This is a genomic window from Paenilisteria portnoyi, from assembly GCF_014322795.1.
Taxonomy (GTDB): Bacteria; Bacillota; Bacilli; order Lactobacillales; family Listeriaceae; genus Listeria_A; species Listeria_A portnoyi.
On the sequence record NZ_JAASTT010000019.1, the window covers coordinates 1 to 57,671 of the forward strand.

The 57,671-nt window shown below is 42.5% G+C and carries 54 protein-coding genes (1 of these 54 running past the window's edge); 10 read left to right on the forward strand and 44 right to left on the reverse strand.

Annotation, left to right across the window (positions count from 1 at the left end; genetic code table 11):
• Positions 1-313: 313 nt before the first annotated feature.
• The 3 genes from HCJ66_RS12185 to HCJ66_RS12195 form a co-directional block, all read right to left on the reverse strand.
• On the reverse strand, positions 314-1,339 hold the full coding sequence (locus tag HCJ66_RS12185; protein ID WP_187133380.1) for a ribitol-5-phosphate dehydrogenase: 1,026 nt from the start codon (positions 1,337-1,339) through the stop codon (positions 314-316).
• Positions 1,332-2,045, reverse strand: a complete 714-nt coding sequence (locus tag HCJ66_RS12190) for an IspD/TarI family cytidylyltransferase (RefSeq protein ID WP_187133381.1) — start codon at positions 2,043-2,045, stop codon at positions 1,332-1,334. Before HCJ66_RS12190 ends, HCJ66_RS12185 begins: the two co-directional genes overlap by 8 nt.
• Before the next feature lie 279 nt (positions 2,046-2,324).
• The gene (locus tag HCJ66_RS12195; RefSeq protein ID WP_187133382.1) at positions 2,325-4,676 is read right to left on the reverse strand and encodes a bifunctional glycosyltransferase/CDP-glycerol:glycerophosphate glycerophosphotransferase; all 2,352 of its coding nucleotides are present in this window, start codon (positions 4,674-4,676) and stop codon (positions 2,325-2,327) included.
• Positions 4,677-4,884: 208 nt separating this feature from the next.
• On the opposite strand from HCJ66_RS12195, the gene galU reads away from it, so the two are divergent.
• Positions 4,885-5,781: a UTP--glucose-1-phosphate uridylyltransferase GalU gene (gene galU / locus HCJ66_RS12200; RefSeq protein ID WP_187133383.1), complete on the forward strand. Its 897-nt coding sequence runs from the start codon at positions 4,885-4,887 to the stop codon at positions 5,779-5,781.
• A 49-nt stretch (positions 5,782-5,830) separates the two neighbouring features.
• Here galU and HCJ66_RS12205 read toward each other — a convergent pair whose 3' ends face one another.
• From HCJ66_RS12205 to HCJ66_RS12285, 17 genes are all read right to left on the reverse strand, one after another.
• The gene (locus tag HCJ66_RS12205; protein ID WP_222717496.1) at positions 5,831-9,040 is read right to left on the reverse strand and encodes a PA14 domain-containing protein; all 3,210 of its coding nucleotides are present in this window, start codon (positions 9,038-9,040) and stop codon (positions 5,831-5,833) included.
• Positions 9,041-9,180: 140 nt separating this feature from the next.
• Positions 9,181-10,671: a DUF6056 family protein gene (locus tag HCJ66_RS12210; protein ID WP_187133385.1), complete on the reverse strand. Its 1,491-nt coding sequence runs from the start codon at positions 10,669-10,671 to the stop codon at positions 9,181-9,183.
• Between the two features lie 16 nt (positions 10,672-10,687).
• Positions 10,688-11,125 carry a GtrA family protein gene (locus tag HCJ66_RS12215; RefSeq protein WP_181677566.1) on the reverse strand — a complete coding sequence of 146 codons (438 nt, stop codon included), beginning with the start codon at positions 11,123-11,125 and terminating at the stop codon, positions 10,688-10,690.
• On the reverse strand, positions 11,122-12,069 hold the full coding sequence (locus tag HCJ66_RS12220; protein ID WP_187133386.1) for a glycosyltransferase family 2 protein: 948 nt from the start codon (positions 12,067-12,069) through the stop codon (positions 11,122-11,124). Before HCJ66_RS12220 ends, HCJ66_RS12215 begins: the two co-directional genes overlap by 4 nt.
• 307 nt (positions 12,070-12,376) lie before the next feature.
• On the reverse strand, positions 12,377-13,210 hold the full coding sequence (locus HCJ66_RS12225; protein WP_187133387.1) for a DUF6270 domain-containing protein: 834 nt from the start codon (positions 13,208-13,210) through the stop codon (positions 12,377-12,379).
• 90 nt (positions 13,211-13,300) lie between these two features.
• The gene (locus HCJ66_RS12230) at positions 13,301-14,314 is read right to left on the reverse strand and encodes an ABC transporter ATP-binding protein (RefSeq protein WP_187133388.1); all 1,014 of its coding nucleotides are present in this window, start codon (positions 14,312-14,314) and stop codon (positions 13,301-13,303) included.
• A gap of 13 nt (positions 14,315-14,327) precedes the next feature.
• Positions 14,328-15,134 (reverse strand): ABC transporter permease, encoded by an 807-nt coding sequence (locus HCJ66_RS12235; protein ID WP_187133389.1) that lies wholly within the window; start codon positions 15,132-15,134, stop codon positions 14,328-14,330.
• A gap of 292 nt (positions 15,135-15,426) precedes the next feature.
• The gene (locus tag HCJ66_RS12240; RefSeq protein WP_187133390.1) at positions 15,427-16,332 is read right to left on the reverse strand and encodes an ABC transporter substrate-binding protein; all 906 of its coding nucleotides are present in this window, start codon (positions 16,330-16,332) and stop codon (positions 15,427-15,429) included.
• A gap of 74 nt (positions 16,333-16,406) precedes the next feature.
• Positions 16,407-19,850, reverse strand: coding sequence for a pyruvate carboxylase (pyc, locus tag HCJ66_RS12245; protein WP_187133391.1), 3,444 nt, complete (start codon positions 19,848-19,850; stop codon positions 16,407-16,409).
• A gap of 207 nt (positions 19,851-20,057) precedes the next feature.
• Positions 20,058-20,915 (reverse strand): nucleotidyl transferase AbiEii/AbiGii toxin family protein, encoded by an 858-nt coding sequence (locus HCJ66_RS12250; protein WP_187133392.1) that lies wholly within the window; start codon positions 20,913-20,915, stop codon positions 20,058-20,060.
• Positions 20,912-21,499: a type IV toxin-antitoxin system AbiEi family antitoxin domain-containing protein gene (locus HCJ66_RS12255; protein ID WP_187133393.1), complete on the reverse strand. Its 588-nt coding sequence runs from the start codon at positions 21,497-21,499 to the stop codon at positions 20,912-20,914. The genes HCJ66_RS12250 and HCJ66_RS12255 overlap by 4 nt, the downstream gene beginning before the upstream one ends.
• 135 nt (positions 21,500-21,634) lie before the next feature.
• Positions 21,635-22,840, reverse strand: coding sequence for a putative lipid II flippase FtsW (gene ftsW / locus HCJ66_RS12260; RefSeq protein ID WP_187133394.1), 1,206 nt, complete (start codon positions 22,838-22,840; stop codon positions 21,635-21,637).
• 113 nt (positions 22,841-22,953) lie between these two features.
• A complete protein-coding gene (locus HCJ66_RS12265; RefSeq protein ID WP_187133395.1) occupies positions 22,954-24,690 on the reverse strand; it encodes a glycoside hydrolase family 2 protein in 1,737 nt (578 codons plus the stop codon).
• Entirely contained in the window at positions 24,687-25,115 is a 429-nt protein-coding gene (locus HCJ66_RS12270; RefSeq protein WP_187133396.1) for a hypothetical protein, read from the reverse strand. Before HCJ66_RS12270 ends, HCJ66_RS12265 begins: the two co-directional genes overlap by 4 nt.
• Positions 25,116-25,128: 13 nt before the next feature.
• A complete protein-coding gene (locus tag HCJ66_RS12275) occupies positions 25,129-25,971 on the reverse strand; it encodes a carbohydrate ABC transporter permease (RefSeq protein ID WP_187133397.1) in 843 nt (280 codons plus the stop codon).
• A gap of 21 nt (positions 25,972-25,992) precedes the next feature.
• Positions 25,993-26,895, reverse strand: coding sequence for a carbohydrate ABC transporter permease (locus HCJ66_RS12280; protein WP_187133398.1), 903 nt, complete (start codon positions 26,893-26,895; stop codon positions 25,993-25,995).
• A 67-nt stretch (positions 26,896-26,962) separates the two neighbouring features.
• Positions 26,963-28,225 carry an extracellular solute-binding protein gene (locus HCJ66_RS12285; protein ID WP_187133399.1) on the reverse strand — a complete coding sequence of 421 codons (1,263 nt, stop codon included), beginning with the start codon at positions 28,223-28,225 and terminating at the stop codon, positions 26,963-26,965.
• 459 nt (positions 28,226-28,684) lie between these two features.
• Between HCJ66_RS12285 and HCJ66_RS12290 the strand changes: the two genes are divergently transcribed.
• On the forward strand, positions 28,685-29,596 hold the full coding sequence (locus tag HCJ66_RS12290) for an ArsR/SmtB family transcription factor (RefSeq protein ID WP_187133400.1): 912 nt from the start codon (positions 28,685-28,687) through the stop codon (positions 29,594-29,596).
• Positions 29,597-29,979: 383 nt separating this feature from the next.
• Here the strand turns inward: HCJ66_RS12290 and HCJ66_RS12295 are convergent, their stop codons facing one another.
• On the reverse strand, positions 29,980-30,258 hold the full coding sequence (locus tag HCJ66_RS12295; protein ID WP_036067182.1) for an Fpa/YlaN family protein: 279 nt from the start codon (positions 30,256-30,258) through the stop codon (positions 29,980-29,982).
• Positions 30,259-30,394: 136 nt separating this feature from the next.
• Positions 30,395-30,697: a hypothetical protein gene (locus tag HCJ66_RS12300; RefSeq protein ID WP_187133401.1), complete on the reverse strand. Its 303-nt coding sequence runs from the start codon at positions 30,695-30,697 to the stop codon at positions 30,395-30,397.
• Between the two features lie 77 nt (positions 30,698-30,774).
• On the opposite strand from HCJ66_RS12300, the gene HCJ66_RS12305 reads away from it, so the two are divergent.
• Positions 30,775-30,993 carry a YlaI family protein gene (locus HCJ66_RS12305; RefSeq protein WP_187133402.1) on the forward strand — a complete coding sequence of 73 codons (219 nt, stop codon included), beginning with the start codon at positions 30,775-30,777 and terminating at the stop codon, positions 30,991-30,993.
• Between the two features lie 38 nt (positions 30,994-31,031).
• Here the strand turns inward: HCJ66_RS12305 and HCJ66_RS12310 are convergent, their stop codons facing one another.
• From HCJ66_RS12310 to HCJ66_RS12320, 3 genes are all read right to left on the reverse strand, one after another.
• The gene (locus HCJ66_RS12310; protein ID WP_187133403.1) at positions 31,032-31,943 is read right to left on the reverse strand and encodes a DUF5068 domain-containing protein; all 912 of its coding nucleotides are present in this window, start codon (positions 31,941-31,943) and stop codon (positions 31,032-31,034) included.
• 147 nt (positions 31,944-32,090) lie between these two features.
• The gene (typA, locus tag HCJ66_RS12315; protein ID WP_181677918.1) at positions 32,091-33,929 is read right to left on the reverse strand and encodes a translational GTPase TypA; all 1,839 of its coding nucleotides are present in this window, start codon (positions 33,927-33,929) and stop codon (positions 32,091-32,093) included.
• A 278-nt stretch (positions 33,930-34,207) separates the two neighbouring features.
• Complete coding sequence (locus tag HCJ66_RS12320) at positions 34,208-34,984, reverse strand: inositol monophosphatase family protein (RefSeq protein ID WP_187133404.1); 777 nt, start codon at positions 34,982-34,984, stop codon at positions 34,208-34,210.
• A gap of 133 nt (positions 34,985-35,117) precedes the next feature.
• On the opposite strand from HCJ66_RS12320, the gene HCJ66_RS12325 reads away from it, so the two are divergent.
• From HCJ66_RS12325 to HCJ66_RS12335, 3 genes are all read left to right on the forward strand, one after another.
• Positions 35,118-35,735: a YktB family protein gene (locus tag HCJ66_RS12325; RefSeq protein ID WP_187133405.1), complete on the forward strand. Its 618-nt coding sequence runs from the start codon at positions 35,118-35,120 to the stop codon at positions 35,733-35,735.
• 198 nt (positions 35,736-35,933) lie between these two features.
• On the forward strand, positions 35,934-36,878 hold the full coding sequence (locus tag HCJ66_RS12330; RefSeq protein WP_187133406.1) for a magnesium transporter CorA family protein: 945 nt from the start codon (positions 35,934-35,936) through the stop codon (positions 36,876-36,878).
• A gap of 78 nt (positions 36,879-36,956) precedes the next feature.
• Positions 36,957-37,784, forward strand: coding sequence for a hypothetical protein (locus HCJ66_RS12335; protein WP_187133407.1), 828 nt, complete (start codon positions 36,957-36,959; stop codon positions 37,782-37,784).
• Positions 37,785-37,826: 42 nt separating this feature from the next.
• Here the strand turns inward: HCJ66_RS12335 and HCJ66_RS12340 are convergent, their stop codons facing one another.
• From HCJ66_RS12340 to pdhA, 9 genes are all read right to left on the reverse strand, one after another.
• On the reverse strand, positions 37,827-38,360 hold the full coding sequence (locus HCJ66_RS12340) for a DsbA family protein (protein WP_187133408.1): 534 nt from the start codon (positions 38,358-38,360) through the stop codon (positions 37,827-37,829).
• A 15-nt stretch (positions 38,361-38,375) separates the two neighbouring features.
• A complete protein-coding gene (locus tag HCJ66_RS12345; protein WP_187133409.1) occupies positions 38,376-38,648 on the reverse strand; it encodes a UPF0223 family protein in 273 nt (90 codons plus the stop codon).
• Positions 38,638-39,669 (reverse strand): Rossmann-fold NAD(P)-binding domain-containing protein, encoded by a 1,032-nt coding sequence (locus HCJ66_RS12350; protein ID WP_187133410.1) that lies wholly within the window; start codon positions 39,667-39,669, stop codon positions 38,638-38,640. The genes HCJ66_RS12345 and HCJ66_RS12350 overlap by 11 nt, the downstream gene beginning before the upstream one ends.
• Positions 39,670-39,709: 40 nt before the next feature.
• Positions 39,710-40,024, reverse strand: coding sequence for a hypothetical protein (locus HCJ66_RS12355; RefSeq protein ID WP_187133411.1), 315 nt, complete (start codon positions 40,022-40,024; stop codon positions 39,710-39,712).
• A gap of 88 nt (positions 40,025-40,112) precedes the next feature.
• The gene (locus HCJ66_RS12360) at positions 40,113-40,433 is read right to left on the reverse strand and encodes a hypothetical protein (protein ID WP_187133412.1); all 321 of its coding nucleotides are present in this window, start codon (positions 40,431-40,433) and stop codon (positions 40,113-40,115) included.
• 120 nt (positions 40,434-40,553) lie between these two features.
• Positions 40,554-41,957: a dihydrolipoyl dehydrogenase gene (gene lpdA, locus HCJ66_RS12365; protein WP_187133413.1), complete on the reverse strand. Its 1,404-nt coding sequence runs from the start codon at positions 41,955-41,957 to the stop codon at positions 40,554-40,556.
• A 4-nt stretch (positions 41,958-41,961) separates the two neighbouring features.
• Complete coding sequence (locus HCJ66_RS12370) at positions 41,962-43,596, reverse strand: dihydrolipoyllysine-residue acetyltransferase (protein ID WP_187133414.1); 1,635 nt, start codon at positions 43,594-43,596, stop codon at positions 41,962-41,964.
• 202 nt (positions 43,597-43,798) lie between these two features.
• Positions 43,799-44,776: an alpha-ketoacid dehydrogenase subunit beta gene (locus tag HCJ66_RS12375; RefSeq protein ID WP_036063350.1), complete on the reverse strand. Its 978-nt coding sequence runs from the start codon at positions 44,774-44,776 to the stop codon at positions 43,799-43,801.
• A 2-nt stretch (positions 44,777-44,778) separates the two neighbouring features.
• The gene (gene pdhA, locus HCJ66_RS12380) at positions 44,779-45,894 is read right to left on the reverse strand and encodes a pyruvate dehydrogenase (acetyl-transferring) E1 component subunit alpha (RefSeq protein ID WP_187133415.1); all 1,116 of its coding nucleotides are present in this window, start codon (positions 45,892-45,894) and stop codon (positions 44,779-44,781) included.
• A gap of 837 nt (positions 45,895-46,731) precedes the next feature.
• Here pdhA and def point away from each other — a divergent pair.
• The 4 genes from def to HCJ66_RS12400 all read left to right on the forward strand — a co-directional run bounded on the left by def (position 46,732) and on the right by HCJ66_RS12400 (position 50,308).
• Positions 46,732-47,283: a peptide deformylase gene (gene def, locus HCJ66_RS12385; RefSeq protein WP_187133416.1), complete on the forward strand. Its 552-nt coding sequence runs from the start codon at positions 46,732-46,734 to the stop codon at positions 47,281-47,283.
• Between the two features lie 282 nt (positions 47,284-47,565).
• The gene (locus HCJ66_RS12390; protein WP_187133417.1) at positions 47,566-48,561 is read left to right on the forward strand and encodes a ThiF family adenylyltransferase; all 996 of its coding nucleotides are present in this window, start codon (positions 47,566-47,568) and stop codon (positions 48,559-48,561) included.
• A gap of 12 nt (positions 48,562-48,573) precedes the next feature.
• Positions 48,574-49,059, forward strand: a complete 486-nt coding sequence (locus tag HCJ66_RS12395; RefSeq protein ID WP_187133418.1) for a MogA/MoaB family molybdenum cofactor biosynthesis protein — start codon at positions 48,574-48,576, stop codon at positions 49,057-49,059.
• A gap of 364 nt (positions 49,060-49,423) precedes the next feature.
• Positions 49,424-50,308 carry a hypothetical protein gene (locus HCJ66_RS12400; protein ID WP_187133419.1) on the forward strand — a complete coding sequence of 295 codons (885 nt, stop codon included), beginning with the start codon at positions 49,424-49,426 and terminating at the stop codon, positions 50,306-50,308.
• A 184-nt stretch (positions 50,309-50,492) separates the two neighbouring features.
• Here HCJ66_RS12400 and HCJ66_RS12405 read toward each other — a convergent pair whose 3' ends face one another.
• From HCJ66_RS12405 to narI, 10 genes are all read right to left on the reverse strand, one after another.
• On the reverse strand, positions 50,493-51,053 hold the full coding sequence (locus HCJ66_RS12405) for an NADPH-dependent FMN reductase (RefSeq protein ID WP_187133420.1): 561 nt from the start codon (positions 51,051-51,053) through the stop codon (positions 50,493-50,495).
• Between the two features lie 69 nt (positions 51,054-51,122).
• Entirely contained in the window at positions 51,123-52,124 is a 1,002-nt protein-coding gene (moaA, locus tag HCJ66_RS12410; RefSeq protein ID WP_187133421.1) for a GTP 3',8-cyclase MoaA, read from the reverse strand.
• Between the two features lie 19 nt (positions 52,125-52,143).
• Positions 52,144-52,623 carry a cyclic pyranopterin monophosphate synthase MoaC gene (moaC, locus tag HCJ66_RS12415; RefSeq protein WP_187133422.1) on the reverse strand — a complete coding sequence of 160 codons (480 nt, stop codon included), beginning with the start codon at positions 52,621-52,623 and terminating at the stop codon, positions 52,144-52,146.
• Positions 52,624-52,641: 18 nt separating this feature from the next.
• Positions 52,642-52,884 carry a molybdopterin converting factor subunit 1 gene (moaD, locus tag HCJ66_RS12420; RefSeq protein ID WP_187133423.1) on the reverse strand — a complete coding sequence of 81 codons (243 nt, stop codon included), beginning with the start codon at positions 52,882-52,884 and terminating at the stop codon, positions 52,642-52,644.
• A complete protein-coding gene (locus HCJ66_RS12425) occupies positions 52,871-53,293 on the reverse strand; it encodes a molybdenum cofactor biosynthesis protein MoaE (protein WP_187133424.1) in 423 nt (140 codons plus the stop codon). Before HCJ66_RS12425 ends, moaD begins: the two co-directional genes overlap by 14 nt.
• Positions 53,290-53,775: a molybdopterin-guanine dinucleotide biosynthesis protein B gene (mobB, locus tag HCJ66_RS12430; protein WP_187133425.1), complete on the reverse strand. Its 486-nt coding sequence runs from the start codon at positions 53,773-53,775 to the stop codon at positions 53,290-53,292. The genes HCJ66_RS12425 and mobB overlap by 4 nt, the downstream gene beginning before the upstream one ends.
• On the reverse strand, positions 53,754-54,974 hold the full coding sequence (locus HCJ66_RS12435; RefSeq protein WP_187133426.1) for a molybdopterin molybdotransferase MoeA: 1,221 nt from the start codon (positions 54,972-54,974) through the stop codon (positions 53,754-53,756). Before HCJ66_RS12435 ends, mobB begins: the two co-directional genes overlap by 22 nt.
• Positions 54,975-55,062: 88 nt before the next feature.
• Entirely contained in the window at positions 55,063-55,815 is a 753-nt protein-coding gene (gene modA / locus HCJ66_RS12440) for a molybdate ABC transporter substrate-binding protein (protein WP_187133437.1), read from the reverse strand.
• A gap of 94 nt (positions 55,816-55,909) precedes the next feature.
• Positions 55,910-57,085: a nitrate/nitrite transporter gene (locus HCJ66_RS12445; protein ID WP_187133427.1), complete on the reverse strand. Its 1,176-nt coding sequence runs from the start codon at positions 57,083-57,085 to the stop codon at positions 55,910-55,912.
• Positions 57,086-57,173: 88 nt separating this feature from the next.
• Positions 57,174-57,671: the 3' portion of a respiratory nitrate reductase subunit gamma gene (gene narI / locus HCJ66_RS12450; RefSeq protein ID WP_187133428.1), read on the reverse strand. Its footprint extends 171 nt past the window's final position; the window shows 498 of its 669 coding nt (coding positions 172-669); the start codon falls outside the window, past its right edge; it ends in the stop codon at positions 57,174-57,176.

Below are 57,671 nucleotides of genomic sequence, written 5' to 3' on the forward strand. Positions count from 1 at the left end.
CCGGCTTCAACAGCCAGCCTCTCGGAAATTTCGTGGCCTCCGCAAAAACCAAAAGAGGGTTTTCACTGCGCCCCCTATGTTGTGGCTCTTATGAGGCATCAACTGCCGATTTAGAGCCTCAATACGAGTGCGAATAACGTGAGCATTCGTTCCTTGCCCTGCATCATGCTCAGGTGTCTCCGAGTCCGGCTTCACGGGCTAGCTCCTCGAAATTTTCGTGGCCTCCGCAAAAGTCAAAAGAAGACTTTTACTGCGCCCCCTAACAAATTTTTTCGGAGCTGAACGAGCCCGTTCAGCACTCTGTTTCAGCACTTTAAATTCCCCATTCCATCACACTCTTACCCCACGGGCTGCGGAGATCGGCTTCAAATGCTTCAATCACATCTTGTATACACTTCACTTGGTGTACTTCACCAACTAAGTTTTGCAAATATTCCACAGCTCGCTTGTTTTCCGTCAAAAACTCTACTGTCTTCTCGAAATCAATGCGACCACTGCGGCTACTTCCATAAACAGTCAAACCTTTTTCAAGCACCATCCTTGAGTTAAACTCAATCGGATACTCGGAAACGCCCAACAGCGAAATCGTGCCTTCTGGTTTAATCAAATCAATAATCTGACTCACGGCATATTGGCTCCCACGGCCACCAGCGCACTCAAAGGCTTGGTCGATTACTAAATCAGCTGGAATATTGTCAATCGAAAACGCACCATCGACAAACGAGAAGAAATCCAATTTATACGGTGTTTTCCCAAAAATATAAACCTTACTATCTGGATACCAGTTTTTCAATATTAAAGCTGTGATAAATCCTAAATTCCCGTCGCCCCAAACGCCGAACGATTCACGGTTTTCATTCGCTTTTTGATCAAAACGTAAAATCGCGTGAACGGCAACGGAGATTAACTCGGAAAACGCGGCGACTTTTGGATTGACGTCATCTGGTAGCACGACGACACGATCGCGACGCATGAACACATAATCTTGCATCAGACCATCATAGCCGCTCGAACGGAACTTGCTTGTTCGCAAATAGTTCTCATCGATGACAGGATCAGTCTCCATTGGCGTATTTGGAATCATCACTACTTTTGTACCTGGTTTAAATTCTTTCGTTGCATCATATACGATTTCGCCGATTCCTTCGTGAATTAGCGCCATCGGTAATTTCTTCGAGAGCATTTCTTTTCCGCGAGAACCGGTATAATAGCGTTGGTCTGCCGCACAAATCGATAAATACGTTGGGCGAACCACAACTACTTCTTCATTCAAAGACTCATCCACATTGGCAACTTCGAATTGTCGCTCCGATACTAGTCGGTATACTTGGTTAATCATTGGCGATACGCTCCTGAATGATCGCATTTGCCACTTTTAGATCATATGGCGTTGTAATCTTAATATTGAAGATTTCGCCCTTCACGAGCTTCACACGGTCTCCTGCGAGCAAGCAAATCTTACAAGCATCCGTCAAAATTTGTTTCTCATCTGCGGACAACGCTTGATAATGGCTATATAGCTTCTTAATATTAAAACTTTGTGGCGTTTGGCCTTGGTACATGTGGTCACGAACCGGAATGTCCGTAATAAAATCATGATTCGACGACTCCACAATCGTGTCAATCGCTTCAATGACCGTATCTACCGCACCAGTTTCTAGCGCCGCATCAATGTTCTCTTCAATAATCCGATGCGTCAAGAATGGGCGTACCGCATCATGCGTAATAATAACATCCTCATCCGTTAAGCCAAAACTCGACTCAATATAACGAATCCCATTCATAATTGTTTCGTTACGATCCGTGCCGCCTTCGATGACAACAACGCGATCATCAGAAACGTATTTCTTAATATTATCTTCCGCGTGATTGATCCATTCTTTCGGAGACGAAATAATAATCTTATCAAAACGGTTATTTAAAATAAATTTCTCAACTGTGTGTACGATAATTGGCTTACCATTCAAGGACAAAAATTGTTTTGGCATGCTGACATTTCCCATCCGCGTACCTTTTCCCCCAGCTAAAATTTGAGCGTATATCATTCTCTAATCTCCTTTAACTGTTTTTTATGTTTACAGCTTTATTGTAACATAGATCCTTCGCAGAAACCTATCCCTATCTCCAAACTCTCAGCGGAACGACAAATGATTAGTTCCTAGGCAAAAGCGAGTACCAAGGCGGAGCGTACTGAGGTACGATAACTGAAAACAAGGAGGGAGTCTTATCCCCGACCATGTAAGAAGTTATGCGAAACATAGTGTAGAAGAGCATTGGAACGGAGCTTTTAACGACGGAAATGATTATTTGTCGTCCCGCTGAGCTTACTTAATCAATTCACGGACGATCCGCTCTGCCGCCTTACCATCTAAATCATCGAAAAAGCGGTTTTTGAAGGCACGTACTTTATCTAAATCAAAATCATTCGTCTCGATTGCGCTGATAATCTCGTCATTCGTGCGGACAATCGGGCCTGGAACAAATGCTTCATAATCATAGTAAAAATTACGTTCGCCAAGATAGTTCTCTAAATCATAGGCATAAAATAGCACTGGTTTCTCCATAATCGAGAAATCAAAGACAACCGATGAATAATCTGTAATCAAAATATCCGTGTTAATCAAGACATCATTAATATCTTCACGGCTCATATTAAACGCAAATTCTTGCAAATCAAACGGCACACCAACACCTCGTGTCACTGATGGATGCATTTTCAAAATAAGCGCGTATTCATCACCGAGTTCCTCCGCCAAACGACGAATGTTCAAGTTCATCACAAAGTTTTGGCGTTCACCAGGTCCACCCCGGAAAGTCGGCGCGTATGTGATAATTTTTTTACCTTTCAAATGTGGATATTTTCCTAAGAAAGAAGCTTTAATAAAGGCTTTGTAATCCTCATTGAAAAAGCGATCCGTTCTTGGTACACCTAAAGGCATGACATCTTTTTCAGGGACATCGAATGCATCGGCATAAAACGGCACGATTTCGCTTGATGATACAACAACTTTCGTATAATTCTTATGCGCCCCACGTTCAAAACTCTCCGTATTACTGTCCGCGTAACCGATCGAACTAAATCCGAATTTCTTAAACGCACCAGCCGCATGCCAAAGTTGAATAACTTCCGTGCCACTGCCTGTTGTCAAACCATACATTTGACGGTAATAATCATCTAAAAAGACATATTTCGCCGTCGCCACATCTTTATAAAGTGACAAAAGCTCACGAAGCGAACGTTTTGGTTGTTTCAAATAACCAACAACCGCATAGTCCGGCTTCTGTTTCAATACTTCATCATAAACTGCCTTGAACGAATCTGCCAACACATCATGCTTATTCGTTAGGAAGACAATTTTATCTTGTTTTTTACCGAGTTTGTAGATTGGGAAAGCGATGCGACGTGCATAGAAATTACGCGCCATATCTTGCACCTTTTTCCAGGAACCGACGACTACTTTTTTGTAGCCAGACGAAATAATCGTTCCTGCTTTTCGAACAGCCAGGCGATTGTAGATTGGTTGAACCGAATTACGATTCGCCGCTTTTTGCCCAGCACGTACTTCTTGCGGGAATGCTGAAGAAAGTAATTTATTCATCGAACCAGGGTCCAATTTACTATACGCCAATTTCAGCACACGCAAATAATTCGGGCGCGCTTTTTCCTTAATAAACGTATAGCGGTTAATCGTCTCAAACGTAAGCAGACGTTGCAACACACCGAGGCTATTGTAAAGGTTCAAATCCATCGAATCCACTAGTTCATAGAAAGAATCGAACATCTTGACTTGCGTCCCAGCGTTGCCCTCCATCATAATGCCTTTATACGCCGGCCAAATATCCGCCGACACAATCCGGTCATAGTAATCCGTACGAATTTTTCCAAGCGCAATCGGGTTTGTCACATACTTCGTGAACAATGGATCAGCCAGTTTCGTACTTTCGATAATATCTTTAAAACTCACATATGGATCTGATTTCACGATTTGGGATAGCGACACATCGCCCTCGTCCTCACGCGCACGATAATTGTAAATAATCTCGTCCACCGTATAAATGTCGCCGGACTTCAAATAAGCTTCCAATACAAACGGGTGATCTTCCGCAACTTTAATAGATGTAGGGAAACGTATATCTTTCACCACATCCGCGCGATACATTTTATTACAAGGTCCAAGCGTGTACAGCATTTCCGGATTCTTCACAAGCGTTTTACGGCCTTTCTTGAAGACACCTTTCGTGAAATGCCCGCCGATAAACCACGAACGATTACTGTTAAAACTTACAGAAATCCCTGTTACGACGCCAACCTGTTCAGATTCTGCCGCATGATACATGATTTCCAACGCTTTTTCTGGTAAAACATCATCGGAGTCGACAAAGCTAATATACTTCCCGCGAGCAACAGCCAAACCGTTATTACGCGCCGTTCCTGGTCCCGCATTGGGTTCTTTGACAACACAAATATTCTCGTGTTCAGCCGCCAATTCGATAATTCTTTCTAAACTACCATCCGAAGAGCCATCGTCCACAAGCACGATTTCCACTTCTTTTAGCGTTTGGTTAAGTAAAGATTTAATGGTTTCATCAATGTAGCGAATAACATTATATACTGGAATAACGACCGATACTTTGGGTTCAACTATTGCAGCAGGTTTTACGATTTCATAGAGCATTCTATTTCTCCCTTAAAACTTTTATTTATCATTTTCAATCTATTACAAATACCGCCAAATGTCAAGGATGCACCAATTTAAAAATAGTCGTTTCTACTATCTATTAGCACTTTGTTAACTGCTTTACACGCAAAAACTTGTCACACTACGCGTACATACCGTATAATGGTTGCATATAGACGAATATATTTTGAAGGAGAATGCCATTATGAAAGTTAGAAAAGCGGTCATTCCTGCTGCGGGTCTTGGAACTCGTTTTTTACCAGCAACGAAGGCAATGCCAAAAGAAATTTTACCGATTGTAGATAAACCAACGATTCAATATATCGTCGAGGAAGCTGTAGCATCAGGAATTGAAGATATCTTGATCGTTACTGGTAAAGGAAAGCGCGCGATTGAAGATCACTTCGACTCCGTGCCTGAACTAGAAAACAACCTACGCGAAAAAAATAAACTAGAATTGCTACATCTCGTGGAAGAAACGACAAACATCAACTTGCATTTCATTCGTCAATCGAAGCCAAAAGGTCTTGGTGACGCGATTTTGCAAGCGAAAGGTTTTGTTGGTAACGAACCATTTATCGTTATGTTAGGCGATGATATCGTTGAATCCAAAACACCTTGCTCGAAACAGCTCATTGACCAATATCAAAAAACGCATAGTTCGGTTATCGGCGTGCAGCACGTGCCGCATGAAGAAACATATCGTTACGGTATTATCGATCCGCTGAACGAATATGCAAAAGGTCTATACAATGTAAAAGGCTTCGTTGAGAAACCAGATCCAGTAAAAGCGCCATCTGACTTAGCGATTCTTGGCCGTTACTTGTTAACACCACAAATTTTTGATTTCTTGGAAACACAAGAAGCTGGTGCTGGTGGCGAAATTCAATTAACGGATGCCATCAATCGCCTCAATGAAATTCAACGTGTTTTCGCGTATGATTTTGAAGGAGAACGCTTTGATGTCGGCGATAAATTCGGTTTCATCAAAACAACGATGCAATTCGCGCTGAAACATCCTGAAATTAAAGATGACGTCTCTGCCTTAATTGATGAATTATACACAGAGATTCATAAAAAAGACGTGAAAAAGAAGAAATAACAAAAAATGCTTGGAGCCTCAGATTTGAATCTGTTGCTCCAAGCATTTTTTATTTATATTTGGGTATTTCGAAGTCTTGAATGTAGCTTGTGAGTAAGTTATACATGTTATACATATTCGTCGTTTGACTCGTCGCCCATTTAATATCTGTTGCATATTGGTGAACGCCTGGATTCGCGGGATTCCATCTCATTTTATAGATAGTGTCCTGTCCTCTTGCTACGTAGTTTTGAGCTACAAATTGTGCGCCGCCAATGATTGCTTTTTCTGGTGTGTCCCAGCCTTGTTTATAGGCATATTCGGAACCACCTTTCAACGGATTGCTATCCACAGCGCCGATTCCGTACATGTTATACACAAGTTTCGGCGTTACTGGTTTACCATCGACAACGCTTACTAGTACGCCATTTGCAAGTTGTGATGAACCATTTCCTGTTTCTAACATCGAATGCGACATCAGATAAATTTCGTTAATCTGATACGTTTTCGCAGCCGTCGCAAAGCTTGCACCTTGCCCAGTTAAGATTCCTTTATTCACAAGAATTTTACTGTTCACTTCTGCTACATTAAGCCCTGCTGGTTTTGATAACACGAGGAACTGCAAATATTCTTTCGTGTCTTTTACAAAACTGTTCGGGTTCATGTAGTACTGCACATCTTTTTGGTACGCATTGACCCATGCACGTGTGTAGTTGAATTTATACCATTTCGCGCCATCGGTTCCTGTAACAGTTCCCGTAATGGTGATTGTTAAATCTTTCGCGAGCGGTCCAACTAAAAAGGCATTTGGGTTCGCAGCATCGCGAACGCTCGTCGCTGCCGTTGTTTTCCCAGTTTTTCCACCAGCATTCAATGTGACAAAATTACTACGAACGTAAGTGTTCGGCGGTTTGACACTTGTTTGCGGTGGTGTAGAGCCCTGCATTTGAATTGCTAGAGCTTGTGCCAACGTGGAAGTATACGATTGCGTGCGATAGTTCTTTTCGATACCTGATACGTAATTGATGTTGAACGATAAGGCCGCTCCACCTGTGTCCTCCATATATTCAATGATGAATTTATGATTTCCTTTTGTGAGTGGGATCGTTTCTTTGTAATTGTTTAAACCTGCTGTCCAATCTTCATAGACAACCTGGCCATCTACTTTCACGCGGATGCGATTATCAGCGCGACCCGAGATTTCATAATTACCGTCTTTCGCCATGTTCAATGTTGACTCATAGCGAGCCGTGAAGCGGTCATTTGGAATACTTGGATCTGGGCTTCCTGCTCCCCAGTTATCATTAATACTACTCATTGTTTTGTAGACAGGACGTCCGGAGAAGCTGTCTGTCGGATAATATCGTGCCAACCACGTATTGCTTGGTAAAATATTAAAATCAACAGATGCCGCGCCTGTGCGTTCGACATACTCGACTTTCACATTATGCGTTCCTTGCGTTAACGGAATCACATAATTTTCCTCACGTACATAACTTAGACCGCGGTTATCAAAAACAACTTTGCCATCTATCGTTACACGCATGCCATCGTCCGCACGCCCAACAATGTTGTAATTCCCTGTTTTAGGAGCGACATATTGCTTTTCGATGACTGCTGAGAAATTATCGTTTGGAATCGCTGAATCTGGACTACCATACGCCCAGTTTTGATAAAATGCCGTTTGCGTGTCGTGGAGCTTAGCTACATAAGCACCAGTAAAATTGGTGTTTTTGTAGTAGCGCGCAAACCATTTATCTAGTTTTTCGATATTCATGTTGAAGGAAGCTGCACCCGTTTTGTGTTTATAAGCAATCGAAATCGCGTGTTTTCCTTTTGGAACCCAAATGACTTGATTGTATTGTCCGGAAACAGTGCCCATATTTTTGCCATCCATATAGATGATCGCTTCGTCTTTCACGTCGCCGTAGAAACGATAGTGACTCGACTCTGGCGCATCGATTTGACGGTGCATTCGTGCGGAAAAATGTTCGGTCGGTACCGCGCTGTTTGGCGAACCTGTACCCCAATTCTTCGCAAGTGCCGTCGTGCCAGTTGCTTCGTCAAAGGCATACGGAAATCCAGAGACTGTTTCATTCGGATAGTATTTAGCGTACCAGACGTTGGCATTGATAACATTAAAGTTAACATATGCCGCGCCGCCGCCTTCTTTAAACTTGATCCGAACGTCATGTGTACCTTTTGATAAATAAACAACTGTATTAAACTCACCACGTGTCGTCAAATTCGTCACGAGTTTGCCGTCAACATAAATCGCCGCCGCATCGTCCACATTCCCGATAATTCGGTAATCGCGAGCCGTTGCCACTTCAATTTGTTTATCCATAATACCTGTGAAATTGTCTTTGTTCACGCTAGCATTTGGTGACCCTGTGCCCCAATTGTGTGCCAGCTTATTCGCTGTCGAACCAGCTGCCGTGTAAATCGAGTTCAAGCCCCATGTCGTATTATTAAAATACTGTTCATACCAAGCGTTTGCCTTCACGAGATTCATTTGTAAATGAGCCGCGCCAGACTTTTCACGATATTGGACGGTGACTTGGTGTTTACCTTTTGTCAGTGGGATTGTGACGTTTAGGTTATCCTGAAAAGAATCCCAAGTGTTCACAATCGCCTTACCATCCACGTAAATTCGCATGCCATCGTCTACTTTTCCAACAAAACGATAATTACCTGCTTCGGCAATATCATACTGCTTCGAAAAGAATCCACTAAAATTATCAACGCCAATTCCAGCGCCAGGTGAGCCATAGCCCCAAACTTTATTCAGGTATGCTTTATTGCCGATGCTCTCGGTCAACTTCACGTTTCCTGTCATATTATTGTTTGGAAAGTACACGGCATGCCATTCATCCGCACGAACTAAATCTGCGGTAATGTATGCTGCGCCACCCGCTTCTAGATAATCGATTCTGATGTTATGCGTTCCCGCTGTTAACGGAATCGTCATGTTCAGGTTCGCCATGCTCGGTTTGAAATCATCATACACAAGCTTATTGTCGACGTAGACCCGAATTCCATCATCGGCGCGCCCAATTAGGCGATAATCTGCGGTGGTGCCAACTGTAATTGTTTTACGGAACGTCGCAGAAAAACCATCCACTGGTAGCGCTGCGCTTGGTGAACCGTAACCCCAATCCAGATGAAGATCCTTCTCTGTTCGCTTCAAGACCGGGGTACCAGATAGCGTCTTGTTGTTGTAATAGCTCGCTTCCCACGAGCTTGGAGTTGCCGCATCCGCCTGCATTGGTTCTTTCATCACGAAAACCGCACACGTTGCAGCAAACCCTAACGCCATTATTACTATTTTATTTCTGATTGACCTTTACCTCCTTGACATAAATTGCGTACGTCTCTATTATTTCACATTTGGAGGGTTTAAACAACATTACAATGGTGTCATTTTGTGGCTTTGTATGGAACTATTTTTAGGGTTACACCACTAGGTAATTTATAATACTCTGCAAAAATTGGCGCATGAGGACCATCTTGAATCGGCGTGCTCATCCATAGATATTGTTGGTACGGTAAGCGTTTCACAACAATTACTTTCTCGCCAGCCGCAACTTGCGCTTTCATACTCTTTATTCGTGCATCGTTTGCTTGACCAATTTGCGTAAATACATACGAATACGCTAAAACAAAGGCCATAACTAAAGCGAATAACGGCAAGTAAAGCGCTCGTAAATTAAGATAGTTTTCTTCATGTAAAAACTGTACTGTTCGAACTGCAAAAAGTACAAAGAACATATAGCAAATTATAAAATTACGCGGGCCAAATGGCGTAACAAAGAATAGTGGTGCCGCAAGTGTGACGACAGAAATAAGATAGAAAGTTAGCTCTGCTTTCAAACCTGTTTTTGGAATAAACATCAATACTGTAGCGACCAGAACTAAGTAAAATAACAAAGATAAGTAAGCTTCAAAAGTCGTTGTTGTCTCCGAAGAAATATCAAATATTCCTTTTACAACTGGTTTATACAATGGATAAATCGTTAGAATCATAATAAATAAACCTTTGAAAACCAATTGAACCGCAGAAAGGTTTTGTGCCACTTTTACTAAAACAAAAATCGCTATGAGTGCCAGAACAATATTCAACCCAACATTATTCATCACAAGATATTGATACAGCGTTGTTTTGAAAGTATCGTACATCTTCGCAAAAATCCCCATGTCACTATCTACTGTACGATACGTATCCTCTCCACTGAAAATCTTTGCATATGCCCCATTAGAGAACATGATAGCTGCTCCAATAATTACGGAAGCCAGATAGACAATGTGCAACAAGAAGAATTTGCGGAATCTAATAAATGCCCACACCATAATGAAAATGGCAGCAATAACATTATAAAGTGTTGCATGCTCCACAAATAGTTGCGAAATAATGCCCAGCGGAACCATTAAAATCGTTAACCAAATACTATATTTAGGCGTTTTATCATAAAATACATTTTTGATTACTAGTAAAAAAATCAAGGTGAAAACAGCCGCTGTATTGTAGTTAGAGAAGCCGGCTGCCCAACCATATGTCTGTGCAAACATATTCGCTGGCACCGTCAAGAACAGCAAGAAGCTAAGCAAGTAAACGCCTATCGAATTTGTTTTCGAGATCAATGCTGGTAACACGACCAATAAAGCACCAAACAATCCCATAATAAAAATACGCAACCAGTCTACACGTGTAATTAATAACTCTGTATAGTTTCCAAAGTAACGACCATTATAATCCTTAAATCCGTCATGAAAACGTTCCATCCCCTTGGCCATACCCCAAGTCCAATCATCATGTGTTAACGGTGTCCGATATGCAATATACATATAAAATAAAAATACCAAAAATCCTACTACACTTAATAATTTCCAATTTCTCTCTGTACGAATCATAATTAACCTACCTTTTTTAATTCCTAATTTTAAATATTATCCACTTACTAAATACATAGTTCAACACAAGCACAATCACGTTTGTTAGAATTTTCGCCACCAGCGCGTTCGTGCCCAATCCACTAATCAGAATGACCATAACCGCTAAATCGACCAAATACGTCAAAAAACGGAAACCAAAGAACGACGATGCTTCACGCGCGCGATCCTTCCAAGTCGGTGTATAGCTTTCAAACACATATCGCTTGTTCGTCACATAGGCAAAAATCACCGAAGCCACCCAAGAAACCGTATTTGACGTCACATAATCAATTCCAAAAACCGAATTACAGAGCCAGAACGACACAATATTCACGACCGTCGTAAAGCCACCCATGATGATATACATGATAATACTATACAAATTGGCATGTTCTTTTCTAAAGTTAGCGATTAGTTCCTTTATCTTCTTCATTTTATCGGCTCTCTCTCATCGTTGTATTCTTCGACAAAGTATAGCGGACGACCTTTCACTTCATTAAAAATTCGACCCAAATATTCGCCAATAATCCCAATCGAAATCAGCTGAATTCCACCTAAGAATAAAATAACTATCATCAGCGTTGGGAAACCTTCGACGGCGTTCCCTGTCACAAGCGTTGCGATGAATATGTATATCATATAAATAAAAGCAGCGATCGATACGATAAATCCTAAGATCGAGGAAATTTTGAGCGGTGTCGTAGTAAATGATGTCATCCCTTCCAAAGCAAGGTTAAACAGTGAACCGTAGTTCCATTTCGTTTCACCAGCTAGGCGCGGGGCAGCATCGAACTCAATTTCAACTTTCTTGAATCCCATCCAGCTATACAGACCTTTGGAATAACGTTGCGTTTCCCGTAATTTCTTAAGCGCGTCAATACAACGACGATCAAGCAGACGGAAATCACCCGCATCTGGAAGCACTGGTGTTTTCGACATTTTTTGAAGCAATTGATAATATTTCTTGGATGTAAATTTCTTCAACCATGTTTCGCCCTCACGAATTTTTCGTTTCGCGTAAACATCCTCATAACCTTGTTCCCATAAAAGCAACATTTCTGGAATCAGTTCCGGCGGATGTTGCAAATCGGCATCCATCGTCACCATCGCATCACCCTTCGCGTAATCAAAACCCGCAGCCATCGCGACTTCTTTTCCATAATTCCGCGCAAGATCCACATAAGAAACCCGAGCATCCTTGGCACGCAACTCTTTCATAATTTGAACCGAATTATCCGAACTACCATCATTAATGAACAGAAGCTCATAATCATAACGATCCGAAACCGTAGCCATGACTTCCTTTATGCGATCGTATAAATGCGGTAGTACCTCACTTTCATTATAAGCAGGTACCGAGATTGTTATTAATTTCATATTTCACTACATCCTCATTATTTTTTTACATACTTTATCAGTATAACAGAAAAGATTTGCTGGCAAAAGGAAAGACTTGAATATGTGTGGTGGAAAATGGGACTAGAAGCGAAAATGACCTAGGAATCGAGAGTTCCTAGGTCATTTTAATTTGGCAAATTTAAATATGAATATTTATCATTTTACCGTGTTGCATCAACATTCCTCCTAATAGAAAGTACTACTGCAATCATTATTTTACAAAGACTAGTTGAAGGGTAGCGGAAACTTGAAAAGGGCACGATAGTACGTTCTCCCTTCCCACTAATTATTCACCAATCGTTTCTTTTTTCTTCTTAAAAAATCTCAACCAGCTATTATCTTTCTCAAGCGAGATAAGTTTATTCATAAATAACGGATAGTAATCCATTGTGTAATGCACATAAAAAAGTCCCCAAGGATGTTCATCGAAGCTCAAAAATTCTTTTTTATCCTTAAACAAATCAATGGTTTTAATGGATCGATCGCTTTTATTAATATACGTATGCATCTCGTTCAACAACTCATTATAATAATCCACATTCACATTCTTCACCTTGCCAGAAGTTGCAATATCAAATCTATTATCATCAAAATTATAGTATTCCTTCACATTCTTGATTTTATGAAGAATAATCTTGCTCTTAGGCGACGCTTTTTTCAACTTATCCAGAACGATATCCCATGATTTTTTCCACAATTCCATGTACTGTTCGCGGTTTTTATCAATGGATAGTTCCTCGACTTTACCTTTTAACACATCTTTATAATACGCCGTGCGCCACAGTTTCCAGCGATTATTCGACACATATTCACCAGGTTCGACTTCTAAAACACCAAAATGAGCATCGCCAAATAAATCCACTATAATTGTATCTGGTTGAAGTTTCGCTAAATGGTCGAAAAACTCTTTCGTGAAATCAGATCTAACGCACCACTCATCATACTCCGAAAAACCGTCAGCTGACACGACTGGATTCTCTCTTTTTTTAGAGGCCATAGAAATGATAGAACTCTGATTTTGCATGAGAACACATTCGAATTTCTTCTTATAATCAGCATTGAAAATGGAATTAAAGTTATCGCGCGTGGCACAACTGCCAAGTACTGCTATTTTTTTCATTGATTTCTCCCCTTCAAATACGCTCTCTCTCAAAAAAGCAGACAGCCTAATATTTAACTGTCTGCTCTCATTATACTATTTCTTCGTGAACTAATAAAGCTGTTTGGTCTTACTTACCACATTCACCGTCTCGGTCACTACTGGTTTCCCGTCATCACTCGCCTTGAACATACCCAGAACCGATTGCCCGGTCCCAACGCAATACCCAAAGAATATCGCCAGCGCAATGAGTACCGTCAGCGCAATCTTATCGAACCAGCTAAGCCGATATTTATTCGCGCTCGGATTCGGATAAATCACCTTCTGCGGACGTTTCTGTTTGCGTTTGAAATCGTCTTGGTATTCTTTTTTGTAGGACTTGGATTGGCCATTGAACCAGCGTACAAACGTATCGTATTTGTCCGCTACTTCTTGAGCATCACCGATTTCGCGAATCTGGCCGTAGTGCATCCAGATAATCCGGTCACATAGGCTCTTCATTTGGCCGAGGGAATGGCTGACGAACACGATGGTGCGGCCGGCTTCTTTAAATTCGGTAATTTTATCGACGCATTTCTTGTAAAACGTCTGGTCACCAACAGATAGCGCTTCATCGATGACAAGAATATCTGGATCGGTGTGAACCGAAATCGCAAAACCTAGTCGTGAGCGCATACCGCTGGAGTAGTTTTTGATTGGTTGATTCATGAAGTCGCCAATATCAGCAAAATCAATGATGCTCGGCATGAGGGCATCGATTTCGGATGTTTTCAAGCCGTGCATGAGTAGTTTTAAGCGGACATTCTCGTAACCAGTCAGCGGCCCTTTTAAGCCGACTGCGATCGCGATGAGTGATGTTTCACCGTTAATGACTACTTCGCCTTGGGTTGGCGGGATAACGCCGGACATGATGTTGGAAATGGTTGATTTTCCGGAGCCGTTGATGCCGATTAGTCCCACTGTTTCGCCGTCATAAATGTTGAAATTGACGTCGCGCAGTGCCCAGAAGGATTGCATTTGTTTACTTTTAGGCAAGAATAGGCCTTTGATTTTATCGGATTTATTTTGATAGAGGTCGTATTCTTTGGACACATGTTTGAATGCTACTTTGATATTTTTTCCCATTTGTCCTTACCTCCTATAAATAATCCACGAAACGTTCGCGGAATTTCATGTGTAATACGGATCCGACGTAGAGGCAAACGATTGTGATTAGCCAAAAGTAGACCGTGTAGGACGGTTCTTGCCAAAAGCCTTTATGCCCGACAAAACTGTCTCGGAATCCTTTCAGAATATAGACGATTGGATTTAGTTTCAAAAGGTCTACAACCCAACCTGGCAACTTCGTATCCAGATTCCAAACAACACCAGACACGTAAAATAGGACGCGCATAACTGATTGTAGAAATACGAAATAATCGCGGACTAATACGCTGATTGTGGCATTTAGTAGGGTCACGCTAAACAAAAAGGCAATCATCGCCACAAAATAGTAGAAAAACTGGGCCCAATACATCGAAACTGGTGCGCCTTTTATGAAGAGTAGCGCAAAAAAGATTACCATCATCGTGACATAACTCGTCAGATTCGATACGATTGTAATACTCGGCATCACACTCATTGGGAATTTCATCTTGGAAACCATGTGTATCTTATTGAAAATGCTATTTGCCCCTTGCAGAATAACCGCGCTGATGAAAAACCACGGAATAATACCAGCTAGCATCCACTCGATATAACTGGCACCTGCTATCCCTGATTGTCCGCGCATCGCGAATCCGAACACAAAGTAGTAAATCGCAACTTGAATTAATGGGTTTAAAATTTGCCACGCAAGACCTAAGTAATGGCTCTGATACGTCGCTTTATCTTCATAACGCGCAATTCGAAAAATCATTGGCGCGTACTTAAATTGTTCTTTTAGGACTTCTATTACTTGTTTCACAAAAACACTTCTTTCCGGAATAATAATGCGGTTAGCTAGTTTAGTAACCGAAAATCACTTGCTCCATGTCGTATAGGCTCCACCTCTAGTTCTTAGAAAAAGATACATAATGATGTCGTTTACGCGTTTCTGGCTTGTTTTTCTAGGCTGCTTTTTAGTCGATTCTTCCGTAAATGTAGGTCTGTTTCTACGTATTGGCGGTGAGCTATTTGAAAAATCGTAAAAACCCACCTTATGTTAAATTACCTCAAAAGTGGGCATTTGTAAAGCAAGATCTTTATTTTACTCTCATTTATTTTGGATAGATGGCTTCGAATAGCGCTTCTTGTCCTTCTATGAGTCGTGGTCCTGGGCGACTGACAATGGATGGATCAATTTCATAGATGCGATTATTTTTAACAGCCGGGATGTTTTTCCAAGCAGATCGTTTCGCGATTTCTTGTTTCGCGTTTGGATAAATCGTGATGATAACATCTGGTGCAGCTTTGATAACTTGCTCTTCGCTGTATTGCGGATAACCTTTTTCGGAGACAATGTTTGTTGCTCGGATATTGGTGAGCATTTCGTTGATGAACGTGTCTTGTCCCGCTGTGTAAAGATCCGGACTGATTTCTAGCCATACTTTCGCTTTGGTTTCGACTTTTTTTGCAGCTTCCTTGCGCATGGATTTGTCTGTCGCCTGCATGGATGACACTAGTTTTTCGGCTTCTTTCGTCGTGCCGGTGAGGTCACCGATTTGTGTGAATGTTTTGTACGCGGCATCGAAGTCTTGCGCATCTTCTACCACGAACAGCGGGATATTCGCTTTCTTGATTTGGTCGTAAGCATCTTTATTGTAGCTCATCATGGAGGCGTGGCCAAGAACGAGATCCGGTTTCATGCCGATGATTTTCTCGACGTTGATTTCGGTTGTCGCAACGACGGGAACTTTTTTGACAGCGGCTGGATAATCGTCACTCGATGTGACACCTACCACGTTTTTGCCAAGCCCAAGTCGGTATAAAATTTCAGTATTGCTAGGAATCAAAGAAACTATTTTTTTCGGTTTCGCGCTAAGCTCCATTTTGGCGCCAGTCGCATCCGTTGCTATGTATTCTGGTTTTTGTGCCGTTTTCTCAGATGTCGTTTGTGCCCCGCAACCTGCTAAAATGAGGATGATGGCTAAACTTAAAGCAGTAATTATTTTTCTAAAATACATCTGAATTCTCCTTTTCAAAAATGGAAAAAGTCGGGTGGTTAGATATCCCGACTTTTTCCTGTGCGTTCAATGTGTTAAACACGGCCTACTTCCATTAATAGGTCAGCTGACTCAATCACATCGCCGTCCGTGACAAAAATCGCGTTGACTTTGCCGTCGAATGGGGCTTGGATTGTTGTTTCCATCTTCATTGCTTCGGTAATTAGGAGTGGATCGCCTTTCTTCACTTCTTGGCCTTTCTCAGCGACAATCTTAATCACGGAACCGGTCATTGTAGCGCCGACATGTTCTGGATTTGTCGTATCAATCTTGCGGCGTGTCACAACGGTTGATTGGACGTTAAAGTCTTGTATTGAGATTTCACGCGGTTGGCCGTTTAGCTCGAAATAAATCACGCGTGTGCCGTCTGCGATTGGTTCTCCGATTGAGTTTAACTTGATAATCAGCGTTTTACCTTTTTCAAGCTCCACTTCCACTGTCTCGCCTAGACGCATTCCTTTGAAGAAGGTCGGCGTATCAAGCACCGTCACATCACCATATTTCTCAATCATCGTCAAGTAGTCTAAGAACACTTTCGGATATAGAATATACGACATCACATCGTGGTCTGTTGGGTCACCCGTCGTCATTTTCCCAGCAAGCTCTGCGCGAACTGCTTCAAAATCAACTGGCTCCATCAAAGCACCTGGACGTTCTGTCAAAGGCGTGCGGCCCTTCAAGACAAGTTTTTGCAATTCTTGCGGGAATCCGCCGTACGGTTGGCCAATCTCGCCCATAAAGAACTCGATAATCGAATCTGGGAAGTCTAGCGTTTCGCCTTTATCGTACACATCTTGTTCTGTAAGGTCGTTTTGCACCATGAATAGCGCCATATCACCGACTACTTTCGAGGATGGTGTTACTTTCACGATATCGCCGAACATCTCATTCACGACCGCGTACGTGTCTTTCACTTCATCCCAACGATCGCCTAAGCCCACTGCTTTGGCTTGCTGTTGTAAGTTCGTGTATTGACCACCCGGCATTTCATGGATGTAAACCTCAGTTTGCGGTGAGTTCAACGCGTTATCAAAGTCTTTGTAGTATTTGCGAACATCTTCCCAATAATGGTTAATCATTTGCGAATTGTGCGCATTGAGAATCGTTTGACGTTTCCCATTTTCAAGACCGTAATAAAGACCCGTCATACTCGGTTGAGACGTCGCGCCACTCATCGCGCTTGACGATACGTCAACAATATCCACGCCCGCACTGACAGCCGCAGCATACGTATAAATTCCGTTACCACTCGTGTCATGCGTATGCAAATGAATCGGCACATCAATCGTGTCTTTCAGTTCGCTCACAAGGCGATACGCCGCTTGCGGTTTCAAAAGTCCAGCCATATCTTTAATCGCCAAGATATCCGTTCCTTGCGCCACAAGCTCTTTCGCCATATCTTTATAGTAATCCACATTGTATTTCGTGCGCGTCGCATCTTCAATATCGCCCGTATAACAAATCGCTGCTTCCACGACTTTACCGGCATCACGAACCGCTTCAATCGACACTTCCATGCCTTTCAACCAGTTCAAGCTATCAAAAATACGGAACACATCGACACCACTTTGCGCGGACTGCTTCACGAATTCGCGAATCACGTTATCCGGATAGTTCTTGTAACCAACAGCATTCGCGCCACGTAACAACATTTGGAACATGACATTCGGAATCTGTTTACGCAACGTTTCCAGACGCACCCACGGATCTTCATTCAAGAACCGGTAAGCCGTATCAAACGTCGCCCCGCCCCACATTTCAAACGAGAACATGTTTGGTAATAAATGCGCCATTGGATCGGCAATTTGGAAAATGTCTTTCGAACGAACACGCGTCGCAAGTAGTGATTGATGCGCGTCACGCAATGTCGTATCAGTCAACAATACCTCTTCCTGCGATTTAACCCATTCCACGATTCCCGCAGGACCTTTTGCATCCAAAATTTGTTTCGTTCCTGGCTCGATTTTTGCGTCGAAAGGAATCTTCGGAATTCGCAGATCATCGTACACCAATTTTTCACGGTGCTTAATGCCTGGGAAGCCGTTCACCGTCACGTTACTGATATAACGCAGCGTCTTCGTACCGCGGTCACGCACTTTCGGGAAATCGAACAATTCAGGCGTCGTGTCGATAAACGATGTATTGTAGTTTCCACTAATGAAATCAGGATGTTGTACCACGTTTAGCAAGAACGGAATATTCGTTTTCACGCCACGAATCCGGAACTCAATCAAGTTACGAATCATTTTGCGTGAAGCCTGTTCGAACGTCATACCCCACGTACATAATTTTACAAGTAAAGAATCGTAAAATGGTGTCACAATTGTACCTTGGAAACCATTCCCAGCATCAAGACGCACTCCAAAACCACCAGTTGAGCGGTATGTATTAATACGACCAGTATCTGGCATAAAATTGTTCAAAGGATCTTCCGTCGTAATCCGACATTGAATCGCCGAACCGTTGATGCGAATCTCTTCTTGTTGCGGAATACCCACGATTTGGTCATGCATCGAACAACCATCTGCGATAAACAGTTGCGACTGAACGATATCAATCCCTGTAATCATTTCGGTAATCGTGTGCTCGACCTGAACACGGGGGTTAACTTCGATAAAATAAAACTCTTCCCCAGCAACTAAAAATTCAACCGTTCCAGCGTTTAAATAATTCACATTCTTCATTAACTTCACGGCAGCATCACAAATACGCTGACGTAAATCGGATGTAATCGCGTTACATGGTGCCACTTCCACTACTTTTTGGTGACGACGTTGTACCGAGCAATCACGTTCAAATAAATGGACGATATTTCCGTGAGAATCCCCTAAGATCTGCACTTCGATATGTTTTGGTTTCACGACACATTTCTCAACGTACACTTCATCATTCCCAAAAGCCGCTTTCGCTTCTGATCCAGCGCGCTCAAATGCATCCTTCACATCTGCCGGTCCTTGAACGACACGCATGCCACGTCCGCCGCCGCCAAGAGAAGCTTTTACCATCAACGGATAACCGTGTTTTTCTCCGAATGCAGCTACTTCTTCCGCGTTCGCCACAGGTCCATTACTACCTGGGATAACTGGGATATCGGCAAGTAAAGCTTGTTCTTTCGCTTTAATTTTATCACCGAACATGTCTAGGTGTTTCGATTTAGGTCCTACAAAAATGATGCCTTCTTTTTCACAACGCTTGGCAAAGTCGATATTTTCCGACAAAAAGCCATAACCTGGGTGAATCGCGTCAACATTGGCTATCTTGGCAACCTCGATAATATTATCGATATCCAGATACGCATCGATTGGTTTCTTTCCTTCCCCTACAAGATAAGCCTCATCCGCCTTATAACGGTGAAACGCCGCCGTATCCTCTTGCGAATAAATCGCCACTGTCTTAATGTTTAGTTCCGTACACGCCCGAAGTACGCGAATCGCAATCTCGCCACGATTGGCAACTAATACCTTTTTAATGTTATTCATTTTTTTTCCTCCTAACCTACACTACCTAATTTTTCTATATACATAGCTGCTAACATTATTACCGTCATGGAGAAAAACGGTATATCAGACAATTATAGTATTAAAGTACCCAGAATGTAAATTGTTTTCGCTGATTTTTGCAAAAAATGTTCGATGATTCGGTGTAAAGTGAGTAATGTCAATGGTTTAACCGACCATAATATCCAACTAATCCTTTACTTCCTCCAATGCGATAATATCTAGTAACAACCTCTCAACAGATGTAACTACCTCGCTATAGGAAAGTTCCTCCGCGTACGGTAAGCTCATTGCATAATTGCTCCAAATCAGCTGTAAATCTTGACTGTGCTTAATCGCTTCCATTCTTTCATTAAAATAATCCTCCACACTCAATAAAAAATCCCGATGCACAAAAGTATTTTTTACCGAAAGAGCCAATGCAGGATAATTAAAAAGATTTCTTTCCATACTGGTAAGCATATAAATATCATAAAAGTCCCGTGCTCTTGTATTAGCAAGCCCTCTGTCCAGAATACTATGCAATTTTTCAGCGAGTATTTGCTCCACAGGATATGCGTAGACATCTATAAACTTATTTTCAAACATCATTTTATGTGCGTACCTTTTTACCTCTGGATAAATAGAATCGCCAGTCGTAATATCCAATTTGACATCTCCTTTTAGCGACCCCAAATACGTTTTAATATGCAATCGAACCCCTGCATAAAAATCACCCTTATTGATATTCGTTATCTTTGTCACCTCAAGTACCATGCCTTCCTCAGTAGGCGTTTCTAAAACTTCTTGAAAAATTCGCAAAATTTTATCTTGTGACAAGTTCATTTCCCTCATTGTAGCATCAATATCCATTGTTGTTCGTCGCGAGATTCCAATCATCGAGCCTATTAGAAATCCGCCCTTTAAAACAAAATTTTCGTTATACTTTGACTCACTTATTTTTTGTAGTACTTTTTCCAACATGTAAGTCCTCATCACTAATTGAGCGTTAATAGCTGATCTCTGTGATTCATTCTTTACCCAGTCTTTCAATTGTTTTGGTGTCATTGGTTTAATACCTCCACTGCCATTTTTAAGTCTGTACCAATTTTCAAAATTTTTGCATACTCTAACAATCTAAACAAGTTTTTGTCCGGGCGCTCCATATATTTTTTTAATGCCTCGATCTTCACATAATAATCTGCTTTATAGGATTTTTTCCACATATCACACATCGTTTTTTCTAAATTATATACTCGAATTTCGTTACCATTAGGACTTTCCATCGTCGCTATCCCCAGGCTATAGACTTCCACTTTCACATGTTTTGGCTGCACAAAATACTGTTTCAAATTTGGGTTATTATAGCCTCTTGGAAACGTCAAAACATAGCGATCAGGGTTCACATCTGTCAAACCATACAGAAAAAGCGCTGTTTCATGTGAAAAAATACCTTTTGTGAATTTTTGCTGTAACATGTAAAATTCATCTGGAAATTCCCCAGATTTTGTATATACACCTGGTACATCCCTATCTAAAATACCCTTCTTCACAAAATCCTCTAGTGTTTTAACGTTGATTCCATTAGCTTTAGCAACCTTAAGTGTTAACGTTCCATTATATTCTCCTAATAGTTTCATTAACTTTTCCATTCTCAATCACTGCCTCACTCTGGGTATCAAATATACTACACTTCAATAATAATTGTAGTATATTTGATACCTAAAAGCAAATAATACAGAAAAAACGAGCCACAAAATCTCAGCCCGTTCCTCCTATCCTCACTGCTACGTTCGTGGCCGCACCGGTTTCCCTGGTTTCGCCAAATCCTTCTCCGAGCCGTAATTCTTTTGAAATTTATTCATCATCGATACGTTCAGCACAATCCCGACCAAAATCGACATCGACATCAGTGACGAACCACCGAAACTAGTAAACGGCAGCGTCACCCCGGTGAGCGGAATCATGCCCGACGCACCACCTAGGTTAATGAATGCCTGAATCCCAATGAGCGTCGCCGTCCCATAACAAAGCAGAGAGCCGAACGAATCATTCAAGCGCATCCCATTTGTAATCGAACGCAAGACGATGAAGAAAATCCCGCCGACCGTAATCATAATACCAAAAAATCCAAGTTCTTCCGCAATAATCGCGATAATAAAGTCGGTATGAGATTCTGGCAAATAGCCCAGTTTCTGCACACTTTCACCAAGCCCCTGTCCAAAGAAACCACCAGAACCAATCGCGTAAAACGAGTTGACCAACTGATACCCGCTCGCGCCATGGTCTGTAAATGGATTTTGAAAACTTGTAATCCGCCCAATCCGCTTCGTCGTAATTAGCTTCGAACGAATGTCTTCCGGCAATAGAAAAACGACGATACATAAAACCGCTAAAATCAGCAATCCGAGCCCGACTAATTTTAATATCGTTTTCAGTCGCATACCTGATGCCATAATAATGCCGCACCCTGTTAGGAAAATAATCGCAGCCGTCCCGATATCTGGTTGAAGCAATATCAAGAAACAAATCACGACTAAAAACAAGACCGGCGGCAAAACACCACGGTTAAAATCATCAATGTACCGCTGCTTTTTCGAATAAACAGCGGCCATGTAAATAATCATCGACACTTTAATAAACTCAGAAGGCTGAATCCGAATTGGCCCTAATGCCAGCCAACTTTGCGCATTATTCGCCGAGTCACCGAACATCAATACGAGCAACAACATCGCGACCGAGCCGAACATAATCAGCATCAACATCTTATTATTTTGAAGAATTTTATATGGAAAAACCGCGAAGAAAATCAGCAAAACAAGCGAGATAATCCAATTTTTTAATTGACTGTTATAGAACGTCGCTGGATCCCACCCTTTATTAATCGCGACAAACATACTCGAACTATAGACCATGATCAATCCAAAGATACACACAATGAGGTATACCGCCAAAAGAGGATAGTCATAGGATTTCAACATTTTTTTAAACATACACATCGTCCAATCATTTCGAGCCTTATTCAAGGTCCCTACTGTAGTATCTATCTATTATATAGGAAATCGGCTCGAAAAGAAATGATAAGGATGGCTTATTATGAAAGGTACTATTTTTTACGTTTATGATTAATACTACGCACTTTGGCTAAATCCACTTTATCTTGGCGGTCAATCGTAAGCAGTCCATTGATTTCCTGCTGCACATCACTGACTTGTGTATAACAAAAACCAGAAATGTAATCCAGACCTTGAATCGCACTCGTTATACTTTCAAAACGCTCTAAAAAAGCCGTCTCATCCTGTACCTGATTACCATAACCCCAGCCAGATTCGGATTGGAAGGCAATACCGCCAAACTCAGAAATAATGACCGGTTTTCCGCTATTTTCATAACCCCTCGCAAAAGGATGACGGAAACGGTTATGTTGGAAGGCATTGGATAGCAATCTCTCCTGATCCGCATAGCGCTCCGTGAAAGTTTCACCTTTTTCCTCATAGTCGTGTAACGTGATAATGTCCGAAATCGTGTGATCCCAGCCATCATTCGTCACAACCGGACGCATTGCATCGAACGTTTTAGTCAAATAATAAATGCCTTCTGTGAACTGTTGTTGCTTCTTATCGCTGTGAATATCCTCGACTCCCCATGATTCATTGAACGGCACCCACGTAATAATCGACGGATGATTGTAGTTTTGCTTCACAATTTCAAGCCACTCCGCTGTAAAATTAGCAACCGCTTTATCGCTGAAACTATAGGTCGAACCGACTTCGGACCAAACGAGCAAGCCTTTCTTATCGCACAGATACAGAAAACGATTATCCTCGACTTTTTGATGTTTGCGGACGCCGTTGTAACCCATCTCGATAATTTTGTCGATATCAAGTTCTAGCGCCGCAACAGATGGTGGCGTCAAATCGCTGTCTTGCCAGTAGCCTTGATCGAGAATCAACCGCTGATACAGTTCTTCGTTATTCAGCAGGATTTTCTCCCCCTCAATCGCGATTTTCCGCATCCCAAAATAGGATTCCACGCAATCGACAACGGTAGTTCCTTCTATTAAGGTGAATGTGATATCGTATAAATTCGGCGTCTCTGTATTCCAAACTTTCATGCTCCACGGGTCGCCTTTTGCCAAAACAGAGGCGCGCATGACCGCCACGCCATCCTTCAAAGTCGTGCTCATTTCTTCGATTAATTCGCCATCGAAACGGATCGTCGCGCGCGCCGTTACGCCCTCATGCCAAGCGTTTGCTTCCACTTCCAAATCGATTTTCCGGGCATCAAAATCCGGCGTCATTTTCACGTAATCAATATGAATCGGTGACACGTATTCCAGCCAAACCGACTTCCAAATCCCTGTCGTTTGAACATACCAGCAACCAAAGTTATCCTTGATCCAGCGCTGCTTCCCGCGTGGTTGCGCCGTATCCATGCTATCCTGAACCCGCACCGTAATCCGATTTTTTCCAGCCGTCACATAATCCGTGATATTAAAAACAAACGCCGTGTAACAGCCTCGATGCTCACCGACCACTTTCCCATTCACCCAAACCGTCGTCGCATAATCCGAACCTTCGAAATGAAGCAGCACATCTTTATCCGGCGCCGCAATTTCCACTTCTCGCTCATACCAAACAAGCGTGTGATGCGACTCATCGTGAATCCCGCTCGCCTTTGTTTCATACGTAAACGGAACCTCAATCACACGCTCCGATGGTAAATGCGCACACCAATCCTCCGCCAAGCCAACGCCAGCATCATCAAACGCAAACGCCCATTTTCCGTCAAGCAACTCCCAATCCTTCCGCACAAACTGCGGCCTCGGATGCCATTTCGTCATCCCAATTCCTCCCCGATCAAGCTATTTTTCTGCACTCTCATACCTTTATTCTTAGCCAAACCGATAATTCCCGCGCTCATAAACAAGAAAATATTCGGCATATCCATAATAAAATATGAGAATACGCCACAAACTAAAAACCAAACCGGTAATTTCCAGCCAATCACACCATCTTTCCAATGTTTCTGTGCTAAATAAATATTCAACAATCCGAGTAAAATCAACAACACCCCGAAAATCACCACGAAATTAAAAATACTGCCAAACAGCGCCTTCATCGCCCGCATCTGCGCCACAGAAAGCCCCGCCACATCCAAACCTTGCCGCTTTATAAACAACCCATAAACAAAAACCGTCAATAACCCGTCCAACAACTGCCAAGTCGCGGCGATGTAAATAAAAACACGTTCCAATCGTCTGCTCACTTGAAAATCCCTCCTATCCTTTTACACCTGAAGATAAGGCCATTGACTGTAAGAAATACTTTTGCGCGAACAAATAGAGTATGAAAGTTGGCACAATCGCAACGAGTGCTCCTGCCATCAAATGTGCTGGCTGCGCTTGGTACATCCCTTGCAGCAGCTGGAGTCCCGGCGTAATCGGCATCATTTCGATATCATTAAACACAATCGAAGGCCATAGGAAATCGTTCCAAGCCGCCGTGAATGTGAACAACGCCACAACCATTAACACCGGTCGCAAAAGTGGCAAGATAACCTTGTAGAAAATTTTGAAATCACCGGCACCGTCCATGCGCGCCGCCTCATCAAATTCAATTGGAATATTCACCATAAACTGCCGTACTAAAAAGATATTAAACACAGCCGCAGCTCCCGGCACAATCGCCGCTAAATAATTATTCACCCAACCGAACGTATCGATAATTTTATACAGTGGAATCAAATTCACGACACTCGGAAACATCATCGTCGCCATCAAAAAAACGAACATCGCATTGCGTCCACGGAATTTCAAACGACTGTAAGCAAATGCCGCTAGCGAGACCACAATAAGCACCAACACCGTCTGTGAAACCGCGATAATCATCGAATTCATGAACCATCGCAAAAGTGGCGTCGCAGCATTATCAAATAACAATTCGGTATAATTCGTCGTCACCCATTGCACTGGAAGAAACTTAAAGCCTACCGATGCGACCTCAGCCTCCGATTTAAATGACGTCACAATTCCCCACGCGAGCGGAACAACCCAGATGATCGCCATCACGAGCAGGAATATAAAAGCAATCAATTTTGGTATAAAACGCGTATCTTTTTTCATCAGAAATCCATCCCCTCGTCGTTAGTTTTTATTCCGCAAAAAGAAAAATTGAATCGCAGAAACAACCATGATACATAATCCAAGAATCACTGCCATCGCGGACGCAATCCCAGCAATCGATTGTCCCGTACCAAACGCATTTTGCTGAATATACATCAATAATACCGACGTCGAACCAGACGGACCACCTTTTGTCAGCATCAGCGGTTGTCCATATACGTTAAACTGTGCGATCGTCGTCATCACAACGGTGTACAATAACTGCGCGCGAATACTTGGTAGCGTAATCCGGAAGAATTTTTGCACAGAAGTGGCGCCATCGATTTCCGCTGCCTCATAAAAATCCTTCGAAATCCCGTTTAGCGCGGCCTGATAAATAATCATATTCCCACCGATACACCACCAAACCGTCACAATCACAAGCGTCATCCATGCATAAGGTTGCGTCCCGACCCAGTTTACCGACGTGCCCAGAAATTGATTAATCGGACCGAAACTCACATTAAACATCAAGCCCCAAATAATGATAACCGCCGAAATCGCGAACAACGATGGCAAATAAAACAGCGATTGAAACAGCTTATTTAGCCTCGGTTTTGCGTTTAATGCGCTGGCCAACAACAACGGCACAATAATACAAAATGGCACGGTCAGCACGACGAAAATGAAGGTATTTCGCAACCCATTATGTAATTGCTCATAAAAAGTCGAATCTTTCTGAAACAAAATTTCGCGATAATTATCAAAACCGACAAAATCTGGCGTCCCAATCAAATCCCAGTCCGTAAAAGAAATATAAATTCCGTAAACAACAGGAACGAGAAAGAAGATCAAGAAAATAATTAAATGTGGACCTGCGAACAACCAAGGTGTGAATTGCCATTTCCTCTTTTTATACGTTATCGTTTTAGCGTTTGCTTCCATTTCCATCACTCCCAATCTTTCATCTTAAGACTCGAGGACACGAAAATCCCCAAGTCTCTTTTTCGATTTATTTATTGGATTTATCTTTAGCTATCTTATCTTCCACCGCTTTTTGCATGTCCGCCAAGCCTTTATTCACCGGCGTTTTTCCGAAGATAATGTCATTCCCGTTCGCATCCAGTTGCTCGGAAACGTAACCATTATACTTATAATCAAAAATCTTCAGCGACTTCTGCTCGGCCGGATTAAGCAACAAGAATGATTGCGGCATTTCTTTGTAAGTCGGATCTTCCACGATCTTCAGAGACGCTGGATTTTGACCTGACTTCGCCCATTCCAGTGAGTTATCTTGCACCCAATCAATGAATTTCAGCGCGCCTTCTGTTTTTTCTTTCGAGCGCCCTTCGCTGTTAAACATCGTAAATTGATGCGAGCTAGACCAGTTCACCATCTTATTTTTATCCTCACTCAACTGCGGCGCGTTCGTGATTCCCCAATCGAACTTGGCATCTTTCGCATTATTTTGCATCCAAATTCCCTCTGGCGCGAATATCACTTTCCCAGCGATGAATTTTTGGAAGTAATCCTCGCCGTCCTTCGTTGTGATACCGCCTTTATACATGTCTTTCCAAAGGTTAAACGTATCTTTCGCCCGCTGATTATCAAGCGTCGGATCCACACCATTCTCCGTTAACTTCCCGCCATTCTGCGCATATAACGATAAGAACACCGGTTTCACCCAACTCACCGACACCGCATCAATTTTGTCTTTTTTAGCAAGTTCCCCCGCCGCTTTTATCTCATCAAAAGTAACGACGTCATCATCAAGCGCGTTCGGAGCATATTTTTTCACTAAATCTTTGTTGTAGTACATAATAAAGGAGTGAATATCAAGCGGCACACTGTATCGTTTGTTATCTATTTGACCAATATTCCAAGCTTCCGGCACATAATTCTCCGCCTTCATATCTGGAAAATCAGCTAAGTAATCGTCATATGTCATCAGCATATCGTTGTCTACATACTGCTTAATACGTTCAGCGTGCACAATCGTCAAATCAGGAATATTCTTACCAGAGTTTACAACCGTCGGAATTTTCGTGTACATATCCCCCTCTTTTAGAGATATATTTTTGACTTTGAACTCCGGATTTGTTTTATTGTAAGCGTCCACCATTTTTTGCATATTCGCGCCATCCGGACCAGTAAATGGATTCCAGAAAATGATTTCCTTACTTTTGGCAGTGTCCTTCGCATCACTAGAACCACCGCACGCAGCCAATCCAGCGACCAATAACAACATACAAACAAGACCTAACATTTTTTTCATTTTAAATTCCTCCCTATTTGTTGAGGCTCTTAGAAAACGTACTTTGTTTTCTTAGAGCCTCAATATGCATGCGAGCAAAGCGAGCATGTAATCCCCCAGCGGTTCTTAGACACCAAACCCAGAACAACCTCTGCGCTAACCTACCACCACCTTGTGAAAAACTCCTCACCCATCTCACACTTCTAAATCCAACTATCCATTCACATTATCCACACAAAATGTAAACGCCTACATAAAATATTTAAAAAAGAAGCTCTTTAGTTAACCTTTAAGTAAATTAATAACTAAACTTCTTTTATATTTTTACTATAATTCACTAAAATTTTATTGTCAACACTTTTAGTTCTTTTGATAGCAATTTTATGTTATGATAAACTAACAGGTTCACTAAACAGATTTACATCTAATTTATACTCTATTTAATCTATCGAATCATTAACTAAAGGAGGATTTTTTTACATGCAATTAGATATTTCCAAAGATTCCATTCACGTTTACGAAGCCCTTGCCAGCGACACTAGAATTCAAATTTTGAACCTACTTTCACAAAGTTCGATGAATATTAAGGAGCTCGCACACGCTTTACATATGAGTAGCGCCATCATCACGCGACACATCAATCAACTCGAAAACGCCAAATTAATCCGCACAGAAAAAATACCTGGAAAATCTGGCATCCAGAAAATTTCCAAGCTCGTCGTAGATAAGATTGAGATTACATTCCCGACCACCATTTACCCTAATTTTAAGATGCGCTCCTTAGAATTACCAGTGGGCCATTACACAGACTATAACGTCACACCAACGTGCGGACTGGCATCTAGCAAAGACTTCATCGGTCATGTAGACGAACCAAAATACTTCATGGACGCCCGGCGTATGGAAGCCCAAATCATCTGGTTCACACAAGGCTACCTAGAATACAAAGTTCCAAACCCCCTGCAAAAAGAAGAACAAATAGAGCTGCTCGAGATTAGTTTCGAAATCGCCTCCGAGTTTCCCTATTCCAACAACGTCTGGCCCTCCGACATCTCTTTCTACCTAAACGGCCACACACTTGGAACATGGACCTGCCCAGGCAATTTTTCCGATATCCGCGGCAAATACACACCAAGTTGGTGGGAAGACTCTAACAGCCAGTACGGCCTCTTCAAAACCATTCGCATATCCAAACACGGCACCCATTTTGATGGAGACATATTATCCGAGCTAACCTTGGACGATTTAGACATAACTGAAGAACTCCTTACATTCCGGATAGCCGTTGAAAAAGACGCAAAGAATATTGGCGGGACAACGATATTTGGTAAGGGATTTGGGAACCATCAGAAGGACATGGAGTTTAAGTTTTATTATTCATCGAAGTGCTGAAACGGCCCGTTAGGCTCCGAAAAAAACTGGAGCGGCCGCAAGAAAAAGCCGCTCTTGCTTTTTGTGGAGGGCGTGAAGTTTTCGAGGAGTTGGCCGTTGAAGCCGGATCCCGGAGGCGCCAAACATGACGCCGAACAAAGTCCACGCTGAATCTGACTCCATATAAAACCAAAACCATCCCGCTCACTCGCCTTTTATTCGGTTTAGCATTTAATCCAGATTCCCCGTGCCAGACCCACCAATGGATTACATGCTCGCTCTGCTCTCATGCATATTGGGGTTCTAACTCAGCATAATACGCTTCATAAGAATCCCAACAACAAACCAACACCCCTCCCGACGCATCACAATCTCACGTCAAGAGGGGTGTTCTATATCTATATTTACTTACTAGTCGACAATTCATGTAATACGGAAAGCTCTTTCTCAAGCGTGCTCAACAAGCTCTTCCCTTCCGCTCTGTCAATCAAGCCTAATCTCACCGCAAAATTTATCTCGCGCGATAAGCCGTACATTTGGGTATCTAAAACTTCTTCGTAGGCTGGACATTGAGGTAAAGTCAGGTTATCCATCTGCACCTTAATTAACTGCAAAATTCTTTTCGCATCTTCTTTAAGAAGAGTAATTGCCTCTTCTCTGTGATCGATTTGTTTATTTGTCATCACAGAACCCCCCATTCAAAACACATCTACATGCGCTTCATTAATCTATTTCCATCAAAACTGTAATTTTGCGAATTTTATCCTCTTTAGTATAGCATATTTTTTTCACCATGTAACCTGATATCCTAACAATTTTTTAAGATAACCACATGACAGTCATTAGATACATAAAAACGAAGAAGCATAGGCTCAGCGGGATCGATAAATAGATAATAATCCTATCAAAAAACTGAAAATGCCTCTTGAACGACCTGAAAAAAGCAATCGACATCATGACAACATAGCCAATAATCAGAGCAAACGCAATGCCAAACGCCAAGTAAAAGTTATCAAACCAGTAAACCGCTTGCTGAACAAATACCAACGCTAAAAAAGCTACTACTGATGCCAATAAAGTAATCACCATCTCTTTATGCCCCGCCTTTTTCTCTATCACCATTTCTAAAACCTCCGTTAGTATACCAATGTTTATCTTTCATTTTTTTCATGCTATAATAAAATCACGAGGTGAACGCAATGAAGGCACAATGTATTTTATGTGAGACAATTGATGAACTAGATGATAAGAAATTTAAAACGAAACAACTACGCAATAAACCGATTCGTATGTATCTTTGCCCTGAATGTGAAGGTCGTATTGCTGAAAAAACGGTAGCTCGAATCAATTCTGGTAAATTTGAATTTCATAAGCCAAAAACGAAAAGCTTTATTGAAAAACCCGCTAAACATGAATAGCGGGTTTTTGTTTGTACTCCATCCTAATTTGAAATACCTTATTCCGTAATCCGGAAATCCAAATCGATCGCTTTCGTCGTTTTTGTCGGCAATGCTTTTTCTGCGAAGTCATTCGGATTTGGCACTACTAGCTTGGTCAGATGCACAAGCGTGTAGTAGTTTTGCTTATTCAGCATATAGGTAATCGCGCCTTCTCGTTTTGATTTCGCTGGGAACATATTATGCGCGGACGGACTGCCTGTTAATTGATAGGCTGTTGGCACGAAGTTTTCTAGACTGGCACCTTTGGAAATGCCGCCACCATTGATTTGAATACGCTCTGCTAAATAGTTGATGTTGCTCGCTGTCGTATTTTCAACAATCACGTCAGCCGTTACCACAAAGCCATCTTGATTAGCTAAATAGGATTCTGGACTATAAGGATCCATTTTTTTATTAGCTCCTGTTACGCTTTCCAACTTGTATTGCTTCACCGTTACTTTTAACGGGCCAAAATCAGCTGTTTGAGGTGTTGTATTTAAGTAGACTAACGATACTGTTCCGCCTGTTTTCGGTGCTACTGCGGATTGTTTAAAGCCATCTGCACTCAAAGAAAAGGCTACTGTCGTGGCGGTTGCCGCAGGTTTCTTCGCAGTTTCCGTTTTTGGTGTTTCTACTTTCTGATCAGGCGTTGTCGCTTCTTCCTCTTTCACCTGTGTATCCTCTGTCGCCGGCGCATCTTCCTCCGTTGTTACTTCTTCTTTATCTTGTTTTGCCTCTGTTTTCTCTTTGGTATCCTCGCTAGAATTCACATCTTGCTTTGCCGTATCGGTCTCTTTCGTTACTTGTTTCTCCTCTGTTTTCGGCGTTTGCTCCTCCGATTCCGAGCTTTTCGAGTCAGCCCCCGAACCACAAGCTGACAATCCAAAAACCATCACACTCATTGTGCCTACCATCAGTAATTTCTTCATGCAAATCCCCTCCTTCTTTCACGTCTTTCCTTAAAAGAATTATACCAAAAAAACCGTCATATTACAATCATGTTACAAAAATAATTAAGTAGATGAAATTTTCAACAACTAAAAAAAGCCGTCCAACAAAGGACGACTCTCCATGATTTATTCAGATACTTTTGTACGTTTCGCTGCCTTTTCACGTTCGTTTTTGTTCAAGATTTTCTTACGCAAACGAATGCTTTCTGGCGTTACTTCGCAATACTCGTCATCATTTAGGAATTCTAGTGATTCTTCAAGTGTTAATGTACGAGGTTTTTTGATAACGTTTGTTTGGTCTTTATTCGCTGAACGAATATTTGTCATTTGTTTCGCTTTTACGATATTTACTGCGATATCGCCGTCACGGTTATTTTCCCCAACGATCATACCTTCATAAATATCTGTACCTGGTTCAACAAAGATAGTACCGCGATCTTCTACTTGCATTGTTCCGTAAGTAGTTGATTTACCAGTTTCCATCGATACAAGAACACCACGGCTACGTCCACCGACACGACCTTTTTGCATTGGTTGGTAAGAATCGAATGTGTGGTTTAGGATACCATAACCACGAGTCATCGATAGGAATTCCGTTGTGTAACCGATAAGCCCACGTGATGGTACTAGGAAAATCAAGCGAACTTGACCAGAACCGTCATTGACCATATCAGCCATTTCACCTTTACGCAAACCGATAGATTCCATGATGCTACCAACATATTCTTCAGGAGTATCAATTTGTACGCGTTCCATTGGCTCACATTTCACGCCATCGATTTCGCGGATGATAACTTCTGGTTTAGATACTTGTAATTCGTAACCTTGACGACGCATGTTTTCAATTAGAATTGATAGATGCAACTCACCACGGCCAGATACAACCCAAGCGTCTGGTGAAGAAGTTGGGTCAATACGTAAACTTACATCTGTTTGTAGCTCAGATAGTAAACGTTCTTCAATTTTACGGCTTGTTACGTGTTTACCTTCACGACCAGCGAACGGACTGTTGTTCGTTACAAAAGTCATTTGCAAAGTAGGCTCGTCAATACGCAAAATTGGCAGGGCTTCTTGGTGATCGTCTGGTGTTACTGTTTCCCCAACGAAGATATCTTCCATTCCAGAAACGGCAACGAGATCGCCGGCTTTTGCATGTGTAATTTCAACGCGCTTAAGACCTAAGAAACCGAACATTTTGGTTACGCGGAATTTCTTCACGCTACCGTCTAGTTTCATCAAGGCAACCGATTGACCAACTTCCATTGTTCCACGGAAGATACGACCGATACCGATACGACCAACGTAGTCATTGTAATCAAGTAAAGATACTTGGAATTGCAAAGGCTCGTCGCTGTTATCCACAGGCGCTGGTACGTTATTGATGATTAAGTCAAAAATAGGATCCATTGTTTCTGTTTGATCTTCCACTTTATCGCTTAATGAACTTGTTCCATTAACTGCCGCAGCGTATACAACTGGGAATTCCAATTGATCTTCGTCTGCACCAAGTTCGATGAATAATTCTAAAACTTCATCTACAACTTCTGCTGGACGCGCTGATGGGCGGTCAATTTTGTTTACTACTACAAGTGGTGTTAAATGTTGCTCTAGTGCTTTTTTCAGTACGAAACGCGTTTGTGGCATTGTACCTTCATACGCATCAACGACTAGGACAACACCGTCAACCATTTTCATAATACGTTCTACTTCCCCACCGAAATCGGCATGTCCGGGAGTATCTAAAATATTGATATGCACACCGTTATGATTGATGGCAGTATTTTTCGCAAGAATTGTAATACCACGCTCTTTTTCAATGGCATTGCTATCCATCGCACGCTCAGCTACTTGCTCGTGATCGTTGAAAGTTCCTGACTTACGTAAAAGTTGGTCCACCAATGTAGTTTTACCATGGTCAACGTGGGCAATAATAGCGACGTTACGAATATCTTCTCTTAATTTCAAAATGTTTCCTCCTAATATTAAATTACCTTCTCGAAACTGGCACGTGAAACCCTGCTCAGTTGCTCAAAAATGGCCTAACTAAAGTCAAGCGCTCTTCATATATGGTAATACGACTTAGCTACCAGAGCCAAAAGAAAGAGGAAAATTGGCTTATTTTCCCCGTTTCTGGATCGTTTAGTTTTAATCAACTTTCCAATTATAGCACATTTTCTTGGGTTTAGCACGATTTTTATTCCATAAAATGAAATTTAGCTGGGCGCGCGAGGCATTCCCGTTTTTCAGCGGCTATAGTCACGCAAAATCTCGGCATGAACACCAGGGCTCGCAACGAATGAATCGCCTTTTTCGGTGATTACCATCTCAGAGCCGTCCACGCGTGTCACGATGGCGTCTACTTCCTCAGCTATAATTTTTCCAGCGCCGATGTCCCATGGTGATAGATTGGCGCTCACATAAGCGTCTGCGCGTCCTGTTGCCACTGCCATGTACTCAAGTGTCGCCGCGCCGTATAAACGCAATCCGCGAGCCGCTTGGATGACCGGGAGCATGTGTGGGAATTTGCGAACCGACGCCGTATTGATAATCACGAGAGAATCTTCCAGTTTGTTATCGGTCGCAAGTTTTGGAATCTTCACATCGTTCACGAAAGCACCTTCTCCGCGCTTAGCAAAGTAGAATTCACCACCGACGATATCGTATATATACGCCAGTTCCCCGACGCCTTCTTGGTAAATACCGAGCGAAATCGCAAAATTCCGTTTCTGTTCGACGAAATTCACCGTACCGTCAATCGGATCAAGCACCCAAACAATACCTTCTAAACTCGTGATTTCTTCGCCGTACCCCTCTTCGCCAAGCAAGCGATGTCCCGGGAAATGAGCCGCAATTTTCTCCGCAAAATAATGTTCTGTTGCTTTATCGACATTCGTCACCAAATCATTGCGATCCGATTTCGCCTCGACTTCAATATTAGATTGTTCGAGCGCCATAAAAATCCGATTTCCCGCTTCCTCCAACCATTCCCGCGCTAGTTGATCGATTTTCTCCAGTACCATCTTCGCACCACTCCTTCATTTTGTTTCTTATTTTTCCTAGCTTATCATAATTTCAAGCTAAATACAGCCTCTACGACTCGTTTTTACGTTATAATGAAAGGAGCGCCTATTTTTACGAAAGCGAGGAATCTTAATGACTTTTACAAAAAATGATTTTAAAGCAATGCAAACACCAGGGCTCGAGGACCGGATGGAAGCGATTCAAACACAGATTCAGCCTAAATTTCGCGAAATCGGCGAGGGGCTTGCTACTTATTTAAGTGCTAAAACAGGAACGGAGATGTTTCTGCATATTGCGCGTCACGCCCGCCGTTCGGTGAATCCGCCTGATAGTACGTGGCTTGCGGTTGCTAATAATAAACGCGGCTACAAAAAACATCCGCATTTCCAAGTCGGGATTTGGGATGAATACGTCTTTATTTGGCTTGCTTTCATCTATGAAACGGAGAACCGTCAAATCGTCGTGCATAATTTCCTAGAAAATCTGGATCAGCTGGAAAACTTGCCAGCGAACTTTTCGATTTCACCAGATCATACGGAAAAACCGACAAGCCTTATCCAAAATACAGATTTAACTAAGATTCTAGAGCGATTCCGCGATGTGAAGAAGGGTGAATTTATGGTTGGCCGTATTTTCAAACCTGGTGATGCTGCCTTGAAAAGTGATGCTTCGTTTACAAAAGAACTCGAAAAAACGGTGGACTTGTTGCTACCACTTTACGATATGAGTTTTGAAATGCAAGAAATTTAGCAGTAACCATGTACAAAACAGCTAAATCTCTGTATAATGATGAAGTTGTGATTATTTGAGAAAAAGGAGTTGAGCACCATGAAAACGAGTATCGCGCCGAGTGAACCAGATCCGCATCAGAGGTCATGCAAGGATTCGAGCCATGGCTTGCAACAGCACTCCATTTGGCTGAATCCTTAGAAAAGGAGGAATACGCCTATGCATCAAATTTTCAAATCGAACGAAGCTGGTAAATTAGAAGAATTAGAGAAACCAGAGCGCAATTGTTGGATTAACATCGTGGCGCCGTCATCGGAAGAAATTAATCAGATTGCCGACCAGTACGGGGTTCCGCTTGAGTTTCTCGAAGATCCACTAGATAAAGATGAAAGTGCACGGATTGAACGGGATGACGATACGGAAGCTATCCTGATTATTTGTGACTTTCCGATCGTGGATGAGGACGATATTCACTATGCGTCTTTTGAAACGATTCCACTTGGGATGATTATGACGAAGGATTATTTTATCACGATTTGCACGATTGACTCATCGATTATTCAGTCCTTCATTAAAAATCGGATAAAAGGCTTTTTTACGCACATGAAAACGCGTTTTGCCTTGCAAATATTGTATATGATTTCGACGCAATTTCTCCGTCACTTGAAGCGGATGAGTCGTCAAACGGATGATATTGAGAAAGAGCTTCACGAATCGATGAAAAACAAGCAACTTTACGATTTAATGGGGATTGAGAAAAGTTTGGTTTACTTCCTGACCGCCCTCAAATCGAACAAGCTGGTGCTCGACAAAATGATGCGCCAACATATCGTGAAGATGTACGAGGAAGATCAAGATTTACTGGAAGATGTTATTATTGAAAACCGGCAAGGGATTGAGATGGCTGAAGTTCACTCGAATATTTTGAGTGGGATGATGGATGCCTACGCGTCGATTATTTCGAATAACATGAATATCGTGATGAAATTCCTGACCTCGTTTACGATCATTTTGACGATTCCGACGATGGTGTTTAGTTTTTACGGGATGAACGTAAGATTGCCATTATCTGATATTCCTATTGCCTGGGTACTCGTCATCTGTATTTCGTTTGGAATCGCTGGGATACTCGGCTTTGTCTTTTGGAAACGGAAATTTTTCTAACTTTAAACCACTTTCTACTACGGAAGGTGGTTTTCTTATGCCAAAATCGGGAAAACCCTTAGCAAAGAGGTGAAAGTAATGAATGCTAAATTTATGGTTATTCCAGTTGTTTTTAGTGCGCTGCTTCTCGCAAGTTGTGGCGGTTCTTACTCCTCAGATAGTTCGGATAGTTCCAATTCTTACGGTAGCAGCAACAATAACTACGGCAAAACCACCAATGACATGAACAAAAATGATATGAGCAGCAGCACAAAAACGCCAACACTCACGCAAAAAGATGTTTTGGCAACGGTAAAATCGAAACTCAGCTCTGATGTTGTCGTAATGCTCCCAAAAGCGATTCCACTCTCTTCTGATAAACATTACCTGAGCGCGAAAACGAGCGATTCATCGGATGCCTATCAAGTCGTTTTTTACGAAACAAAGGCTCCTATTTCGGTGAATAGTTCTGACTTGAAAGATACGTCTAAAGCGACCCCGATTGCCACGATTTCTGGAAAAATGTATGCGACAGAAGAAGCCGCAGCAGAGGCAACTGGCCACATGAATGACGTCAATACAGGCGTGAACGGTGTCGACCTCGGTTCTGGTATTACTGGTTATTCTGACGCTGGTGCCGGCTCTACTTTTCTCAATTGGGCGGAAGGTCGTTGGAGCATGGGCGTTCGCAACACAACGAGCGCAGATCCGCAAGATTCCATTGTCCTCGCTAAAAAGGTCGTCGCCGTGCTTGAAAAAGAAACGCTTCCCGCGCCACATCAAGTTGGTGGTATGAAGCTTGAGGCCGCTCCAAACAAGGCGGAAGGCAATATTATTAGCTGGCAGGACGGAAAAACAGATTATACGGTGAGCGATTTTGCTGATCCACTAGACGGTGTTCACATCACGACAAGTTTTACCGAATAAAAATAAGCGGCGACCCCAAATCTGGAGGCCACCGCTTATTTTTTATTCTTTCCCTGCTTCTTCTAAAATCAGTTTTTCCAACTCTTCCGGTGAAATATGTTCATCAAAAATATGTTCTCCGATAATCACAGTTGGTACCAGACGGATGTTGGCAGCATTTGCTTCTGCGATTATTTTCTCCGCTTGTTCTTTGTTATCTTGTTTGGAAAGCCCTAACTCATCTTCTGCAAAATTCGCCACTTCTTCGTGCGTCAAAGAACCCCAAAGATCTTGTCTCGCGTATACTTCGTCTAAAATCTCAAGCGTTTGCTCTGGCGCTGCGTAATCTAGATAGTGGTGTATAACATTCCCTCGTTGCAACGATTCTTTCTCCTTATCAAACGGCTTCACAATAAGCTCAATGCGACCAGAGTCCAAATAACGGCTAATCACATCACGCGATTTTTCATGCCATTCGCGGCAAAACGGACAACGCACATTCACAAATGAAATCACTTTCACCGGCGCGTCACTCTTCCCAATATGAATCCCTGCTTCTGTTCCTACATTACTTGCAATAATTTCACTAATATCCATCTTAAAAATTCCTCCTTATGGTTGCATTTTGATTTTGCTTGTCGTTGCGTTTTTCACGAGTTGCATGACGCGATAGGCCGAATATCCGCTCGCCTTTTCGAACTCTTTACCTAGGCTTTTTTCTTCACCAATCGAGCGCACGACTTGCTTAAAATCACTATATTTTACTTTTATTTCCGATGTGTCAATGCCAACTTCATAAGCTTTCTCAACGGCTTGATAAAAGTTAATAACGGTCGCCATCTCGTCTTTTGACCAGTCTAAATTAATCGGATAACTATACTCCACGTTTCGTCCCTCCCTCATTTGGCAATCCTGCTAGCACAGCTTCTTCTAGCGCTTTAACAACGATTGCTAGCTGTTTTTGCTCGGAATCTGAAAGTGTTAATGGAACGGTTGTCTTCACACCAGCGGCTCCGATGACTGCTGGAATACTGATAAAACCAGCCGCCATTCCGAATTGATTCTGCACATAGACACCAACTGTCAAAATCATTCGTTCATCTTCCAAAATGATTCGCGTAAGCTCTACCAACGCAAGCGAGATGCTGTAGTCAAACAAACGATTCTCAGCTAATGGCTCACTCGGCAATTCCTTCATCTGCGTCACGATTGGTTGCCACTTATCGAAGGAATAGCGTTCTGGCTCCTCCATGATATAACTCAAAATCGGGCGACCACCGATATAGGCGCGACTCCAGGCTGGGACACCTTTTTCTAGCGTACTCCCAATCATATACGCATGGACATTTTTGGCGTTAACCTGAAAATGGCGTCCCAATTCCCATTGCAGAAAAGACGTATCGAGCATCGTTCCGAGCGCAATAATTTTTTCGGCTGCAAGGCCTGAGAACTTCATCACCCAATGAGCAACCACCTCACTCTGCGGCGTCGCGACAACACAAATCCCCTGAAAACCAGTTTCCATCCATTGATTCACAAACTTGCGAACAACCGATGAAGCTTGTTGCATATTCTCAGCCTCTGCAAACGGATCATGCGTGAAGACAATCACCGCCGCATTCCGACATTCTGTAAAACCACCTGATGTTAGCATTGTTTTTGGCCTGAAATAAGCGCTGTACCCGATATCTTTCAAAACCTGCGCCTTCTTATCTGTAACAAGGCACATTTCCACATGTAGCTGTTGGTTCATCATCGCAAAAGCATAACTAGTGCTTAACTTATTGTTCCCGATAATCGCAATTTTTTTCTTATCTATTGCCAAACCCGCCTCACGCTCCCTCTTCTCATGCGTCTTCCTCATTTTATCATGAAAACCGCGACGATTGAAATATTGTGATTGCAAAAAAGCATCGACTCTACAACGCGCAGAATCAATGCCCAGACTATTCCTCTTCGTTTTCTAAAGCGATGCGCCGATTTTTCCGTATGTAGTGTGTTGCGATACAGAAAAACGTTGGTAACACATGGCTCACAATGCATAGCAAGATGATTTCCAGCACTGATTTCTGGATCATTCCGCTCGTCAATTTGATAAAACCGGTAATTGGTGTTTCTAGAATTTGTATCACGGATTTCATGCCACCTGTATCGTGCATATGGTGGAAAAAACCGATGACAAAAGCAATAATCGTTAGAATAAAGCAAATTCCCGATATCACATATGCTAACCAAAATAGCGCGCGTTTCCATGTCCCCATTTTTTCACCTGATTCTTCTCGTATTTTATGTGCCTATTCTTGTTCTATTCTACTCCTTTTGCTATGTAAAATCACACAAAAACAACTTTTAGTGAAGAAAGCGGCTGTTTTCGTGCGTTTCGAGATAATCTTTTTTCAGGAAATGCGTTGCAACACAGAAAAAAGCTGGCATCAAATAACTGATAATAATCGCAAACAACATCGACCAAACGGGGCTTGTTAAGTGAATAGCAAAAATCGCTGGATCCGTCACTGGACTCGCTAAAATCCGCAAAACAGCACGCCAACTATCGGTTTCATGCATATGAACAATAAAACCGTGCACAATATTCACCACAAAACCGAGAAAGAAAATCGCCGAAAAACCGTAAACAATACCAAAAATAATTTTTTCAATCTGCTTTTTCATTTTTACACCTGGATTCTTTTATTTTATGTCTTTATCATACTACTTTGTTCTGTTTTTCACAACAACTACATGCATAGGTAAAACGCTATCCGGAATGTTCCCCAGATAGCGTCATTATTTTTACATATGAATTGGACGACCTAGCGCAAGTTCTGCAGCTTCCATTGTTAACTCGCCTAATGATGGGTGAGCGTGAATAGTAAGCGCGATGTCTTCTGCTGTTACGCCTGTTTCGATTGCAAGTCCGATTTCTGAGATGATATCAGATGCATTCATTCCTGCAACTTGAGCACCAAGGATAAGTCCGTCTTCTTTGCGTGTTACGAGACGTACGAAACCTTCTGGAGCGTCAAGGGATAGGGCACGACCGTTACCGCCAAATGGGAATTTCGCAGCTTTTACGTCGAAGCCTTTTTCTTTTGCTTCTTTTTCTGTCAAACCAACTGTTGCTAACTCTGGATCACTGAAAACGACTGCTGGTAGAGCTGTGTAGTCATTTTCAGATGCTTCGCCAGCGATTGCTTCAGCGGCAACTTTTGCTTCGTAGCTTGCTTTGTGGGCAAGTGGAACACCAGGAACGATGTCACCGATAGCAAAAACGTTAGAAATATTTGTGCGACCTTGTTTGTCAACTTCGATCAAACCACGTTCGCTTAATTTCACGCCTAGTTGTTCTAAGCCGATATCGTCTGTATTTGGACGACGACCTACTGTTACTAATACGTAGTCTGCTTCAACGGTTTTTGTTTCGCCGCCAGCTTCGTACGTTACTTTTACGCCGTTTTCCGTTTCTTCGGCAGATTTCGCCAAAGCTTTTGTTACGATTTCCACGCCTTTACCTTTAAGGTTGCGTTTTACAAGGGAAATCATATCTTTTTCGTACGTTGGCAAAATTTCTGGTCCGCCTTCCAGGATTGTTAACTCTGTTCCAAGGTTAGCGAATGCGCCACCAAGTTCCGTACCGATGTAACCACCGCCGATTACGACAAGTTTTTTCGGTACTTCTGTAAGAGCTAGCGCGCCTGTTGAGCTAAGAACACGTTTGCCGAATTTGAATCCTGGAATCTCGATTGGACGAGAACCAGTTGCGATAATGACATTGTTGAACGTATAAGTTTGCGCTGATTCTGGGTGGATAACTCGCAAGGAGTGCTCATCAACGAAGAAAGCTTCTCCTTCTAACATTTCCACTTTATTCTTTTTAAGCAAGCCTTTTACGCCTGTTGTTAATTTACTAACGACAGAACCTTTCCATTCTTGCGCTTTTGTGAAGTCTAGGTTCACGCCATCCGCTGTGATACCCATGTTATCGGAATGTTTCGCTTCAGCAAAGCGGTGACCAACTGTGATCAAAGCTTTGGAAGGGATACAACCAACGTTTAAACAAACGCCGCCGTAATGTTCTTTCTCGATAATTGTTACTTTTTGTCCTAATTGTGCTGCGCGAATTGCCGCAACATATCCGCCGGGTCCTGCACCGATTACGATGGTGTCTCTTTCTTCTGGAAAATCGCCTACTACCATTTTTTTACGCCTCCATTAGTAAAAGTTCTGGGTCATTTAATAACCGCTTGATATTGTTCATAGCCTTTTGAGCTGTTGCGCCGTCGATTACGCGGTGGTCGAAGCTTAGAGATAGAGCAAGTACTGGTGCTGCTACGATTTCACCGTCTTTAACGATTGCTTTTTCTGCGATACGACCTACACCTAAAATGGCAACTTCAGGGTAGTTGATAACTGGTGTAAACCATTGTCCGCCAGCTGATCCGATATTTGAGATAGTAGAAGAACCGTGACGCATTTCTTCACCTGTCAATTTACCGTCGCGTGCTTTTGTAGCTAATTCGTTAATTTCGTTGGAGATTGCAAAAATCGATTTTTTGTCAGCGTCTTTGATAACTGGTACGTAAAGACCGTGATCTGTATCTGCTGCAATACCGATATTGAAATAATGTTTGTAAACTAGTTCATCTGTTGCATCGTCAAGTGTCGTGTTGAGCACTGGGAACTCACGCAATGTGTTTACTAGCGCTTTTACCATGTAAGGTAGGAAAGTAAGTTTGATGCCTTTTTCAGCTGCTACGTCTTTGAAACGTTTACGGTGAACCATCAAAGCAGAAACTTCGATTTCGTCCATCAACGTTACGTGTGGCGCAGTGTGTTTCGAGTTAACCATTGCTTTCGCGATAGCTTTACGAGTTGGTGTTAATTTCTCGCGTGATTCTGGGTATGTTCCGCCGCTAACAACTGGTGCTGCTTTTGCTGCTGGTTTCGCCACTGCAGTTTCTTGTGATGCCGCTGCTGGAGCTGCTTCACTTGCTACTGCTGCTGTGTCGCCATTTAGGAATGCATCAACGTCTGCGCTAAGAACGCGGTTGTTTTTGCCTGATCCTGCAACTTGACGGATGTCTACGCCTTTTTCACGGGCATATTTACGTACAGATGGCATCGCGATAACTAGACCGTTTGGATCTTTTTGCGATGATGGTGTGCCGTTTCCACCTGATACTGGAGCTTGTGCTGCGTCGTTGTTTGCAAGTTTCGCAGTGTCAGCTGGAGATTCTGGAGTAGAAGAGTGATCGGCTGTTGCTTCGCCTTCAAAGTCGCCCTCGAACGTGATTAGCGCTTGACCAACTGTTGCTACTACGCCTTCGCCAACCAAAATGTCTTTTACAGTTCCCGCTACAGGAGATGTAATTTCTTCGACAGATTTATCGTTTTGAACTTCAAAAATTGTCGCGTCTTCTTCAATTTGATCGCCTGGTTTAACGAACCATTTCACGATTTCGCCTTCATGAATTCCTTCACCAATGTCTGGTAATTTGAATTCGTAAATGCCTTTTCCGCCTGCTGGTGCTGCCGGAGCCGCTGCGGGTGTAGATGCTGGTGCTGCTGGCGCTTCTTCAGCGTCATTTTCGTGACCTTCAACACCATCAAACGTAATTAAAACTTGTCCAACTGTTGCTACAACGCCTTCACCGACAAGGATTTCTTTGACAGTTCCTGATACGGGAGATGTAATTTCTTCAACGGATTTGTCATTTTGAACTTCAAAAAGGGACGCGTCTTCTTCAATCTTATCGCCTGGTTTTACGAACCATTTGACGATTTCTCCTTCATGTATACCTTCACCAATGTCCGGTAATTTAAATGAATATGCCATTTTTTAAAAGCCTCCTGTTAATGTTGTGGCTCTTACGAAGCGTACTTTGCTAAGTTAGAGCCTCAATATGCATGAGAACGAAGTGAGCATGTAATCCACGTACTTCGCTCGCCATGTTTGGTATCTTTGGATCTAATTTCAAGAGCAAAGTGAGCATGTAATCCATCCTCACCGGTCTCATGTTTTTCTTCTATAACTTTTCTTAGAAAGCAAGTACTTCTTTCACACGCTCAACAATATCGTTATGGTTTGGTAACCAAACTGTTTCTGCTTGGGCGAATGGGAAGACGCTGTCTGGTGCTGTAACACGCATCACTGGTGCTTCTAGTGAAAGGATGGCGCGGTCGTTGATTTCAGCGATAACGTTAGCAGCGATTCCTGCTTGTTTTTGTGCTTCTTGAACGACTACTACGCGGTTTGTTTTCTTAACGGAAGCGATGATTGTGTCTACATCCAACGGGCTAATTGTACGAAGGTCGATAACTTCAACGGATACGCCTTCTTTTTCTAGTTCTTCAGCTGCTTTCACAGATTCTTGAACCATGGCACCGTATGTGATCACAGAAACGTCTGTACCTTCACGACGAACGGCTGCTTTGCCGATTTCGATTGTGTACTCGCCTTCTGGAACTTCTTGACGGAATGAGCGGTATAATTTCATGTGCTCTAAGAAAATAACTGGATCGTTATCGCGGATTGCTGAGATCAAAAGACCTTTTGCATCGTATGGTGTTGACGGGATAACAACTTTTAGACCTGGTGATTGTGCCATTAGGCCTTCCAAGTTATCCGCGTGAAGTTCAGGTGTATGAACCCCACCACCGAACGGCGCGCGAATTGTGATTGGTGCAGTACGTGTGCCACCAGTACGGTAACGCATACGTGCCATTTGACCAGCAACAGAATCCATTACTTCAAAAACGAAACCGAAAAATTGAATTTCAGGAACTGGGCGGAAACCTTCTAGCGCAAGACCGATAGCAAGACCACCGATACCTGATTCTGCAAGCGGCGTATCGAATACACGGTCTTCGCCAAACTCTGCTTGAAGTCCTTCAGTAGCACGGAAAACCCCGCCGTTATTACCTACATCTTCACCGAAAACTAATACGTTCTCGTCATTTCTTAGTTCTACTGCAAGCGCATCTGTAATCGCTTGAATCATTGTTTTTTGCGCCATGATTATTTCGACTCCTTCGCTTCAAAAATTGCCAATTGCTCTTTGATTGGAGCTGTTGGTGTTTCGTACATATTTTTAAGAAGATCTGATACTTTTTGTTTTGGTGTAGCGTCAGCTTCTTTGATAGATACTTTAATTTCTTCTTTAGCTTGTTCGATTACTGCGTTTTCTTTTTCTTCGTTCCATAGACCTTTAGCTTCTAGGAAAGTACGGAAACGCACGATTGGATCTTTTAATTCCCACTCGCCATCAAGCTCTTTTGTACGGTAACGCGTTGGATCATCACCTGAAAGTGTATGTGGACCATAACGGTAAGTCATTGTTTCGATTAGCGTTGGGCCATCGCCTGCAACTGCACGATCACGCGCAAATTTCGTTACAGCGTATACTGCTAGTGGATCCATGCCGTCTACTTGAACGCCTGGGATACCTGCTGCAACTGCTTTTTGAGCAAGTGTTGCTGCTGCTGATTGTTTTTCGCGTGGTGTTGAGATTGCGAACATATTATTTTGAACAACGAAGATTGCTGGAGCTTTATAGGCACCGGCGAAGTTCATACCTTCGTAGAAATCACCTTGTGAAGAACCGCCGTCACCTGTATATGTGATGACAACTGCGTCTTTTTTACGTTTCTTAAGTCCTAAAGCAACGCCGGCAGCTTGTACGATTTGTGCACCAATGATGATTTGTGGAGATAGAACGTTTAAGTCGTCTGCGAATTGATTTCCGACAAAATGTCCACGTGAGAATAGGAAAGCTTTCGTTAATGGAAGGCCGTGCCAGATCATTTGTGGAACGTCACGGTAACCAGGAAGCACGTAATCCGCTTTTGTTAACGCGTAGTGACTTGCTAGTTGCGATGCTTCTTGTCCAGCTGTTGGCGCGTAGAAACCTAGGCGACCTTGGCGGTTCAAGGAAATCGAACGTTGGTCAAGCACACGAGTCCAAACCATACGTGTCATTAATTCTACTAATTGCTCGTCTGTTAAGTCGGGCATCAAGTCAGGATTAACAACCTCTCCTTTTTCATTTAAAATTTGTACCAATTCGAATTGATCGGCAACAGCTTGAAACTGCTCTTTTACATTTACTACAGTCTTCTTTGTTTTAGAAGCCATCGTGTAATCTCTTCCCTTCTGATTTTGAAATATTTTTAAGAATTGAATGCGCAATCATTTGATATTTTCTACTACAGCTACTGTAGCAAAATTTGGGCTTGTCAAGCAAGCAATACAATGACTGGTTCGCTACTCAATTTTCCTAGCTGGATTCGTGTATTATTCGGCTATTTGCAAAAAATGGTTCCAACAAAATGCTCTATCCTCTTCTTTATTCCCATCTCTAGGAACTGAAAACATGCTTTTGGGATGAGTTTGTGAAAAAAGATACGAAATACCTTCACATTCACAAATTCACCTTGCTTCATGTTTATTGTTAAGAATTGTGCTTCGCTGTTATATTTTTAGCTCACCTTATTATTAATACACCAATCGTCCTCTTTAATTTACACCATCATTCCAGTTTCGTCAACAGCTTAAGCTTACTTTATTTTATTGCAATTACAAGGCTTCACATCAAATCATTCGCTTTCAAAAACTGTATTAGAAATCGAGTTTTGAAATATAAACTGTTATATAATAAAGCAAAGATGGCTTAGGCTTGCTCTTTCGAATTTTATTTAAACGAAGCTTCATTTGTTTGTGATTTCACAAACAAATGAATTCATGTAACAGTTAAACATAGCGAACAATATCTATGCTATCATTTTAAACGTTCGTCTTTTCTTAGCTATATTTTAACATAAAATTTATTTTGACAACGACACTTTCCCTTCGTTATCGCTTTATTCAGATGTTATTTTTCAAGCTAACCACAATCGGAAGTAAAATCCATTCCCAACGCGCGCTTTTTTTGGTAAAATGAAGATAAGTTTAATAAGAACAGGAGCGAAAAAAATGCTTACAATGGATGATATAGTCCGTGAAGGTGACCCTGTTTTGCGCGCTGTCGCAGAGCCTGTCACTTTCCCATTATCGGATGAAGATAAGAAAACCGGTCAAAAGATGTTAGAATTTCTGATTAATAGTCAAGATCCCGAAATTGCTGAAAAACATGAATTACGTGGTGGTGTTGGTATTGCTGCACCGCAAATTGCTGTTTCGAAGCGCTATATCGCGATTCATGTGCATGATGATAATGATCGTCTATACAGCTATGTTCTGTACAACCCTAAAATCCGTAGTCATTCTGTTGAAAACGCGTGCTTAGGCGGCGGCGAAGGTTGTCTTTCGGTTGATCGTGAGGTTCCAGGTTATGTTGTTCGTCATGCTCGTGTGACGGTGGAAGCTTTTGATGAGAACGGGAAGCCCCTTAAAATACGTTTGAAGGATTATCCTGCGATTGTTGTGCAGCATGAAATTGATCATTTGAATGGGATTATGTTTTACGATCATATCAATAAGCAGAATCCATCGTATTTGCCACCAGACGTGACGATTTACGAATAATAGTACAGAATAAAAGCAATTTGAGCTGCTCGGTAGGCTCGAATTGCTTTTTTATTTGCGTATAATTGATTTCTCATGGATGAGCATCCTCTTTGGTTGGATTATTCTCGCCAGTGGTATCTTGTTACTAAGAAAGACGAAAAGGTAAAATTTCCAATAATAACGATTACTATGTTCTCTGTTGAAGCACTTTTTACTGATTAGAAGGAGCTGTCTTATCATTTTTACAGCTTCTACAGCGTTTTTCTGGTAAAATAGAAGAGCAGAAAGCGGGTGTTTCAGATGGAGCGTTATGATCGGCAAATGCGAGTTGCGCAGATTGGAAAGTCAGGTCAGAAAGTATTGCAAGCGAGTAGTATTCTTATTATTGGAGTTGGCGCGATTGGCACGTATGCCGCAGAGATTGCGACACGGATGGGTTTTGGACGGCTAATTTTGGTGGATCGGGATTTTGTGGAGCTTTCTAATTTACAGCGGCAAACTTTATTTACGGAAGAGGACGCGACGCAAAAAGAGGCGAAAGCGTGGGCGGCGGCGAAGGCGTTGCGCGCGATTAATCGGGATATTCAGATTGAGTTCTTGGTGGATGATGCCAATGCGGTGTCGTTGTTGCCTTATGCGGGGAATGTGGATGCGGTTTTGGATTGTACGGATAATTTTGCGACGCGGCGTTTTTTGAATCAATGGTGCTTGGAGCAGCGAATTCCGTGGATTTTTGCTTCGTGTGCGGGGACGTTTGCGAATGTGATGCCGATTATTCCTGGTGAAACGGCTTGCTTGCATTGTTTAATGGAGAAGATGCCACTTTTTAATGAAACGAGTTGTGATATTATCGGAGTTCACGGGGCGCTTATTCCGATGCTGGCAGGGCTTCAAGTCTCACTTTTGACGAAATTATTACTCGGGGAGCGTCACACGGCTTATTATCAGTTGGATAATTGGGAGATGACGTTTCAGAAGTTTGGTGTGACGCGGAATCTGGATTGTGCCGTTTGTGTTCATGGAGAGAAGCCAGAGACGGTCTTTTCAAAACAGCCGATGTTGCTTTGCGGGCGTGATACCGTACAATTTCAGATTGGTTCGGCGATTCATTTTGACGAGTTCGAGAAGGTCCTTCGCAAGCAAGATATCCTGAGTAACGCGAATCGATTTGTTCTTACTTTTACTTTTCAAGATTATGATTTTACAGTTTTTCAGAATGGGCGTGTGTTGGTGCACGGAACCGATGATTTAATGGTCGCTAAGAAGCAGTATCAGCACTTTTTTAATGAAATTTGAGGAGGCGTGAAAATGGAACAGAAGGAATTTATTCAGGCTCGAGTTGGGATTTTAACCATCAGTGACACGCGGAATTTAGACACGGATAAAAGTGGGCAATTGATTGTGGAGGCGCTTGAAGCAGCGGGACATGTTGTAACGCAGCGCATTGTTGTGAAGGATGATGATTTCTTAATTAATGAGGGGCTTGCTAAATTAAAACCACATTGTGATTGTGTAATTTCAAATGGTGGTACAGGGATTGCCGTGCGGGATGTGACGTTTGAGGCATTGTGGGATCAGGTCGCACAAGAAATTCCTGGATTCGGCGAACTATTCCGGATACTCAGTTATAAAGAGATTGGGACACGAGCAATGTTGTCACGAGCTTTTGCTGGGTTCACGCTCGATAACGTGTTACTATTCGTGATTCCTGGTTCGTCCAATGCTTGCGGGCTTGCAATTAATCAGCTTATTATTCCAGAATTGCCACATTTTTTGGCCGAACGTAGAAAATGAACATCCTAGCGGCAGTTATACCATATTGTCGCTAGGATGTTTTACTGTATCTGTATGGGAAGTTATCAAGTTCTACATAGTTTGCTTGTCTATTTTTACGCCAAAAGTGCTAGTAAACTGTTTCTGTATTAACTCCACTAAGTTCTACTTACACTTTATTTTTACTGCGGAATGTTTTTTTCTATTAATGACTTCTTTTGTTCGATTATTCTAACTTCAGTTACTTAGCACTTTACTACTCATGTATACTATATTACAGAAAGTGGTATATTGATGGACATAATTGGACAGCGTATATACAATAATGGAAATACAGCAGAAATACTGCCGTAAATAAACTGCCGTAATGGCGAAGGAGTTTGACATGGAAAACAAATTAGCATCAAAAGCACTTAATCTAGCATTGATTGGGACACTGTCATTAGGAGGATTTGTTGGATCTACAGCAATCTTAGCAACATCTGGGTCAACTGCTCAAGCCGCAAGCCTAGTTACTAGCCAAGGGAAGCCAGTTGTTACTTCTCCAGTAGTAGCTTCTCAAAAAGTTGTCACTGGTGTCGCACAACCAAATACTACTCTAAATGTTTGGGTAAATGGACAAAAAGTTAAATCTGTTATTACAAACGCACAAGGAAATTGGTCTATCACTCTTGACAATGCACTAAAAGTTGGAGATTATCTACAAGCTGAAACTATTATTGGTTCACAAGTAATTAATAGTGATCTTTTAAGAGCGACTACTGCAATAAATGATGTAAAACCTAAAGTAACTTCTCCAACAGCCCAATTTGAACAAGTTGTTACTGGAACTGCAAAACCTGGAGCAACTGCAAACGTATGGGTAAATGGAGTTTTAGCGAAAACTACTACTGCAGATACACAAGGTAATTGGTTTGTTATTCTTAATGCCCCACTAAAAACAGGTGATTATTTACAAGTTGAATCATTTTATGGCCCTGCACTTGCAAAAAGTGATCTATTAAAAATTAAAGTTGGGACTAACACAATGGTTAGACCTGTTATTCTATCGGGAGCTGTAGCAAATAGTTCTGTTGTATCTGGCTTTGCTGCATCAGGAACGCGCATCGATGTTTGGGTTTCTGGTGTTCTAACGAAATCTACTCAAGCTGGAACTGATAACAAATGGAGCGTAACACTAAACAAACCGCTTGTAGCTGGTCAGCATTTACAAGCAGAAGGTTATTTGAATGGCTTGAATGCATCAAGTGACTTACTTATTATTAAATAATTAGACGAATAAAAAATATTCATTCAAGTATAATTAAGGGCTTGTTGGGTTCGAATTAAACAGGAAATTCATGCTTCGGGAAAATCATTCTGGAGTTGCCGTATTTTTGGGCTGAACATAGAAAATAAACAAAAAGAAACACCTGTAATCGGTTAAAAAAATCGAGATAGCAGGTGTTTCCTTTTTATTTTACAAGTAAATCAGCAAATTCTGCTGAGACAGCTTGTAATGGTCCCTTGTAGCGCGCGAAGTCTTTTTCGATGTTTTTAAATTGGCCCTTCTCGTCGAACATCTCATCCGAAATATCGAGCGGTGGGTTCGTCGCCATGTTATACATATGCAAGCCTTGTGCTACGAGTTTCATGCTGAGCGTTGCTTGGAAGCCGCCATGCCTGCCATAACACATGATGCTCACTGGTTTCCCGCGCCATTCATCGTATAGGAAATCCAACGCATTTTTCAAGACTGCGGGATAACCCCAATTATATTGCGGAAAAATGAACACGAAACCGTCGTAGCCGCTGATTAATTCGCTCCACGCTTTTGTATGGGCTTTCTCGTATTTATGATGTGCTGGAATTTCTGGCTCATCTAAAAATGGAAGATTTATTTCCGCGAGGTCGATGAGACTCAGATTCAGCTTGTCGTGTTCCATTTCTTTCATTGCCCATTCAGCCACTGTCCGGCAGACACGTGTCGGGCGGTTACTTCCGATAATGAGACCAATATTGGGTTTTTCAGACATGTTCTTCACTCCTATGAAAAGAAAGTCCGCATCCTCCAAAACGGGGGCGCAGACTTCTTTTAATTTTAATTATCCTCCGATTTGGCTCATTCGCCGTGTCGTCGGTTTGTGTGATTGCATTTCATCTTGCAGGGCAATCGCCATCTCGTGACTTTCTGGTTTGTTGTCGATTGATTTTTGCACGAGGTCCATTAATTTTTGTGGATCATCGATGAACGGACGGATATTCATTTCTTCATCCCAATACAGGCACGCTTTAATGTAGCCATCCGCGGTCAAGCGCAATCGGTTACAACTTGCGCAAAAGTGGGAGCTGACTGGGTGAATCAAGCCGAATGTCCCTTTTGCGCCTTCTAATCGGTAGTTTTCTGATGGGCCATTGCCGCGAATCGAATCGACTGGTTGATACGCTAAGCCAGCTTCTTTACAGGCATCAAAAATGGTTTCTAGCGATAAATATTGCTTTTTCCAACTATCACCAGCGTGACCAATCGGCATATATTCGATGAAGCGAATGTTGATATCTTTGTCTTTTGTGAATTGCAGAAAATCTAGAATTTCATCGTCATTCTGGCCTTTTATCAAGACAACGTTAAGCTTGATTGGGAAAAAACCGACTTCTTCTGCTTTTGCGATACCGTCTAGTACTTTTTGCAATCGACCGCCGCGCGTAATTGTTTTGAAACGATCTTCTTGTAGCGAGTCTAGACTGATATTGACCCGTGTTAATCCAGCGGCTTTCAAGGCTTCTGCTTTTTTGACGAGATACATCGCGTTTGTCGTTACGGCAATATCCTCGATTTCGGGTAGTGCGCTAATTCCTGCGATAATATCCACAATATCTGTCCGCAAAAGTGGTTCGCCGCCTGTAATCCGGACTTTTTTGATGCCATAGCCAACCATAATTTTCATGAAGTCTACAATTTCGTCTTTGGAAAGCACTTGTTCGTGAGGTAGGAATGTCATACCTTCGTCAGGCATGCAGTATACGCAGCGCAAATTACAGCGGTCGGTGACGGAAATACGGATATAATCATGGACGCGTCCAAAGCGATCGGTTAATAGTTGCATGATTCCTGCCTCCTATTCGTTATTTATCGAAACGGAATTTTCCGCTTTTGCCTCCTGTTTTTTCAACAAGATGGGTGTTTTCAATGACGATTTTTTTATCTATCGCTTTGCACATGTCGTAAACGGTTAGCGCGGTAACGGATACGGCAGTCAAGGCTTCCATTTCGACACCTGTTTTGCCAATCGTAACTACCTCTGCTATTATCGTTAAATGGTCTTTGCCGTCGTCGGTGAACATGATATTCACTTTCGTCGTCATGATTGGATGGCACATTGGGATGAGTTCGCTCGTTTTTTTAGTAGCCATGATTCCTGCTACTTGCGCAACGGCTAGCACATCGCCTTTATCGATTTGCCCTTCTTTAATACGCGTCAATGTTGCTGGCTCCATATGTAGCGTCGTTTCGGCGATCGCGCGTCGTTGTGTTTCACTTTTCTTCGTCACATCTACCATATGCGCGCGTTGTTCGTCATTAAAATGGGATAGTTCATCAGTCATTTTATCGGCTCCTTCATCTCATCCTCCGCTTACTGGAGGGATTATCGCGATTTCTGAAACGTCGGTTAAAAGGCAATCGTCTGGCTGAAACTCCATGTTCACCGCAATCATGCATTTCGCCACGTCGGCTCTAATCGCTGGGATTTCTTTACTTACTAACTGTCTCACATCTGCGACAGTCTTGCAATCAGAAAGGTCGAGTTCTACTTGTGAAAAACCTGCTTTCTGGACGAGAAAAGCGAATAGTTTAATGGGCGTCATCTCGCTCACCTCCCCAACGAACACGATCGGTATCGACTTCTTCTTTCCAAATGGGAACGCGTTTTTTTAAATTTTCAATAATAAAACGGGAACCCTCATAAGATGCGGCGCGGTGTGGTGTGGCGACTCCGATGAAAACGGCGATATCGGTCAGTTCTAACTCGCCTAAGCGGTGAATCACGACCACATCGGCGTCATATTTTGCCTCGACTTCGTGTGCTAGTTTGGACAGTTCTTTGATCGCCATTTCTTTGTAGGCTGTGTAGCGAATCTTCTCGGTTTGAATGTCGCCGGTCCATTCGCGAATCGTGCCGACAAACATGTTCACAGCGCCAAATTTGGCATTGACTAACTCTTGGTATGTGGACCCAACGTCAATCGGATCCTGCTGTAATCTAACATCTATCATTGTAAAAATTCCTCGATTATCATCTGACATAAGGCAACTTGTGCGGCTTGCGTGCTTATTTTCAAAATGTTGGCTGGTAAATTGTCGCGCAATGTCGCCATCGTATGGATTCCTGGTAGAGATTCCAGTGTGGTGATATCTTCCCCGTCTCGCACCATCACAATTTTTGGAAACGGCGCTTCTTTGTAGCCTTCGATTAAAATCACGTCGGTTGGTGGTAATTGGGCAATCATGTTCTGCAGAGTGATGCCTTGATCCACCATAATCGCGTGTTGGGAAGAGGAAGATAGGGCGACGATATCCGCGCCGCTCTCACGAAACGAGTGGGAATCCGTGCCTGGTTGGTCGATGGTGAACGCATGGGCGTCGTGTTTGATGACTGCCACCGTGTAGTCTTGTGCTTTTAGTTGTTGCACAAAGCAGTTCGTGAGCGTTGTCTTGCCGCTTTTTTTGAATCCGGTTATTTGGAGGATAATCGCCATATCTCTATCTCCTCTCCTTTATTTTTGCCAGTTTTGCCGCTCGGGATTTTGATGAGGCATTCGGTTAGGTGTAAATTGCCAAGCGCGCTCGACATGTCGCTGCCAACGGGAACGGCGGTTAATTCGCCGGCTTCGTATAATAATTGCCCACGTAAAAAGCGATCGTAAGCGTTGTTTTTCGAATAATCCGCGCCCATTTTAGCTTTTTGAAAAGTGAATTGGGTTTCGATGTCGCCGCTCATTTTGGCGAGTGTCGGCGCGATGAGTAAGTGAAATGCTGTGAAACAGGCGCCGGGATTGCCGGATAAAGCTGCGACTAGCGTGTTTTCGTAGCGCATCGCCGTCGTGACACTGCCGGGCCGCATTTGGATTTTGTTGTATAGCAGTTCGGCGTCCTCTTTTGCGATAATCGCCATGAAATCGAAGTCCCCGACGGAAACGCCGCCTGTTGTGAGAATGAGGTCGGCCTGTTTTGCAAGATCGGTGAGCCGGTTTTTCGTCAACGCTAGGTCGTCCTCGATTTGTTCCACAGCAATGACTTCAGCTCCTGCATCCTTCGCCAGCGCCGCCAACATCAGATGGTTACTGTTGAAAATTTTCCCGTCCGCTAGAGGCTCGCCGGGTTGGACGAGCTCAGAACCGGTGGATAAAATCGCCACGCGCGGCCTGCGAAAAACGGTCACGGTCGGTATGCCGAATGCTGCAAGCAAGCTGATGGAGCCGGGATTCAGATGGTGATGTGCTTGCAGTAATGGTGCGCCTGACTCGAATTCTTCGCCGCGCTCTGTGATGTTTGTATTTTTATGCGTGTTGATGAGTGTGATTGTCGCGGAGTCACCAGTTTCGCGTGACTGCTCCAGCATGATGATTTTGCCAGCGTTTTCTGGAACTTTGGCGCCGGTCATGATGCGCACGGTTTCGTTTTCCTGCAAATCGTGATTGTACGCGGCGCCACAGGGAACGTCCGCCACGACTTGGAAGGTTCGCGGGTAATTAGAGTCATCCTCCGCGCGAATCGCAAAACCGTCATATCCTGAACGCCTGAAATACGGCATCGCCATCGTCGCGGTGGCTTCTTCTGCCAAGATTCGACCATTCGCGTTTGCAATCTGAATCTGCTCTACGCCAAGCATGACCACGTTCTCTAACAACCTTTTCTGCGCCAAATCCACCCGAATCGCCACTCGTTTATCCAACATGCCAAACACTTCCTTCTCCCACAAATTTCAGCTAGTTCCACTATACATCAAGCGCTGTGAAAATAACAGTGTAAGCGCTCACTTATCTTTAGTTCGCTGCGCCAAATCCATACTTCTTCAAAATTTTCTGCGCTTGCGTTCCTTCCATATACTCCATAAATTTCGACGCCTCATCAGCCACGTCGGAATCTTTCACTGTCGCCGCATAATAACCGATTGGGCTGTGCGACACGTTACTAATTTTATAAGCCGTCTGCACTTTTTTGGAAATCATCGCATCGGTTTGATATACAAAACCAATATCCGCGTTTCCGGATTCCACATACGCCAAAACTTGACGCACATCACTCGCCTTCACCAAACGAGATTCCACACTCGCCATCAACTGCTCTTTCGTCAAAAATTCCGCCGCATATTTTCCGGCTGGGACAGAAGCTGGATCACCAATCGCAATCACACGCGCCTTCGCAAGTTCTGTTTTAATATCACCAGTTGGAACACTTTTTTTCGGCATCACAGCAACCAATGTATTTGAGGCAATTTCCTGTTTTTCACTAATGAATTTCTTTTTCAACAATGTATCCGCATCCGCCGCGCTTGCAAGTACCACGCCATCAATTGGCGCGCCATTCTCCACACGCTCGCGAACTTGCCCCGAACCAGCGAAATCAAATTCTAATTCTATGTTATCATGTTCTTTTTCATACAGCGGCTTGACGTCATCCATCACATCTTTTAAACTCGCCGCCACCGAAATATGTATCGTTTGCGGTTCTGGCGCGCCACATCCAGCCAAAACTAGAAATAACACCGCTAAAACCAAACTGCTTTTTATCCACATTCTCATCTATGCTTCCCCCTAATTAAGTCTACCCCTATTGTACGGAATTTCCTAAAAAAAAGACAGCGAAATTATTCCACTGCCTCTTTTCAAATCAGTTTGTTGTAGCTGGTTTGCGTACATAAACCGCCCAAACCGTCACAAGACAAATGAGTGCGAACACACCCAGAAAAATAAATCCAAGTGCATAAGATCCTGTGCTTTCTTTAACAACCCCCAACAGAAGTGGTGGGAAAAATCCACCAAGTCCACCAGCAGCACCAACGAATCCCGTCACTGCACCGGTATTTCCTTTAGAAACCATTGGCACCATTTTGAAAACAATACCGTTTCCAAGACCAATAATAAGTGCTGTGATAAAAATAAGTGTCGTGAAGAAACCGTATTGCGTAAGTGAAAAAGAAATCAAGACCGCGGCTACAGCTACTAATGCAAAACCTGTCATTAATAGTTTAGTTGGATTTAATTTATCAGCTAGAACCCCACCAACTGGGCGCATGAATGTCGCGGTTGCTGCAAATCCAGCAGAAAACAGTCCTGCATTTACTGCCCCAATCGAGAATTGGTCGCCCATAAAGGCTGGTAAATAATTACTAAGCGCGACAAAAGCACCAAATGTCAGGAAGTAGAACAAAGATAAATACCATGTGTTCTTATCCTTCACAACTGACAACGATTGTTTCAACGTTTTCTTCTCTGTCGATAATGTCATTTCTTTCGCAAAAATAGCAAAGATAATAGAAATAACAACAATACCAATCATCAAGGAGTAATAAATCCAGTCAAATCCCCAGTTCTCATTAATACGTGGAAGAATCAGACCAGCAAGTGCATTACCAATGTTACCCATTCCGGCAATACCAAGAATTAAACCTTGTTTTTCAGCCGGGAAAAAGGTCGAAACATACGAAATCGCAATAGCGAAAGTTGTTCCAGCCATACCGATGAAAAACGCACAAAGCATTAAATATAAATAAGTATCCGCAAATGGAATCAACACCAACGGAATCAGCGTGAATAACATCGTGATAATATAAATTTTCTTACCGCCATACCGATCACTTAAAATCCCCATTGGAATCCGCATAATCGAACCCAAAAGCACCGGTGTTGCGATAAGTAAACTTTTTTGCGAAGCAGATAAACCAAACTCCTCTGCAATCTGATTAGAAACTGGCGACAACGAAGCCCAGACCATAAATGAAACTGCCATCGCAACTGTGGCAATAGTGAGCGCGACATAAGCGTCTTTTTTTGATGTTTGTTGCATTTTTTTATTTCTCCCTTCTTATGTTGAAAATCTTATAAGGTGTCTTGTTTGGCGTCTTTGGATTTATTTCCAACGACCTTCCACCCTTTTAACGTCGATAAATAATATAACTACGTTTCAAATACGTTAATGGTACGCTCCACGCATGCACCAATCGTGTATACGGAAACAGCGCGAAGATGATGAAGGCACATATAATATGCAGTTGGAAAAACAACGGCACGCTCGCCATCAAGCTCGCATCCGGTTGGAATACGAATAGCTGTCTGAACCAAATCGAAATCGTTTCACGGTAATCAAAACCAGGATTCGCTGGATTCGCAAACAATGTACTCGCCATTCCTAAAAACAATGTCACAAGCAACGCCAGATTCACGATAATATCCATAATCGAGCTCGTCATCCGCACACGATCATTTGACAGGCGTCGGAACGTCAATAGGAACATCCCTACAAACGCCATAACACCAAACACGCTACCAATTCCAACGGCTACAATATGATACATATGCTCGCTTATCCCAATCGAAGTCGTCCACGTTTTCGGAATGACCAAGCCGATAAAATGCCCACCAACTACGAAAAT

What these genes read in the sequence shown, in the direction of transcription:
- HCJ66_RS12395 (WP_187133418.1), top strand. Translation starts at nt 48,574, where the DNA reads ATGGAACAGAAGGAATTTATTCAGGCTCGAGTTGGGATTTTAACCATC.
- pdhA (WP_187133415.1), bottom strand. Translation starts at nt 45,894, where the DNA reads ATGGCTTCTAAAACAAAGAAGACTGTAGTAAATGTAAAAGAGCAGTTT.
- HCJ66_RS12320 (WP_187133404.1), bottom strand. Translation starts at nt 34,984, where the DNA reads ATGGTACTGGAGAAAATCGATCAACTAGCGCGGGAATGGTTGGAGGAA.
- HCJ66_RS12295 (WP_036067182.1), bottom strand. Translation starts at nt 30,258, where the DNA reads ATGACAAATAAACAAATCGATCACAGAGAAGAGGCAATTACTCTTCTT.
- HCJ66_RS12185 (WP_187133380.1), bottom strand. Translation starts at nt 1,339, where the DNA reads ATGATTAACCAAGTATACCGACTAGTATCGGAGCGACAATTCGAAGTT.
- HCJ66_RS12230 (WP_187133388.1), bottom strand. Translation starts at nt 14,314, where the DNA reads ATGGGAAAAAATATCAAAGTAGCATTCAAACATGTGTCCAAAGAATAC.
- lpdA (WP_187133413.1), bottom strand. Translation starts at nt 41,957, where the DNA reads ATGGTAGTAGGCGATTTTCCAGAAGAAAGAGACACCATCGTAATCGGT.
- HCJ66_RS12285 (WP_187133399.1), bottom strand. Translation starts at nt 28,225, where the DNA reads ATGAAAAAAATGTTAGGTCTTGTTTGTATGTTGTTATTGGTCGCTGGA.
- HCJ66_RS12355 (WP_187133411.1), bottom strand. Translation starts at nt 40,024, where the DNA reads ATGGGGACATGGAAACGCGCGCTATTTTGGTTAGCATATGTGATATCG.
- HCJ66_RS12445 (WP_187133427.1), bottom strand. Translation starts at nt 57,085, where the DNA reads ATGCAACAAACATCAAAAAAAGACGCTTATGTCGCGCTCACTATTGCC.
- HCJ66_RS12335 (WP_187133407.1), top strand. Translation starts at nt 36,957, where the DNA reads ATGAATGCTAAATTTATGGTTATTCCAGTTGTTTTTAGTGCGCTGCTT.
- def (WP_187133416.1), top strand. Translation starts at nt 46,732, where the DNA reads ATGCTTACAATGGATGATATAGTCCGTGAAGGTGACCCTGTTTTGCGC.
- HCJ66_RS12280 (WP_187133398.1), bottom strand. Translation starts at nt 26,895, where the DNA reads ATGGAAGCAAACGCTAAAACGATAACGTATAAAAAGAGGAAATGGCAA.
- HCJ66_RS12265 (WP_187133395.1), bottom strand. Translation starts at nt 24,690, where the DNA reads ATGACGAAATGGCATCCGAGGCCGCAGTTTGTGCGGAAGGATTGGGAG.
- galU (WP_187133383.1), top strand. Translation starts at nt 4,885, where the DNA reads ATGAAAGTTAGAAAAGCGGTCATTCCTGCTGCGGGTCTTGGAACTCGT.
- moaC (WP_187133422.1), bottom strand. Translation starts at nt 52,623, where the DNA reads ATGACTGATGAACTATCCCATTTTAATGACGAACAACGCGCGCATATG.
- modA (WP_187133437.1), bottom strand. Translation starts at nt 55,815, where the DNA reads ATGTGGATAAAAAGCAGTTTGGTTTTAGCGGTGTTATTTCTAGTTTTG.
- pyc (WP_187133391.1), bottom strand. Translation starts at nt 19,850, where the DNA reads ATGAATAACATTAAAAAGGTATTAGTTGCCAATCGTGGCGAGATTGCG.
- HCJ66_RS12300 (WP_187133401.1), bottom strand. Translation starts at nt 30,697, where the DNA reads ATGGTGATAGAGAAAAAGGCGGGGCATAAAGAGATGGTGATTACTTTA.
- HCJ66_RS12205 (WP_222717496.1), bottom strand. Translation starts at nt 9,040, where the DNA reads ATGAAAGAACCAATGCAGGCGGATGCGGCAACTCCAAGCTCGTGGGAA.
- HCJ66_RS12370 (WP_187133414.1), bottom strand. Translation starts at nt 43,596, where the DNA reads ATGGCATATTCATTTAAATTACCGGACATTGGTGAAGGTATACATGAA.
- HCJ66_RS12275 (WP_187133397.1), bottom strand. Translation starts at nt 25,971, where the DNA reads ATGAAAAAAGATACGCGTTTTATACCAAAATTGATTGCTTTTATATTC.
- HCJ66_RS12360 (WP_187133412.1), bottom strand. Translation starts at nt 40,433, where the DNA reads ATGAAAAAGCAGATTGAAAAAATTATTTTTGGTATTGTTTACGGTTTT.
- HCJ66_RS12225 (WP_187133387.1), bottom strand. Translation starts at nt 13,210, where the DNA reads ATGAAAAAAATAGCAGTACTTGGCAGTTGTGCCACGCGCGATAACTTT.
- HCJ66_RS12310 (WP_187133403.1), bottom strand. Translation starts at nt 31,943, where the DNA reads ATGAAGAAATTACTGATGGTAGGCACAATGAGTGTGATGGTTTTTGGA.
- HCJ66_RS12405 (WP_187133420.1), bottom strand. Translation starts at nt 51,053, where the DNA reads ATGTCTGAAAAACCCAATATTGGTCTCATTATCGGAAGTAACCGCCCG.
- HCJ66_RS12190 (WP_187133381.1), bottom strand. Translation starts at nt 2,045, where the DNA reads ATGATATACGCTCAAATTTTAGCTGGGGGAAAAGGTACGCGGATGGGA.
- HCJ66_RS12210 (WP_187133385.1), bottom strand. Translation starts at nt 10,671, where the DNA reads ATGATTCGTACAGAGAGAAATTGGAAATTATTAAGTGTAGTAGGATTT.
- moaA (WP_187133421.1), bottom strand. Translation starts at nt 52,124, where the DNA reads ATGCAACTATTAACCGATCGCTTTGGACGCGTCCATGATTATATCCGT.
- HCJ66_RS12330 (WP_187133406.1), top strand. Translation starts at nt 35,934, where the DNA reads ATGCATCAAATTTTCAAATCGAACGAAGCTGGTAAATTAGAAGAATTA.
- HCJ66_RS12220 (WP_187133386.1), bottom strand. Translation starts at nt 12,069, where the DNA reads ATGAAATTAATAACAATCTCGGTACCTGCTTATAATGAAAGTGAGGTA.
- HCJ66_RS12390 (WP_187133417.1), top strand. Translation starts at nt 47,566, where the DNA reads ATGGAGCGTTATGATCGGCAAATGCGAGTTGCGCAGATTGGAAAGTCA.
- mobB (WP_187133425.1), bottom strand. Translation starts at nt 53,775, where the DNA reads ATGGCGATTATCCTCCAAATAACCGGATTCAAAAAAAGCGGCAAGACA.
- HCJ66_RS12215 (WP_181677566.1), bottom strand. Translation starts at nt 11,125, where the DNA reads ATGAAGAAGATAAAGGAACTAATCGCTAACTTTAGAAAAGAACATGCC.
- HCJ66_RS12325 (WP_187133405.1), top strand. Translation starts at nt 35,118, where the DNA reads ATGACTTTTACAAAAAATGATTTTAAAGCAATGCAAACACCAGGGCTC.
- HCJ66_RS12290 (WP_187133400.1), top strand. Translation starts at nt 28,685, where the DNA reads ATGCAATTAGATATTTCCAAAGATTCCATTCACGTTTACGAAGCCCTT.
- HCJ66_RS12255 (WP_187133393.1), bottom strand. Translation starts at nt 21,499, where the DNA reads ATGGAAAAGTTAATGAAACTATTAGGAGAATATAATGGAACGTTAACA.
- HCJ66_RS12435 (WP_187133426.1), bottom strand. Translation starts at nt 54,974, where the DNA reads ATGTTGGATAAACGAGTGGCGATTCGGGTGGATTTGGCGCAGAAAAGG.
- HCJ66_RS12375 (WP_036063350.1), bottom strand. Translation starts at nt 44,776, where the DNA reads ATGGCGCAAAAAACAATGATTCAAGCGATTACAGATGCGCTTGCAGTA.
- HCJ66_RS12400 (WP_187133419.1), top strand. Translation starts at nt 49,424, where the DNA reads ATGGAAAACAAATTAGCATCAAAAGCACTTAATCTAGCATTGATTGGG.
- HCJ66_RS12340 (WP_187133408.1), bottom strand. Translation starts at nt 38,360, where the DNA reads ATGGATATTAGTGAAATTATTGCAAGTAATGTAGGAACAGAAGCAGGG.
- HCJ66_RS12250 (WP_187133392.1), bottom strand. Translation starts at nt 20,915, where the DNA reads ATGACACCAAAACAATTGAAAGACTGGGTAAAGAATGAATCACAGAGA.
- HCJ66_RS12195 (WP_187133382.1), bottom strand. Translation starts at nt 4,676, where the DNA reads ATGCTCTATGAAATCGTAAAACCTGCTGCAATAGTTGAACCCAAAGTA.
- HCJ66_RS12425 (WP_187133424.1), bottom strand. Translation starts at nt 53,293, where the DNA reads ATGATAGATGTTAGATTACAGCAGGATCCGATTGACGTTGGGTCCACA.
- ftsW (WP_187133394.1), bottom strand. Translation starts at nt 22,840, where the DNA reads ATGTTTAAAAAAATGTTGAAATCCTATGACTATCCTCTTTTGGCGGTA.
- HCJ66_RS12240 (WP_187133390.1), bottom strand. Translation starts at nt 16,332, where the DNA reads ATGTATTTTAGAAAAATAATTACTGCTTTAAGTTTAGCCATCATCCTC.
- HCJ66_RS12305 (WP_187133402.1), top strand. Translation starts at nt 30,775, where the DNA reads ATGAAGGCACAATGTATTTTATGTGAGACAATTGATGAACTAGATGAT.
- moaD (WP_187133423.1), bottom strand. Translation starts at nt 52,884, where the DNA reads ATGACGCCCATTAAACTATTCGCTTTTCTCGTCCAGAAAGCAGGTTTT.